At 61.1% G+C, this 43,208-nt stretch carries 35 protein-coding genes and 1 tRNA gene; 3 read left to right on the top strand and 33 right to left on the bottom strand.

Features of this window, described 5'->3' with window-relative positions; all coding sequences use genetic code 11:
- Positions 1-474 precede the first annotated feature (474 nt).
- The 4 genes from ACE3P2_RS11565 to ACE3P2_RS11550 all read right to left on the bottom strand — a co-directional run bounded on the left by ACE3P2_RS11565 (position 475) and on the right by ACE3P2_RS11550 (position 4,880).
- Positions 475-924: a transposase gene (locus ACE3P2_RS11565; RefSeq protein WP_374264558.1), complete on the bottom strand. Its 450-nt coding sequence runs from the start codon at positions 922-924 to the stop codon at positions 475-477.
- 147 nt (positions 925-1,071) lie between these two features.
- Positions 1,072-2,721, bottom strand: coding sequence for a glucose-6-phosphate isomerase (pgi, locus tag ACE3P2_RS11560; protein WP_374264556.1), 1,650 nt, complete (start codon positions 2,719-2,721; stop codon positions 1,072-1,074).
- Between the two features lie 244 nt (positions 2,722-2,965).
- Complete coding sequence (locus ACE3P2_RS11555; RefSeq protein ID WP_374264554.1) at positions 2,966-4,393, bottom strand: MBL fold metallo-hydrolase RNA specificity domain-containing protein; 1,428 nt, start codon at positions 4,391-4,393, stop codon at positions 2,966-2,968.
- A 250-nt stretch (positions 4,394-4,643) separates the two neighbouring features.
- Positions 4,644-4,880 carry a hypothetical protein gene (locus ACE3P2_RS11550; RefSeq protein ID WP_374264552.1) on the bottom strand — a complete coding sequence of 79 codons (237 nt, stop codon included), beginning with the start codon at positions 4,878-4,880 and terminating at the stop codon, positions 4,644-4,646.
- A gap of 161 nt (positions 4,881-5,041) precedes the next feature.
- Here ACE3P2_RS11550 and ACE3P2_RS11545 point away from each other — a divergent pair, with 161 nt between their 5' ends.
- A complete protein-coding gene (locus tag ACE3P2_RS11545; protein ID WP_374264550.1) occupies positions 5,042-5,722 on the top strand; it encodes a hypothetical protein in 681 nt (226 codons plus the stop codon).
- Positions 5,723-5,860: 138 nt separating this feature from the next.
- Here the strand turns inward: ACE3P2_RS11545 and ACE3P2_RS11540 are convergent, their stop codons facing one another.
- The 28 genes from ACE3P2_RS11540 to rfaE1 form a co-directional block, all read right to left on the bottom strand.
- Complete coding sequence (locus ACE3P2_RS11540; protein ID WP_374264548.1) at positions 5,861-7,141, bottom strand: nucleotide sugar dehydrogenase; 1,281 nt, start codon at positions 7,139-7,141, stop codon at positions 5,861-5,863.
- Between the two features lie 63 nt (positions 7,142-7,204).
- Positions 7,205-8,644, bottom strand: coding sequence for a mannose-1-phosphate guanylyltransferase/mannose-6-phosphate isomerase (locus tag ACE3P2_RS11535; RefSeq protein ID WP_374264546.1), 1,440 nt, complete (start codon positions 8,642-8,644; stop codon positions 7,205-7,207).
- A 67-nt stretch (positions 8,645-8,711) separates the two neighbouring features.
- Positions 8,712-9,686 (bottom strand): GDP-L-fucose synthase family protein, encoded by a 975-nt coding sequence (locus ACE3P2_RS11530; RefSeq protein WP_374264544.1) that lies wholly within the window; start codon positions 9,684-9,686, stop codon positions 8,712-8,714.
- 2 nt (positions 9,687-9,688) lie between these two features.
- Entirely contained in the window at positions 9,689-10,810 is a 1,122-nt protein-coding gene (gene gmd, locus ACE3P2_RS11525) for a GDP-mannose 4,6-dehydratase (protein WP_374264542.1), read from the bottom strand.
- Positions 10,811-10,833: 23 nt separating this feature from the next.
- Positions 10,834-11,592 (bottom strand): glycosyltransferase family 2 protein, encoded by a 759-nt coding sequence (locus tag ACE3P2_RS11520; RefSeq protein WP_374264540.1) that lies wholly within the window; start codon positions 11,590-11,592, stop codon positions 10,834-10,836.
- Between the two features lie 39 nt (positions 11,593-11,631).
- Entirely contained in the window at positions 11,632-12,762 is a 1,131-nt protein-coding gene (wecB, locus tag ACE3P2_RS11515) for a non-hydrolyzing UDP-N-acetylglucosamine 2-epimerase (protein WP_374264538.1), read from the bottom strand.
- Positions 12,759-13,871 carry an NAD-dependent epimerase/dehydratase family protein gene (locus ACE3P2_RS11510; protein ID WP_374264536.1) on the bottom strand — a complete coding sequence of 371 codons (1,113 nt, stop codon included), beginning with the start codon at positions 13,869-13,871 and terminating at the stop codon, positions 12,759-12,761. Before ACE3P2_RS11510 ends, wecB begins: the two co-directional genes overlap by 4 nt.
- 6 nt (positions 13,872-13,877) lie before the next feature.
- Complete coding sequence (locus tag ACE3P2_RS11505; RefSeq protein WP_374264534.1) at positions 13,878-14,915, bottom strand: polysaccharide biosynthesis protein; 1,038 nt, start codon at positions 14,913-14,915, stop codon at positions 13,878-13,880.
- A gap of 15 nt (positions 14,916-14,930) precedes the next feature.
- A complete protein-coding gene (locus ACE3P2_RS11500) occupies positions 14,931-16,133 on the bottom strand; it encodes a glycosyltransferase (RefSeq protein WP_374264532.1) in 1,203 nt (400 codons plus the stop codon).
- A gap of 11 nt (positions 16,134-16,144) precedes the next feature.
- Complete coding sequence (locus ACE3P2_RS11495) at positions 16,145-17,140, bottom strand: glycosyltransferase family 4 protein (RefSeq protein ID WP_374264530.1); 996 nt, start codon at positions 17,138-17,140, stop codon at positions 16,145-16,147.
- 107 nt (positions 17,141-17,247) lie between these two features.
- A complete protein-coding gene (locus tag ACE3P2_RS11490) occupies positions 17,248-18,459 on the bottom strand; it encodes a hypothetical protein (protein WP_374264528.1) in 1,212 nt (403 codons plus the stop codon).
- An 83-nt stretch (positions 18,460-18,542) separates the two neighbouring features.
- Positions 18,543-19,742, bottom strand: coding sequence for a glycosyltransferase family 4 protein (locus tag ACE3P2_RS11485; RefSeq protein WP_374264526.1), 1,200 nt, complete (start codon positions 19,740-19,742; stop codon positions 18,543-18,545).
- A gap of 19 nt (positions 19,743-19,761) precedes the next feature.
- Positions 19,762-21,012 carry a hypothetical protein gene (locus ACE3P2_RS11480; protein WP_374264524.1) on the bottom strand — a complete coding sequence of 417 codons (1,251 nt, stop codon included), beginning with the start codon at positions 21,010-21,012 and terminating at the stop codon, positions 19,762-19,764.
- 61 nt (positions 21,013-21,073) lie between these two features.
- Entirely contained in the window at positions 21,074-22,150 is a 1,077-nt protein-coding gene (locus ACE3P2_RS11475) for an SDR family oxidoreductase (RefSeq protein ID WP_374264522.1), read from the bottom strand.
- 229 nt (positions 22,151-22,379) lie between these two features.
- Positions 22,380-24,614 carry a polysaccharide biosynthesis tyrosine autokinase gene (locus ACE3P2_RS11470; protein WP_374264520.1) on the bottom strand — a complete coding sequence of 745 codons (2,235 nt, stop codon included), beginning with the start codon at positions 24,612-24,614 and terminating at the stop codon, positions 22,380-22,382.
- Positions 24,615-24,996: 382 nt separating this feature from the next.
- On the bottom strand, positions 24,997-26,235 hold the full coding sequence (locus ACE3P2_RS11465; RefSeq protein WP_374264519.1) for a polysaccharide export protein: 1,239 nt from the start codon (positions 26,233-26,235) through the stop codon (positions 24,997-24,999).
- A gap of 130 nt (positions 26,236-26,365) precedes the next feature.
- Positions 26,366-26,803 carry a low molecular weight protein-tyrosine-phosphatase gene (locus ACE3P2_RS11460; RefSeq protein ID WP_374264517.1) on the bottom strand — a complete coding sequence of 146 codons (438 nt, stop codon included), beginning with the start codon at positions 26,801-26,803 and terminating at the stop codon, positions 26,366-26,368.
- A gap of 15 nt (positions 26,804-26,818) precedes the next feature.
- Positions 26,819-28,327 (bottom strand): MraY family glycosyltransferase, encoded by a 1,509-nt coding sequence (locus ACE3P2_RS11455; protein WP_374264515.1) that lies wholly within the window; start codon positions 28,325-28,327, stop codon positions 26,819-26,821.
- A gap of 356 nt (positions 28,328-28,683) precedes the next feature.
- Positions 28,684-29,469 carry an NF038130 family PEP-CTERM protein gene (locus ACE3P2_RS11450; RefSeq protein WP_374264513.1) on the bottom strand — a complete coding sequence of 262 codons (786 nt, stop codon included), beginning with the start codon at positions 29,467-29,469 and terminating at the stop codon, positions 28,684-28,686.
- A 432-nt stretch (positions 29,470-29,901) separates the two neighbouring features.
- Positions 29,902-31,299, bottom strand: coding sequence for a glutamate--tRNA ligase (gltX, locus tag ACE3P2_RS11445; RefSeq protein WP_374264511.1), 1,398 nt, complete (start codon positions 31,297-31,299; stop codon positions 29,902-29,904).
- Between the two features lie 93 nt (positions 31,300-31,392).
- Positions 31,393-32,331, bottom strand: a complete 939-nt coding sequence (locus tag ACE3P2_RS11440; protein WP_374264509.1) for a YbhN family protein — start codon at positions 32,329-32,331, stop codon at positions 31,393-31,395.
- A gap of 5 nt (positions 32,332-32,336) precedes the next feature.
- Positions 32,337-32,738, bottom strand: coding sequence for a GtrA family protein (locus ACE3P2_RS11435; RefSeq protein WP_153161263.1), 402 nt, complete (start codon positions 32,736-32,738; stop codon positions 32,337-32,339).
- Entirely contained in the window at positions 32,735-34,024 is a 1,290-nt protein-coding gene (locus ACE3P2_RS11430) for an NAD(P)/FAD-dependent oxidoreductase (RefSeq protein ID WP_374264507.1), read from the bottom strand. Before ACE3P2_RS11430 ends, ACE3P2_RS11435 begins: the two co-directional genes overlap by 4 nt.
- 3 nt (positions 34,025-34,027) lie before the next feature.
- Positions 34,028-34,966 carry an NAD-dependent epimerase/dehydratase family protein gene (locus tag ACE3P2_RS11425; RefSeq protein WP_374264505.1) on the bottom strand — a complete coding sequence of 313 codons (939 nt, stop codon included), beginning with the start codon at positions 34,964-34,966 and terminating at the stop codon, positions 34,028-34,030.
- Positions 34,967-35,021: 55 nt separating this feature from the next.
- Complete coding sequence (locus ACE3P2_RS11420; protein WP_374264503.1) at positions 35,022-35,759, bottom strand: SDR family oxidoreductase; 738 nt, start codon at positions 35,757-35,759, stop codon at positions 35,022-35,024.
- The gene (locus ACE3P2_RS11415) at positions 35,756-37,078 is read right to left on the bottom strand and encodes an FAD-dependent oxidoreductase (RefSeq protein ID WP_374264501.1); all 1,323 of its coding nucleotides are present in this window, start codon (positions 37,076-37,078) and stop codon (positions 35,756-35,758) included. Before ACE3P2_RS11415 ends, ACE3P2_RS11420 begins: the two co-directional genes overlap by 4 nt.
- Positions 37,075-38,550, bottom strand: a complete 1,476-nt coding sequence (locus tag ACE3P2_RS11410; RefSeq protein ID WP_374264499.1) for a UbiA family prenyltransferase — start codon at positions 38,548-38,550, stop codon at positions 37,075-37,077. The genes ACE3P2_RS11415 and ACE3P2_RS11410 overlap by 4 nt, the downstream gene beginning before the upstream one ends.
- Positions 38,550-39,500, bottom strand: a complete 951-nt coding sequence (rfaE1, locus tag ACE3P2_RS11405) for a D-glycero-beta-D-manno-heptose-7-phosphate kinase (protein WP_374264497.1) — start codon at positions 39,498-39,500, stop codon at positions 38,550-38,552. The genes ACE3P2_RS11410 and rfaE1 overlap by 1 nt, the downstream gene beginning before the upstream one ends.
- A 584-nt stretch (positions 39,501-40,084) precedes the next feature.
- On the opposite strand from rfaE1, the gene mnmC reads away from it, so the two are divergent.
- A complete protein-coding gene (mnmC, locus tag ACE3P2_RS11400) occupies positions 40,085-42,025 on the top strand; it encodes a bifunctional tRNA (5-methylaminomethyl-2-thiouridine)(34)-methyltransferase MnmD/FAD-dependent 5-carboxymethylaminomethyl-2-thiouridine(34) oxidoreductase MnmC (RefSeq protein ID WP_374264495.1) in 1,941 nt (646 codons plus the stop codon).
- 111 nt (positions 42,026-42,136) lie between these two features.
- On the top strand, positions 42,137-42,946 hold the full coding sequence (locus ACE3P2_RS11395; protein WP_374264493.1) for a glycine zipper 2TM domain-containing protein: 810 nt from the start codon (positions 42,137-42,139) through the stop codon (positions 42,944-42,946).
- A 122-nt stretch (positions 42,947-43,068) separates the two neighbouring features.
- On the opposite strand, the gene ACE3P2_RS11390 is transcribed toward ACE3P2_RS11395, so the two are convergent.
- Positions 43,069-43,145: transfer RNA gene (locus ACE3P2_RS11390), tRNA-Asp, on the bottom strand.
- Between the last annotated feature and the right edge of the window lie 63 nt (positions 43,146-43,208).

The raw sequence follows: 43,208 nt of genomic DNA, 5'->3' as shown, positions 1-43,208 counted from the left end.
CCGCGGGCGAATTGAATTCGCCCCCACAGAAAAACCGGAGCCGCGATACCCCTGTGGGTGCGAATTCATTCGCACAACGCCCGTTGAAACACGGCCATCGCACCATTCCACCTCCGCAGGCGAATTGAATTCGCCCCACAGAAGAACCGGAGCCGCGACACCCCTGTGGGTGCGAATTCATTCGCACAACGCCCGTTGAAACACGGCCAACGCACCATTCCACCTCCGCGGGCGAATTGAATTCGCCCCACAGAAAAACCAGAGCCGCGATACCCCTGTGGGTGCGAATTCATTCGCACAACGCCCGTTGAAACACGGTCATCGCGCCATTCCACCTCCGCGGGCGAATGAATTCGCCCCCACAGAAAAACTGGAGCCGCGATACTCCTCCTGTGGGTGCGAATTCATTCGCACAACGCCCGTTGAAACACGGCCATCGCGCCATTCCACCTCCGCGGGCGAATGAATTCGCCCCTACAGCCAAATCGCGTCCCAGTGGGGGTAATCGCCTATCCGTTGCACGAGGCCGGCGCGCAGGGGGTTGGCGACGATGTAACGGGCGGCGGTGGGGAGGTCTTCGTCCTTGCGCAGGGCGCGGTCGTGGAAGCCCTTCTGCCATACGCTGCCGCGGTGGCCTCCCGCGGCATTGAGGCGGCGTCCGACGCGGGCCTTGAAGGTCTTGACGGTACCCGAGAGCGAGGCCGTGCCACCGAGCTGGACCAGCCAGTGCAGGTGATCGGGCATCAGCACCCAGGCCAGCGAGCTGAGCAGGCCCTCGGCGTCGAGGCGGCGCATTTCGGCGACGGCCAGGCGGGCGAGATGGAAGTCATCGAAGCACCGCGCCCGGCCAGCAGTCACGGTGGTAAGGAGGTAGACCTGCCCAGGAACGGAGACGCGGCCGCGGCGCAGGGCATCGTAGGTCATGGCTCGGGTTCTGTAGGTGCGAATTCATTCGCACACCGCACCTTGAAACACGGCCATCGCATCATTCCACCTCTGCGGGCGAATTGAATTCGCCCCCACAGAAAAACCTCGGCTTAGCGATGCCCTTTGCCCCTGTGGGTGCCCATTTCAAAAATCGCCGTGCTCGCGGCACCATGCGATCAGCGCGCGGGTGGACTGGTCGAGGCCTTCCGCTTCGGATTCGCCCTTGAGCGCCGGCAGCAGGCGGCCGGCCAGTTGCTTGCCCAGCTCGACGCCCCACTGGTCGAAGGAATTGATGCCCCACACCACGCCCTGCACGAACACCTTGTGCTCGTAGAGGGCCAGCAACATGCCGAGGCTATGGGGGTCGATGCGCGGCAGGATGATGGTGGTGGACGGCTGGTTGCCGGCGAACACCTTATGGGGCAGCAGCGCGGTGGCCTGCTCCGGCGGCACCCCGGCGGCGCGCAGCTCGGCCGAGGCCTCGGCTTCGGTCTTGCCAAAGGCCAGCGCGGCGCTCTGGGCCAGCAGGTTGGCCATCAACGGGGCCTGGTGGCCGGGCAGCGGGTAGTCGCTCTGGGCGCTGGCGATGAAATCGCAAGGCACCAGCCAGCCGCCCTGGTGGAGCAGCTGGAAGAAGGCATGCTGGCCGTTGGAGCCGATCTCGCCCCACACGATGGGGTTGGCCTGACAGGCCAGCGGCTGGCCGTCCCGCCCCACCGTCTTGCCGTTGGATTCCATCTCGAGCTGCTGCAGGAAGGACGGCAGGAAGCGCAGCGCCTCGTGGTAGGGCAGCACGGCGCTGGTGCCGGCGCCGAGGAAGTTGGTGTTCCAGATGCCGATCAGGGCCATCAGCACCGGCAGGTTGCGCTCGAAGGGCGCGTCGCGGAAATGCTTGTCCATGGTCTGCCCGCCGGCGAGCAGGCGTTCGAAACCGCTCATCCCGATGGCGAGCGCGATGGGCAGGCCCACCGCCGACCAGAGCGAATAGCGCCCCCCCACCCAAACCCACATGCGGAACACGTTGGCCAGGGGCAGGCCGAACTCGGCGGCCTTGTCCACCGCCGACGTCACCGCCACAAAATGCAGGGGCAGCGCCCGCGCCGCGTTCACCCCCGCCGCCGCGCACAGCCATTCGCGGGCGGTGTGGGCGTTGAGCATGGTCTCCTGGGTGGTGAAGGTCTTGCTCGCCACCACGAACAAGGTCGAGCGCGGGTCCAGCACGTCGAGCAGATGCCCCAGGTGGGCGCTGTCGAGGTTGGACACGAAGTGCATCCGCAGGCCCGCGCGCCCGTAGGCCGACAGGGCGCGCACCACCATCTTGGGGCCGAGGTCCGACCCGCCGATGCCGATATTGACCACGTCGCGGATCGCCTCGCCGGAGAAACCCCGCCACAGGCCGGCGCGCAGCTTGTCGGAGAACACCCGCATCTGCTCGCGCACCGCCCGCACCTCGGGCATCACGTCCCGCTCGGGCGACGGAAACGCGTCCAGGCCCAGGTGACGCAGCGCCGGGTGGAGCACCGCGCGATCTTCGCTGACGTTGATCTTGTCGCCGGCGAAGAGCCGGTCGCGCCAGCCCACCAGATCGGCGGCGTTGGCGAGCTCGATCAGCAACTGCATGGCGCGGGTATCGACGCGCTGCTTGGAGAAATCGGCTAACAAACCGTCAAGCTGCAAGGACATCTGCGCAAAACGCTGCGGGTCGGCGGCGAAGAAGTCGCGCAGATGCCGGTGGGCGATCAGGTCGCGATGCGCGAGCAAGGCCCGCCAGGCAGGGGAATTCGGAGCAACCATTCAGATATCCGTCTTGTGTCGGGGCGAAATCATTGGCCCGTCGCGCATTGAAAATCGGCAGGACGTCGTTTTACGTCCGCGGGCGAATGAATTCGCCCCCACAGAATGGCCCACACCGCGCCCACCGCCCTCCTGTGGGTGCGAATTCATTCGCACAACACGGGTTGCAGAAAGGTAGAGCGCTGCTTAACCTCCGCGGGCGAATGAATTCGCTCCCACATGATTGTAACCGCCGCGCAAGACATCAATCATCACCCGCATTCATCACCCGCAGCCCCGGGCCGAGGGCCGCCGCGAGACGCTTGGCCAGCGCTTCGCGGGCGCCGGCTTCGCCGTGGATCAGGCGCACCTCGGCGGGCCGCCGCCCCATGCCGGCCACGAAGCGCACCAGATCGTTCTGGTCGGCATGGGCCGAATACCCCGACAGGCTGTGGATGCCCGCGCGGATGTCGATGCGCTCGCCGTCGATGTCCACGTAACCGCCGCCCGGGCCCCAGGTCTGGATCGCATGGCCCGGCGTGCCGCGCGCCTGGTAGCCCACGAAGAGCACGTCGTGGCGGGGGTCGTGCAGCATCGCCTTGAGGTAGTTCATGACCCGCCCGCCGGCGCACATGCCGCTCGCCGCAATCACCACCGCCGGCTCGCCGCTGCGGGCCAGGCGACGCACCGCCGCCTCGTGCCCCGCGTGGTCGTCGATGGCGGTGAGCTGGGCAAAGGCCAGCGGCTTGCGCCCCGCCCTCACCCGCGCCAGCGCCTCCGCATCCCAGAAGGGCTGCAACTCGCGGTAGAGCCGGGTGAAGCGCCCGGCCAGGGGCGAATCGAGATAGAACGGCAGACGCGCCCAGCGCTCGGCGTGGGGGCCCGGCTGCACGCGCTGGCGGTGCAGGATGTCCTCGAACTCGTAGAGCAGTTCCTGGGTGCGGCCGATGCTGAAGGCCGGCACGATCACCGTGCCGCCGTTGTCCAGCGCCCGCTCCACCACCGCCTGCAGCCGCTCGCGCCGGGTATGGCGGTTCTCGTGGAGGCGGTCGCCGTAGGTGCTCTCCAGCACCAGCACATCGGCCGCCTCCGGCGAGCGCGGCGCCGGCAGCAGCGGCGTCCACGGCGCCCCCAGATCCCCCGAGAACACCACCCGCACCACCTCACCGGCCGCGCCGGCCACGTCGCATTCCACATAGGCCGACCCCAGAATGTGCCCGGCCCGCTGCAGACGGATGCGGCACGCCCCACCCACCCCCGGCGCGTCGCCGCACACGTCCTGCCACTGCCCGTAAGGCAGCGGCCGCAGCCGCGCCTCGACCATGCGCAGATACCGCTCCACCAGCCGCGCATCCCGCGTCACCCCCATCGCGAAGGCATCCGCCAGCACCACCGGCAGCAAGCGCGCCGACGGCTCACTGCAATAGATCGGCCCCTTGAAGCCCGCCGCCAGCAGCCAGGGAATCCGCCCCACATGGTCGATGTGCACATGGGTCACCACCAGGGCCTGCACGCCGTCCACCGGGAACGGAATCTCCAGCCGGTCGGGCCCGGACTGCCCGTCCGGCGCCGTCTCGGCCCCCTGGAACAAGCCGCAGTCAATCAACACACTGCGCTTGCCATCCAGCAACAACTGGTGGCACGAACCCGTGACGCCTCGAAACGCCCCGTGATGGGTGATCTCGACCTTCATCCCCTCCCCCTCATCTTCCGCCCCCACGCGCCCGGCACCGGCCGAGCACCGGCCGGGCGACGCGCAAGGGCATCACGCGCCCCGAGCCCGATGCCACGACGGCCACGACGGCCACGTTTACCCGCTACGGATATTTATTAGACATTTTCAGGATATTTCCTTTACGATACGCGGACTGAAAAACACCTGTCAATAAATACAGAATCGCCGCGACACGCCACCGTCACCCAACCGCCCATGCGCATAAACATCACTTATCACGCAGCCGTCGCGGCATCTCAAAAAACCATTTTTTCATATGAAAAAAGTGTCGCCAGACGTCCGTCAGCCCCTGCCAGACATCCCGCAACCTTTGCCAGACGTCGCGCAAGGTTCGCCAGACGTCCCGCGATCGTTGCCAGACGTCTCGCCACCCCTGCCAGACGTCCCGCAATCGTCGCGAGACGTCCCGCAACGGTTTTTGCACATCTGGCAGCACTTTTTTCATGTCTGGCAGGCTTTGCCAGCGCCCTGGCAAAAGCGGCCCCATTTCCCGCGGCTTTCGCGAAACCCGCGCGGAACAAGGCCGCGCGGGCGGCAAGGGCACACCCGGCCCCCGCCCGCCGCACCGATTCACCCCGTCACCACCCATAAACAAAGGAGATCGACATGCCCAAGAACTACTACCTGCCCAGCGACGACAGCGGCAAGGCCGAACTGCTCGAACACCTCGCAGCCCGCCTCCCCATCCACGCCACCGCCCTCGAGCTGAGCGCCGACGACATCACCCAGCTCAAGGCCGACGCCCTGGCCTTCCGCTACACCCTGAGCGCCACCAACATCGTGCAGGCCAACGCCAAGCTGTGGACCGCCTTCAAGAACCTCCAGCGCGACGGCGGCCCCGGCGAAACCGCCTACCCCAACGTCTCCAACCTGCCCGCCCCGGTACCGGCCGTGCCGCTGGGCATCATCCCGCGCCTCACCAATCTCGTCGCGCGCATCAAGGCCGCCCGCAACTACAGCGACGCCATCGGTCAAGACCTCGACATCGTCGGCAGCCTCCAGGCCGCCGGCACCGACGGCGCCAAGCCGATCCTCGACATCACCACCAAGGCTGGCCGACCCAACATCCAGTGGTCCAAGGGCAAGGCCGACGCCCTCGAAATCTGGGTCGACCGCAGCGACGACAAGGGCTTCGCCCTCTTCACCATCGCCAGCTCGCCCCGCGTCCCCGATCCCACCCCGCTCCCCGCCAGCCCCACCCGCTGGAAATACAAGGCCATCTACCGCCTCAAGGACGTGCAGATCGGCGACTGGAGCGATGTGGTGAGCGTGGCAGTGGGGGGCTGACGCCGGCAGCGCGCCCGGACGGGGGGGCGCGCCCTCGCCCGGGGCCGCCGCGGGGCAATCCCTCCACGTCACGGCGCGTACCACGTGAACAAAAAAACGGGAGCCCAGGCTCCCGTTTTCTATCCTGTGCCCAACAGCTTACAGCCGCCAGACCTTCGCCCCCGCCGCCGCCAGGGCGGCCGGGTCGTAGAAGCTCTTCACGTCGGCAAACACGCCGCCGGGGATCAGCTTCTCGCACAGCTGGGCGACGCCCAGGTCGGCGTATTCCTGGTGGGCCACGGCGGCGACGATGGCGCCGGCCTTCGGGAGCTTGTCCCACGGGGTGAGGCTCACGCCGTACTCGTGCTCCGCTTCGGCGGATTCGGCCACCGGGTCGTGCACGTGCACGTTGACGCCGTAGCTCTGCAGCTCGCGGATCACGTCGATGACCTTGCTGTTGCGCAGGTCCGGGCAGTTTTCCTTGAAGGTGAGGCCCAGCACGACCACGTCGGCGCCCTTGATGTTGTGGCCGGCCTGGATCATCTGCTTGACGGTCTCTTCGGCCACGTACTTGCCCATGCTGTCGTTGATGCGACGGCCGGCGAGGATGACCTGCGGGTGGTAGCCCAGCATGTCGGCCTTGTGGGTGAGGTAGTAGGGATCGACGCCGATGCAGTGGCCGCCCACCAGGCCCGGGCGGAAGGGCAGGAAGTTCCACTTGGTGCCGGCGGCCTTGAGCACTTCGAGGGTGTCGATGCCGATCTTGTGGAAGATCACGGCGAGCTCGTTCATCAGGGCGATGTTGAGGTCGCGCTGGGTGTTCTCGATGACCTTGGCGGCTTCGGCCACCTTGATCGAGCTGGCCGGATACACGCCGGCGGTGATCACCGATGCGTAGGTGTCGGCGACGATCTTGAGGGTTTCCGGGGTGTCGCCGGAGACGACCTTCATGATCTTGGTGACGGTGCGTTCCTTGTCGCCCGGGTTGATCCGCTCGGGCGAGTAGCCGACGTTGAAGTCCTGCTTCCACTTCATGCCCGAGAACTTCTCGAGGATGGGGATGCAGACTTCCTCGGTGGCGCCGGGATATACGGTGGATTCGTAGACGACGATCGCGCCCTTCTTCATGTACTTGCCGACGCTCTCGGACGACTTGACCAGCGGGGTGAAGTCCGGCTGGTGCGCCTCATCGACCGGGGTGGGCACGGCGACGATGATGAAGTCGGCGTCCGAAATGACCTTCGGGTCGGTGCTGCAGGTGAGGTGCACGGCGGCCTTGAGGTCTTCGGTGGCAACTTCGCCGGTGGGGTCCACGTGGCGGGCGTAGGCGTCGACCTTCTCCTGATGGAGGTCGAAACCGACGGTCTTCACTTTCTTGCCGAATTCGACGGCGAGGGGCAGGCCAACGTAGCCGAGGCCGATAACTGCGATGGTGGTCATGTTGAACTTACTCGCGAAATAGTTGCATATAACGACTCTTTGGTGGTCAATCAATACCAGAGCTCACCCCCGCCCGTAGGTGTCCTCAAATCGGACGATGTCGTCCTCCCCCAAATAGCTGCCCGACTGCACCTCGATGATCTCCAGGGGCAGCTTGCCCGGGTTGGCCAGCCGATGCACGTGGCCCAGCGGGATGTAGGTCGATTCGTTCTCACCCAGCAGGAAGGTCTTCTCGCCGTTGGTGACTTCGGCGGTGCCCTTCACGACGATCCAGTGCTCGGCCCGGTGGTGGTGCATCTGCAGGCTGAGGCGCGCGCCGGGATTGACGACAATGCGCTTGACCTGGAAACGCGCGCCGGCGTCGATGGAGTCGTACCAGCCCCACGGACGGTGGATCTTGCGATGGGCCGAGGCCTGGCTGCGCTTTTCGAGCTTGAGCGCGGCGACGATCTGCTTGACGTTCTGGGTCTTGTCCTTGCGGGCGACGAGCACGGCGTCGGGCGTTTCGACGACCACCGTGTCGTCCAGGCCCACGCAGGCGACCATGCGGTCCTGGGCATAGACGAGGGTGTTGCGGCTGTCTTCGAACAGCACGTCGCCTCGGGCGACGTTGCCGCTGCCGTCCTTGTCGGCGATGTCCCACAGCGCATCCCAGGCGCCCACGTCGGACCAGCCGGCGCTCATGGGCACCACGCAGCCGGGAATGCCAAGCTCCGCGGCGCCGGCGAGTTTCTCCATCACCGCGTAGTCGATGGAATCCGACGGGCAGGCGACGAAGGCATTCTTATCCACCCGCACGAAATCCGCGTCCCGCGCCCCGCCCTGCCAGGCGGCGTCGCAGGCCTTGGCCATGGCCGGCTGCAGCGCCGCGAGGGCCTTGAGCCAGGTGCTGGCGCGCACCATGAAGAGGCCGCTGTTCCAGAGGTATTCGCCGCTGTCGAGATAACGCTGGGCGGTGGCGGCGTCGGGTTTTTCGACGAAGGCGGCGATGGCCTTGCTGCCATCCGGGCGCTCGGCGCCGAAGCGGATGTAGCCGTAGCCGGTCTCGGCACGATCGGGAACGATGCCGAAGGTGACGATGGCTCCATCCAGCGCCGCTGGAATGCCGGCGTCGATGGCGGCCTGGAAGCCGGCGAGGTCACGGATCACGTGGTCGGCGGGCATCACCAGCAGCACCGGGTCGGCCTCCTGCACGGCGAGCGCCGCGAGGGCCAGCGCCGGAGCGGTGTTGCGGCCGACGGGCTCGAGCACGATGTTGCGGCTGCTGCGGCCCACCGAGCGCAGCTGCTCGGCGGTGACGAAGCGGTATTCCTCGTTGCACACGACGATCGGCGCCTGGGCCACCGGCAAACGCCTCGTGAAGCCGGCAAGCCGCCCTGCCGTGGCCTGCAGCATCGTCTCGTCGCCCACCAGGGCCAGCAGCTGCTTCGGGTACTGTTCGCGGGAAAGCGGCCACAGGCGGGTGCCGGAGCCACCGGAGAGAATGACGGGTTGGAGTTCCATGGTAATCAAGAGTGAGGCGAGTCCAGAAAATAGAGAATGTAAGAACACAACCGCCAACAATGGCGGCCTATGCCCTCACATCCGCGCCAGCCCGAACAAACCACCTGTACGCATCGCGTAGACCATCTTCAAGTTCAATGGCGTATTGCCAGCCCAGTGCCTTCAATCTGGATACATCCATCAGCTTTCGGGGCGTTCCATCCGGCTTGGCGGAATCAAAAATCAACTTTCCATCAAAGCCGGTAACACGAGCGACCGTTTCGGCCAGTTCTCGGATAGTGCAGTCAACCCCCGTGCCAACATTGATATGCGACAGCATCGGCTTAGTGTTGGCAGCATAAGCCGAATTATCCAACTCCATGACATGGACACTAGCTGAGGCCATATCGTCAACATGAAGGAACTCTCGCATCGGCGTACCACTACCCCAGATGACGACCTCCCTAACGCCTTGTTGCACAGCCTCATGAAACCGCCTCAACAATGCGGGAATGACGTGACTGTTGTCTGGATGAAAGTTGTCGTTCGGACCGTAGAGATTAGTAGGCATCACGCTCCGGTAATCACGACCATACTGCCTGTTGTAACTTTCACACAACTTGATCCCTGCAATCTTGGCAACCGCATACGGCTCATTTGTTGCCTCAAGCACACCAGTGAGCAGCGCATCTTCCTTCATCGGCTGATCGGCATGCTTCGGATAGATACACGAAGAACCAAGGAAGAGAAGCTTCTGCACCCCTGTCACATGGGCCGCTTGAACAACATTTGCCTCAATCATCAAATTATCGTAGATGAACTCAGCAGGATAAGTGTTATTGGCGTGAATGCCGCCAACCTTGGCCGCAGCCAAGTAAACTTGATCGAACTTATGCGCACCAAAGAATCCCTGCACCGCCGCTTGATCGAGCAGGTTAAGCTCATCACGCCCCGCTGTGACAATATTCTCGTAACCGAGTGCCTGCAACCGACGAACGATCGCGGACCCAACCATTCCTCGATGCCCAGCAACAAAAACACGGCTACTCAAATTACGAACCATGCTCAGTTCTCCACCGAGACAGCAATATCGTGTCCATTGGCACGCAAGAACGCGTGCCGCTGAGCCACCTTCAGATCCTCGCTCACCATTTCCTCACACATCTCCTGCACGGTGATCTCTGGAACCCAGCCTAGCAGCTCCTTCGCTTTACTTGGATCTCCAAGCAGCGTCTCGACCTCTGCAGGACGGAAGTATCGCGGATCAACCCTCACGATAACGTCGCCGACCTTAAGCGCAGGCGCCTTATCGCCGTCAATGCCCGCGACCACCGCAATCTCCTCGATCCCCTCACCTTCGAAGCTCAGCGTAACCCCCAACTCCGCAGCCGACCATTCGATGAACTGACGCACGGAATACTGCACACCGGTTGCAATAACAAAATCCTCCGGCATGTCCTGCTGAAGCATCATCCACTGCATGCGCACATAATCCTTCGCATGCCCCCAGTCCCGAAGGGCATTGAGATTGCCCATAAAAAGGCACCTCTCCAACCCCTGAGCGATATTGGCAAGACCACGCGTAATCTTTCGCGTTACAAAAGTCTCGCCACGACGCGGGCTCTCATGATTAAACAGAATGCCGTTACAGGCATACATTCCATAAGCCTCGCGGTAATTCACGGTGATCCAATAGGCGTAAAGCTTAGCGACGGCGTACGGCGACCTTGGATAAAACGGCGTAGTCTCCTTTTGTGGAATCTCCTGCACAAGGCCGTACAACTCAGAAGTCGACGCTTGGTAAAAACGAGTTTTCTTTTCGAGACCTAGAAACCGAATCGCCTCCAGCAATCGAAGGGTTCCCATCGCATCGACATCAGCAGTGTACTCTGGCGATTCAAAGCTGACAGCAACGTGACTTTGAGCGCCTAAGTTGTAAACCTCGTCAGGTTGAACCTGCTGAAGAATGCGAGTGAGATTTGAAGAGTCAGTCAAATCGCCGTAGTGAAGGACAAAGTTCTGGTTGTCCACATGAGGATCTTGATAAATGTGGTCCACACGCTGAGTATTAAAAAGAGATGCGCGACGCTTAATACCGTGAACCTCGTACCCATTTCCAAGCAAGAATTCGGCCAAATAAGATCCATCTTGGCCAGTAACACCTGTAATCAAAGCTACTTTTTTCAAGACCCGCCTCCCTATATCGATGATTAATTCAGAAACTGACCGATTTTGCTAACATTTTTACAGAACAATGTTCCGATTCCCCCCACACCAGATCGCACCAAAGCGTTCAGATCCTCGCGGGATTTCAGCAGTATATTTTTAATCGATTTATTACTAGCCCCACCCAACCTCATCTTTGTAAACACAAAGGGAAGATAAGTCGCAGAGAAACCTGGAATCGAGAAAAGCTGCAGAATGCTGTAGTAATCAGCAGATATTCGATAACCAATATCAAACCCACCAATACGCTGATACCACTCTCTGCGCACATACAAAGTCGGATGCGGTGGCATCCACCCCCACCTAAGCAGGTTCGAACTGAAGGCGCGAGATCTCCAATACCGAACAACGCGCGAGGGATCGCTCTTCTTTACATACTGCAGATCACCGTAAACAGCACAGACGCTTGGATCCTCAAAAGCAGCGGCAACTTTCTCCAGCACAGTATCATCTGCAAAAAGATCATCTGCATGCAAAAAACCAATCACATCACCAGTAGCCTTAGATATACCTTTATTCAAAGCATCGTAAATACCCCGATCTTTTTCGCTCACCAGAGTAGAAATCTGGCTTTGCCGAGCATGGAGCACGTCCAATGTAGGGTCCTTACTTCCCCCATCTATAACAATATGCTCAATTTCATGATACGTCTGACTGGAGACCGAATCCAAGCAGTCCGAAATGGTATCTGCACAATTCCATGTCGCAGTGATTAGGGAGATTTTTATCGGACGGTGGGGCATAAAAATCCTAAAAACAATGTATGAACAAGCTGCACCACTTCAGTACTTCTTCCAGACCACTCGATTCACGTAATCGGTGTAGCTGTGGATGATCCGGACGACCTTGTCGGACACGTTGGGCATGCTGTAATCGCCCACCTGCCGAAGCAGACGGGTTTCACCGCTGGGCTGATCCTCCAGGATTGCCAGCCCCTGCATGACGCGCTCGGTGTTCATGCCGACCATCATGGCGGCGGCCTCTTCCATACCTTCGGGACGCTCGTGGGCATCGCGGATGTTGAGCGCCGGGAAGTTGAGGATCGACGACTCTTCGTTGATCGTGCCGCTATCCGACAGCACCGCCTTGGCGTTGAGCTGCAGCTTGTTGTAATCCTTGAAGCCCAGGGGCTTGAGCAGGCGGACCAGCGGATGGAACTTTGCGCCCATCGCATCCACACGCTTCTGGGTGCGCGGGTGGGTTGAGACGATCACCGGCATCTGGTACTTGTCGGCCACGGCATTGAGGGTGGCAACCAGATTGGTGAAGTTCTTCTCGGAATCGATGTTCTCTTCCCGGTGGGCGCTTACCACAAAGAACTCACGGGCCTTGAGGCCCAGGCGCTCCAGCACGTCGGATGCCTCGATACCGTCGCGGTAGTGGGTCAGCACTTCGAACATCGGGCTGCCGGTCTTGATGACCATATCGGGCGGCAGGCCCTCACGCAGCAGGTAATCGCGGGCGATGGTGCTGTAGGTGAGGTTGATGTCGGCCGTGTGGTCGACGATACGGCGGTTGATCTCCTCGGGCACGCGCATGTCGAAGCAGCGGTTGCCGGCTTCCATGTGAAAGGTGGGGATCTTGCGGCGCTTGGCGGGCAGCACTGAGATACAGCTGTTGGTATCACCCAGCACCAGCATGGCGTCCGGCTTCTCCTCGGCCAGCACCTGATCGACCGCAATCACCACCTTGCCGATGGTCTCGGCACCGGTTGCGCCGGCCGCGTTGAGGAAGTGATCGGGCTTACGCACGCCCAGATCTTCAAAAAAGATCTGGTTCAGCTCGTAGTCGTAGTTCTGGCCTGTGTGCACCAGCACGTGTTCGCAATAGTCATCCAGCTTTGCCAGCACGCGGGAAAGCCGGATGATCTCGGGACGGGTGCCGACAACCGACACCACCTTCAGCTTCTTCATTGCTTCACCTTGTTGGCAAACGTATCGGGCTTTTCGCGGTCGAAGATCTCGTTTGCCCACAGCATGATGATCATCTCGTCATCACCGATGTTGGTAATGTTGTGCGTCCAGCCCGGCACCGTTTCAACGATCCGGCCCTCACCACCCTTGGTAACCAGCTCGTAGTGCTCGCCGGTGACGATATGGCGGAAGCCGAAATGCGCCGTGCCCTTGAGGACCATGAACTTCTCGGTCTTGGTGTGGTGATAGTGCTCGCCACGGGTGACGCCAGGATGCGACGTAAAGTACGAGAACTGGCCGCAATCCGGGGTCTTGAGCATCTCGACAAAATCGCCGCGCGGATCGGAATGCTTGACCACGCTGTAAGCAAACGACTCGGTGGGCAGGAAGCTTAGATAGGTGGAATACAGCGCTCGCACCAGGCCCGTGCCCACACGATCAGTAATCATCGATGCGCGGCTGGCCGCAAACCCACGGATCGTATCGGCCACCTGGCCAACGGTGGAGTCGTATTCCGGGCCGGCGGGCACAAAGCCGCTGGGCGTGCCGGGCGACTGCAGCAGGCCAACAAAGGCCTCGACCACATCGTCGATGTACACCAGCTTGAGCGCCGCGCTAGGATCATTCACCTTGATCTCCAGCCCGCGAGCGATGTTGTGGCAAAAGGTGGCCACCGCCGAGTTGTAATTGGGCTGCGACCACTTGCCAAACACATTGGTCAGGCGGAACACATAGGCCGGCGAGCCGTTCTTTTCGCCGTGCGCAAAGACGGAGTCTTCGGCCGCACGCTTGCTGACACCGTAAGGGTTATCGAGCGCGGCCTGGGTGGACGACGACAGGACCACCGGCGCCTTGTTGCCGTACTCGGCCAGCAGACTGCATACGGTTTCGGTAAGGCCGGCATTGCCGGTGGCAAACTCGCTCACATCCTTGGGGCGATTGATGCCCGCCAGGTGATAAACGAAATCCGCCCCCTTGAGCGCAGCCTTCAGATCATCATCGGACGAATCGAGGGTGATACGCGCAATATCGGTATGCCCAAGCTCGCCCAGGCGAACGGATAGGTTGCGGCCGATGAAACCGTCGGCGCCGGTAATCACGATACGCATGGCGGCTTAGTCCTGCGCCTCGGCCTTTTCGCCGCGGGCGATCTTCTGCATGAAATCCAGCTTGAGCAGCAGCTGCGTCATGCCATCCACGTCCAGGCGTTCGGTGTTATGGGAGGTGTACTCGACAGCCTCGGTAATCTTCTGCTCGCCCTCTTCCACAAACTTGTCGTAGTTGAGATCGCGGCCGTCGGCCGGCACACGGAAGTAACCCGGCAAGTCCTGAGCGCAGGCGCGCTCTTCGCGGCTCAGCAGCGCTTCGTAAAGCTTTTCGCCGTGGCGGGTACCGATGATGCGGACTTCGTGCTCCGGCTTGTTCATCAGGCCAAGAATTGCCTTGGTGAGCACATCCACCGTGGCAGCCGGCGCCTTCTGAACGAAGATGTCGCCGTTGTTGCCGTTCTGGAAGGCATAAAGCACCAGATCCACCGCATCGTCCAGCGTCATCATGAAGCGCGTCATGTTGGGATCGGTGATGGTGATGGGCTTGCCATTGAGCACCTGATCCACGAACAGCGGAATCACCGAGCCCCGCGAGGCCATCACGTTGCCGTAGCGGGTGCCGCACACCACGGTGCCGGTACCTTCGAGATTCCGGGACGCAGCAACCATCACCTTCTCCATCATCGCCTTCGAGATACCCATGGCGTTGATCGGATACACCGCCTTATCGGTGGACAGGCACACAACGCGCTTCACCTTGTTGGCGATTGCAGCCTCGATCATGTTCTCGGTGCCAAGCACATTGGTGCGCACCGCCTGCATCGGGTGGAATTCGCAGGAAGGAACCTGCTTGAGCGCGGCCGCGTGGAACACGTAATCAACACCACGCATGGCGGCAGCAATCGACTGCGGATCGCGCACATCGCCAATGTAGAACTTCAACTTGCGGTTGTTGTAGAGCTTCCGCATGTCGTCCTGCTTTTTCTCGTCGCGGGAGAAAATGCGGATTTCACCGATATCGGTGTTGAGGAAGCGACGGAGGACAGCATTACCGAAAGAGCCTGTTCCGCCGGTAATAAGAAGCGTTTTTCCAGCAAAAGACATAAAACCCCCAACAAATCAATTCAAGGAACGAAGGAAGCGCACCAAGCTTGCCCCGTGGACAGATTCGGACGCGGCATGAAATACAAACTCACGGGCAGATTTAGCCCTTAAGACCCGATCACGCAATGGAAGTGCTGCAACACCCTCGATGGACTTCCTCAACCCCTCGGCACTTTCATCATCGATCAAATACATTTGTTCAAGATAGCTATCAGGAATCCCTGGAAGCCTAGTTGTAAGCACCGGCACACCTAGTGCCAGATATTCAATCAACTTCGAAGGAAAGGAATGCCTTACAAAATCTTGGTCCGACGGACGGGGATTCACAAGGAGATCGGACGACTGCAATAGCGCAACAAGATCCTTGGGGGCAACCACGCCACCATATCTGACACGCGGGTTACTAGTTGCAACCTCCTTAATCCTCGACTCCAAATCCCCTTTCCCATAAATCGTCAACCTAACATTGACCCCACGTACATTAAGGACAGCGTCCAACAAACGTCCAACTCCGTACTGCTCAAAAAGTCCACCGGCATATGCGATATCAAAAACTGGCTTCTCGCTAAGACTTGGCATATTCGACTGCTCGAGGTGCCGATCCATAAACCCAGGTAGAACTATTCCACGGACCATCGGGGAGTAGTCGTCAATCAACGCCTGCGTCAAAGCGACCACACCGTCCACACGTGAAAGGGCGCTTTTGACGATAGTACGATCTAGCTTCTTAAGAAACCGGACAAGAATGCCATCCCGTGCAAGAACGACCCCAGGGGGATCCGTTACTACCACCACGACCTTGCGATCCTTTCGTCTCAATAAAAGTGAGAACCAAAGAAACGGGCTATGAACTCCATGAACGACAATAAACTGAGCACGATGGCGCACGATCTCTCGCCAACCAGGCAATAAACACGCTACGGTGCGAGTCACGTGCTTCAATACCACTGCGTTCACAAACCCGAGGGTACGCCCACGAAAACCATCGTGGCAAAAAAAACGCCCCCCAAACCAGAGCTTCGGCATTACTGGGTAGTTTGAAACGGGAAGAGCCGAGAGCAGTTCCACCGCGGCCCCCCCATCTCTCAGCGCGCGCGCCAAGCTCCAAGCAAATTTATGAGTTTGAAGAGGAAGATTCTGATCCTTTTCAAGGATTTCTTGAAGCATTGAGTCCGGAACAGTAAAACCCAGCAAAGTAACGCGGATCGGCGTATTCAATTCGCGCCCCCTCAGTTCAGGACGTTTCTATAAACATCAAACATGCGATTCACCATCAGATTCATCGAAAAACAGCGGCCGACACGTTCCTTTGCCGACGCCGCATCCTCCCGTCTAAAAACATCATCTTCGATATAACGAAAAATGGCGCGAGAAAACGAATCGACATCCCCCGGAACAATCAATCCTGACAGATCATTACCAAGAACTTCTGTATTCCCGCCCACGGAAAATGCGACTGGAGGCAGACCAAAACTCATACCTTCTAAAAGCGCATTCGACAGATTCTCATGGAGAGACGGAAACACAAACATATCCCCCCCCTGCAAGAACCGGCCCACGTCGTTACGATGCCCCAAGAAACGCACACACACATCATCTCGTCGCGGCATTGCGGCTTCGATTTCCGCCCTATCTGGGCCATCTCCGACGACCCACACATGGAGCATTTTGCTAAGCCGGGGAAGTCTGATAAGCGCATCCGCCAGCGCAAAATAACCTTTTTCTTTAGTAATTCTCGAAACGGATATTGAAACAACATCCCTATCGCCAACACCAAACTCAGACCTAACTTGATTCCTTAAGTCACTATCAAACACTGGAAGATCAACGCCGTTACGTACGACACCAACAAACTTATTTGAGTACGGGGAAAGAAATTTCCGCTTAGCGGCGTAATCGCATACGGTCATAACATGCGTTGCCATCCGCAACGTCGCTGGCTCCAGCACATTACGTACAAATGCATTACGAGCTCTATTCTTTGGAAAAAGCAGATCGCGCACAGTCCCATGCACTGAGACTAGAACCTTTGGCACGCCCGCCAACCTCGCAGCGAACACACCGTGGAACCCCTCGTTTCCTAAACCTCGCACATGAATCATGTCTGGCTTGATCACTTTTAACTCTTGAACAAAGTGCCGTAACAGATCAATGCTAAGTCCTCCCGCAGCCCGCGATTGCACAAGTCGATGAAATTGAAACTCCCCACCTGTATTGGCTGCCATCAATCTATCCAGTGCAACAACGGGCCCACCGCTGTTCGAAGTACCAAACACGTGCTGAACAATTTTATAAGCCATTACTTCACCCCAAGTTCACTGCCCACTTACCCTCACACCTTGCAACCACCAATGGCCCTGGACTGACAACGACAGAAATAGCCCCAAAAAACTATCGAAAGAAAAATCGGAGTCTCGATCACGGAAAAAGAGAAACCCAGAACAATCATTACAACAAAGAGCACAAATCCAGCACGGCCGCCCGCACGCGCAGCGACGGCCTTAGAGGAGGCAGCCAAAACCAACAAAAACGGCAGCATCAAAAACATTCCGTACGTAGCCACCATATTTCCTATTCCCGATGTAGGATTCGCATCAATCCCCATCCGAGAAACCCACGTCGACTCTCTATTCGCCCCGACCCCCAAAATAGGATTATCAAGAAAATCGATTGCCAATATATATATCGACTGAAAACGGCCCAAGCCTTTCTCGTGCTCGCTGGCATCAATCATCAGCACCTGCTCAGCCAAATCTTCTGAAAGCTGTTCCTCAATCTTATCCAACTGCTCGGGCAAAACAACCGCTAATGGAAGAGCTATCAACAGGGCAAAGATCATGTACTTTCCCCTCGACTCTCTTCTTAAATTCAATAGGTAACCCACGAAGACAACGAGAGCTCCGGTAAGCCCGGTAGTTGATTGTGTAGTAAGCAGGGCTATAAAAAACACCAAGTAACGCAACTTACTGCGATCAACTTTATAAGAATCGCAGACAAGCTGAAAGTAGATAGCCATTACAATAAAACACGAAAAAACTCCCGGCTCCCAACAAAAACCGGCGTTTCGAGGAACACCTTTACTAACATCTCTAAACTGATGAATCGTATAGAATAAAGTGTGTGCGTAATAAGTATACGGCTTATCAAAAAGGCTACCCGACATATCAAACGCGGACCAAATTGAATACATCGCATCAACACTCAACAACTGAAATCCAAACAAGAAAAGACTATATGCACTTACGTAGTACATAACAGAGGAGTAAACCCGAAAAAAATCCTCTCCATAAAACCTAACAACAGCAAAGACAATCGTCAAATTACAGAAATACAAGAACGGCCAAAAATAATTCTCACCCGGATATTTAATATAAGAAAAAACAACATAGGAAAACCAAACAAAACACGCTATTAAGTACCTCTTATCAAAAACACTATTTTTTCTTAACAAATATGCAAACGAAAACGCAAAAAGCACTAGCGTCACCTCGACGCCGCGAAATAGCCGAGTCGCCAGCCCTGACAGCAGGATCAGCACCGCCATTAAGATCGAGCCAAATAACGAGTTCATTGCTGCCAATACCCCACCGCTCGCACAAGAGCTTGATAAAACTTCAAATCGCTTTCCTACTTCAGCAGGAATTCTATTAAATCGTCTGCATAGCTTTCGACGCTAAAAACATCACTAGCTAAACACTTACCCGCAGCGCCGACAGTGCGAACAAATTCAGGCGAAGACCATACAACACGCATCAAATCCGCCAGGTGTCGCACATCTGCAGGCTGAGCAAGAAAACAGTTCTTCGAATCCTCAAGATAATTTGACACCTCTCCAGCCGCGGTAGCTATGACAGGATTGCCAGTCGCAAGGTATTCACCCAATTTAGTTGGGAACCCCCCTGACACATACTCACGAGGGGTCGTGATAAGTGCGATTGCACTCGTTAAAAAAGACGGAACTTCTGTCGCCACGACCGTACCAAGAAACTCAACGCGCGCCCGATATTCAGAAGACTCGTACACACGCAAAACTTCGTCACGCCCAGCGAGACTCTCTATATCACCAATCAACTTCAATCTAACATCCGAAGTAGGATGCTCACTACAAAACAGATAGAACGCCTTTATCGTATCCGCAATGCAGTCCCTATTGTGAACCCCAAAAACGCATCCAAAGTACGGACCAACACCGTCGATCTTCCTTGCAGAAGAGAATCGCGACAAATCGACACTCATTGGCAGCAAAAACAACTCACACTGCTTTTGTTTGATGGAAGAATAGAAGCTCTTCAACTCTTCGGTCATCACCAAAATACCATCAAACAGCCGGAATGTTTTAAGGTACAGAGATCGATATAGCGACTTCCTGCGCCTATAGACAACCGGGTACTCCGATTTATCAATGACGTAGCGAAATCTCACAAGTCGAGCCACAAAGCCAAACAAGGCCATATACAGCAAGTCGTTCGTATAAAGAATTACCGACGAGGGGCGCTCCTTGGCCAAACACTGCACAGCCCTAACAATTCCAAAAAAATACAACACCGCTTTTTTCCACTGAGGGGCTTTCGTATTCCATGTCGAATCCCTTGACATATATTCATAGCGAACGCCTTCGAAAACCCCTAATCTGTTCTTGTTAATCGGTGAGGCCGGGTCTTCCGTTCCCTTAAGAATCAAAACCTTAACATCACAACCTCGCGATGCAAGCACCTTAGCATATGTTGAAAACCGATTCGTTGCGACATTTCCAACAGGAAAAGGATTAGACGTTAGAATAAAAACTCTACGTCTCGTACTTTTGGTTTTCTGGGTTGAAGATTGCATTTACACGATTTTCTCAAGCTTAGGCAGTGGATATCTGCTTTTTGTAGAAGACAACCATACAAACAATGTAAGCAACACCAGCAGCGACCCTCGCATAGGCTGCCCCGATACCCCCATACTGATCGACCAAGGTAAAGGTAGATACAATCAAAACTATACCAACAATGAAAGAACTATTTCGTAAAGCAGGCCCGTTTCCCTTTGCTGCCAAGAAACGGTTTATAAGATCTGACAGTGCGTACAGCACAAAAGCGGCAGTGAGCATATAAACATACTCGCTGACCTTGAAGTAATTACCGCCCCACAGCATCTCTACGACATAATCCGAAAGTCCGCACAACACAACAGCAGCCAGAATGGATATCGAAGCGGTAGCTATAAACAACCCTTTAGAAATACAGTTCAAATTCGTAAAACCGCTAAAGCTCGCAGTCACGAGCGCTGCAGGCAGGATGCTTAGTGGCGCGCAAAGGCTGGTAGCAAGCGCGTAGTAGCCAACATCGGCACGACTATCACTAAGGAGTCCAATAGCGACGCCGGTTAATGCCGTCCCCCCGACGGAGAATATGGAACCTAGATACACATGAATGCCGTAGGTCCTGCTCTCACGAAAGAAGCTTTTGAACTCTTTATCGCCACCTCGAAAGTCTGGGCGGATCTCTATTGAAAAAATGGAATAGCAAATAAAAGACGCCAAAAAATAAAAAAACAACAACTCAAAGGCGCCCTTAACCCAGGGAATATCTAGATAATACGCCCCAACTACAATCAACCCATACAGCATTTTTGGATACAACCTGGCTTTGGCTATCAAACCTAACCTGTTATCCGCCGGGAGCACCACTTCAAAATATGAATTAAGCAATGTAACCAAAGCGCCGAGTGGGGCAAGCAGAATTAACGGACGTACAGACTCATCAACCAATCCTGTATCAAAGAAATACGCCAAAAGCAGCAATATGCTGATAAAAACTGACAAAGCCAATGTTAGCTTGAGCGATACACCATGAAGCCTTCTCACGGACAAATTACAACCCGCCAGTAAAATTAGCCTACTTGTCGTATAAAACGCTCCGAAAGAAAGAAAGACGCAAGCCGATGCAATAAGATTAATGGCGTAATAATACCCCCCGTAATCTTCAGGGGATATCATCTTTGCTATAAAATGACTAATCAAAACCCCTGCCAGTACATTGAACGCGCTGGACCCGACAAGAGATGCCACGCCTACGACCTTTTCTTTTGGCAAGGATTTTATATAATCAATCACTAAATTGACGTCCTTATCGAGAACAAAGAACCAGACATACTTTCATATTTAATTGGGGGTTTTACTTTTTTGTCAGCGCACCTTCGCGACCGATGTACCACTCCATAGCCTCTCGTAGCCCGTCCTTGATTCTGTGGCTCGGCATATAGCCGAGAAGGCGCTCAGCCTTTCCGACGTCCGCGAGCGAGTGCCGAACATCCCCCGCACGGAAATCCCTGAAAATTGGTTGCGCGCTCTTTAGTTCAGTGCGACTTTCTGCCAATAGATTACGGATCGCTTCGAAAAGCACGACCAGCTCGGTCCTATCACCCACAGCGACGTTATATATCTGATTTCCAGCCTCCGGTCGAACCGCTGTCGCCGCGAGAAGATTAGCCTGAACAGCATTGGCTACATAGCAAAAATCCCGACTCGTCTTGCCATCTCCATTGATGTACACAGGCTCACCCGAAAGCAGCGCAGCAAACCACTTCGGAATGACCGCTGCGTAGGCGCCATTTGGGTCCTGACGAGGACCAAAAACGTTGAAATAACGCAAACCGATGGTGCTGAGTCCGTAGGTCTTACCAAACACGTCGGCGTAGAGTTCATTGACATACTTGGTAACAGCATACGGGGAGAGCGGCTTCCCGATCACGTCCTCAACCTTGGGTAGCCCAGGGTGATCGCCGTATGTGGAGCTACTGGCAGCGTAGACGAAGCGCTTTACCCCGCTGTCACGGGCGGCAACCAGCATATTCAGGAACCCATCCACATTTGCCTTGTTGCTGGTGATTGGGTCGTTGATGGAGCGTGGAACGGAACCGAGCGCAGCTTGATGAAGCACGTAGTCCACGCCCTCGGTTACCTGGCGACATTTTTCAATATCACAGATATCACCTTCCACGAACCGGAAGCGCGCCCACTGCTCGGCACTTACAAGACCTTTGACTTCATCGAGATTGCGTTGATGGCCCGTAGCGAAATTGTCCAATCCAACTACTGTCTGACCAAGCCCCAGCAGTGTCTCAAGAAGATTGCTACCAATAAAACCGGCCACACCAGTAATCAACCAGACATGAGGTATTTCAGCCAGGGATTGCTTGGTTAGATCGAAATGGGTTGCTACTGTTCGCGAGACTTTATTTGCGTTTGTCATATTATAAATTAAAAATCCTCTATGCGTGACGAAAAGCCTGGACCGGTCCGGATGTAGCCTAGAACACGCTCTAGCAGGGTGATGCAAAAGTAAAAATCCGGACCCGAAAAAATATGACGACCTCTCAGAACGGCCCGTATGCGATTTTTTTCGAGGCGGCAGGGGTGACGAGACCCCCGAAAACAACGTTTATGACGGCACTAAATAGTTTTGCATCACCCTGCTAGACCTAATTCTTGTACGAATAGCGATAGACGTAGCCCTTGTAGCCATACCGATAGCGTTGGCGATCCGTGTTCAGGTCGTTGAACACGAACCCTTTCACGTACACCCCAGCGTGATTCAGACGCTTTACAGCCTGCTCGAGCTCAGAAACGGGGTGATGACCCGCTCGCGCAACCATTAGCGTAGCACCCGCCATACGTCCAATGATGGCAGCATCGGATACAGCAAGGATCGGCGGCGCATCGATGATAAGCGTGTCGAACTGCTCGCCAAGCTGTTGCAGCAACTGCTCAAAGCGCAGATGCATGAGCAGTTCAGAAGGGTTAGGTGGGATCTGGCCTGTGGTAACAACCCAAAGATTAGGCACAGAGGTCGGCTTGACGATATCTTCAAGAGCAGTAGTGCCTGCCACGTATTCGGAAACACCGACCTCACGACGCAAACCAAATTCTTTGTTTATGTGCCCTCGGCGCAAATCGGCATCGATGATGACAATACGGGCGCCGGTTTGAGCCAGCACTGCCCCGAGATTTTTTGAAATGAAGCTCTTACCGAGATCAGGGCTGGAGCCCGTGATCAGGATCGAGTTGTGAGTAGCGTCCATTAGCGCAAAGTGAATCGTTGTGCGCAAGCCACGCAAACTCTCAATGGCGTCGTCTTCGGGATTACGGATCGCAAGTAATTCCCCCGTTGCCCTACCGCCCTTCGAGCGGCGGACAATTGCCGCCTCTTCCGGGCTGTGGGGGATCGTCGCGTAAACCGGCAGGCCCAGCTCGGATTCAATGGTCTCAGGATCTTCGACGACGACGCGAAGGGAACGGATGATCCATACAACCCCCAGGCTGGTGATGAGGCCCAACAGGGCCGCCACAACGAGCACCGCTGGCGCTTTCATGCCTACCGGCTGACGGGAAACGGCGGCCTGATCGAGGATCCGAACATCGCCTACGGTACCCGCCTTGGACACCTTGAGCTGCTGGGCGGTATTGAGCAGATCGGTGTAGAGGGTTGTGGAGACCTCGACGTCGCGGGCGAGGCGCAGCACCTTTTGCTGGGTGTCAGGCAGCTTGTTAACATCTGAATCGAACTGACTACGGCGCTCCTTCAGGCGCTGCAGGCGCTGGTCCACTGCCTGAACGCGGGGATGCTCGGCAGTGAAGCTCTGGCGCAACTCGTCCCGCTCCTGCTTGAGGGCGACGATCTGGTTATCCACCTCTACAAGGGACTGCAGCACGCTCTGGGTTTCGAGGTTCAGATCGAGGCTGCCGCGGCTCTGGCGGTAGGCGTTGTAGGCGGCCTCTGCGGCGTCCATCTCGCGCTTGAGTGCGGGGAGCTGGGTTTCGAGGAACTTGAGGGTGTTCTCGGCCTCGGCGGAGCGGCGCTCCACGTTCTGCCGCACATAGGTCTTGAGGATGTCGTCGAGGACGACGCCAATCTTTTCCTGGTCCCGGCCGGTGAGGCTTACCTCAAGGATGCCGGATTTCTTGCCACGCTCCTTGACGGCAAACTCCTTGCGCAGCAGTTCAACCGCGGACTCCATGGAGCGACGAACAAGCACGAAGCGGGTGCCCGGGCGGGCGACCATGTGGGACACGAAGATCGAGAACTTGCCGGCGGTAGCACGGTTGCCGACAGCCCCCTTTACGACACTCTCGCCGTCCTCGTCGAAGAGTTCGAAGCTGCCGTTTTCGCCGGCGGCAAGGATCAGTGGCTTGTCCTCGGCGCTGCGGGGAACATCGAGCGCCTCCACCTGCAGCGTCTCGCCGCCCCAGGCGTAACTGGAAAGGCCCAGCAGCGGGCTACTGGGTTCTTCGCCCTTGTAGCGGCGGGCAAGCGCGGAACCGATGATCGGGAAGGTCTTGGGCTGGACTTCGATGTCGAGCTTGAGGCGGTTGATGACCCGGCCCAGGACCATGCGGGAGGTAAGGATCTCCTGCTCAGCCGAAACCGTGGTGCTGTCGCCAAGCAACGGCTGGAGATCCTTGAGGGCAGCCGACATGCCGCCGCCGCCCTTTTCTTCGACCTGCAGCAAGCCATCGGCCTTATAAACGGGCTTGGCGATGAAGATGTAGGCGACACCCAGCAGGATGGAAAAAGCGGTGATGGCTGCGATCAGCCAGCGGTGCTCCATGACCACGGCGACGATTTCGCCAACAGCCAGGCCTTCACCTTCTTCGTTTGCGGACCTTATCTGCTGGTTGGGGATGGCCGGAGCGGGTTTGAGGTTTTCGGTTTCCATGGGCGTGTGGATTGGGCTTGTCTGGTTATGGGCCGAAGGTTTGGGTTCTGGTCAGCCGTTGGGGCTGGGGTGTTTGGCGGCTATGTGGGGGCGACTTCAGTCGGCCTGGGGGCGGCGATACACGGGTTGGGCCCCTGTTTGCCGTCCGCATGCGGCTGAAGCCGTACCTACAGGAGGGGGGGCGTAGCGGCCGGCTGGGGTGGTTATGCGGCTGAATTGGCGTAGTTCGGTGGGCATCTGCGCGCGAACAAGTTCGCACCTACAGAAACCGAGACCAGGACGCGAGGTTGTTTGCGCGGCCGGCGGCAAACCCGTCCCCTGCCCTACCCTTGCGAGGGGTGGGCGGGTGGTCTGGGTTTGCGGGCGGGCGGCGGTCATGCGCTTACTGACGCCCACCAAACAGCGGGTAGCGGGTCAAGCTGGTTTGGTACAGGGTTGTCGCCGTCGGCAGGATGTTGGAAATCACGCGGTTCCAGCGCACCACGTCGGCCGCATCGACATAGACGATGTCGCGCGGCTTAAGCGTGAAACGATCGGCAAGGAGCATCGAATCGGGGGAGCTGCCGTCCAGGTGGAACAGCTCGGGCACATCCGAATCGCCGCGCATGACGTAGATCCACTTGGGGTTGGCCTGATCCTGGGCAATGTAGCCAGCGTCCGCCAGAGCTTCGGCCAAGGTCGAGCGCTTCTTGCTCATGACCAGCGAACCGGGCTTCTGCACAGCCCCCAGCACGAACACCTTATTGAAGCTGCGATCCTGCACGTTGAGGATGTCGCCGGGTTCGAGCAGGGTGTTTTGTTCGGTGGCGCCGGCTTCGTACATGGCCTGGATGTCCACCCGATAGGTCACGCCCTTGCGGGTGAGCAGCACGCGGCTGTGGTCGGCTTCGGGGCCGAAACCGCCGGCGCGGTTCACCGCTTCGAGCACGGTCATCGGGATGTCGGTGACTTCCTGCAGGCCCGGCTTGTTCACTTCGCCCACCACATACACGCGCTTGCTGCGGAAGGCGGCCATACGCACGTCGAGCTGAACCTTCTCGATGTACTTGGAGAGCTTGCCGGCGATCATGTCGCGGACCTGACGCGTGGTCTTGCCCGAAACCTGCAGCGTACCCACGTAGGGGTAGTAGATGGTGCCGTCTTCATTGACGACGGTGCCCGCCTGGTCGGCGGAACGGTACTGGCCGGCCGGCGTGGTGAGTTCGGGGTGATCCCAGACGATGATGCTGAGGATGTCGCCCGGGCCGATCTTGTAGTCGGGGGCGGTTTGCTGCGCAGTGGCGCGGCTCGACGCGGTGGTGAGGTTGTCGGAGGTGGCCTTGGGGCGCGCCGGCGCGGCGGCCTTGAGCTGCTCGATGATCAGTTCGGCGGTGATCGGCTTGATCGCGACGTTGTCGGGCACCGGTTCGGCGGCGTCGGCCGTCTTGACCGGCAGCTTGACGGAGGACTGCTGGTCGCGCAGGGAATAGGCCTTGTCGCCGGGCACGACCGCGCAGGCACCGAGGGAGGCGCACAGCGCGGCAAGCAGCAAACCACGGAACGGCGCGACCCGCCTGCTACCCGGATGACACATGACCAACGTATGGGGCGCCCGAGCGCGCCCTTCAATAACCTGCTTCATGAATACCCTGCTTCTGGAAAGAGGACGATGCCCAGAATGATAATTGACAATGCATTACAACCAAGGGAGTAGGACACGAACTGCTGTAAAGCCCGTGATCTGCCACACAAACTCGCCATGGAACCCGAATTTAGAGGCGCTGGACCCACGCCGCGACGCCGTCGTCGATGCGCTGCAGCGCGTCGTCCCATACTGCTTTGGAGCGCTTGTAGGGGTCGGGCACATCCTGCTTCTGCCAGTGCCCGAGGAGAAAGGTCTTGCCGCGCACGGCGGGGTCGATGTCGCCCAGCGCCTCGCGGTGGTGCGGCTCCATGACCAGCACCAGCTCGGCCCAGCGGCAAAGGGAAACATTGGCCTGCTTGGCACGATGCGAAGAAAGATCGAGCCCCCGGTTTTGCATCAATTCGATCGCCATGTCTTCGGCGGGATGATCGACCAGCGCACCGACCCCGGCCGAACGCACGTCGGGCTGCTTGCCGGCCCGGGTGAGCGCATCGCGCAGGACGATTTCGGCGATCGGGCTGCGGCAAATGTTGCCCGTGCAGACCACGAGGATACGTTCGTACAAAAGGGGCTCCTGCTGTCAGCCGTGTTTGGCGAGCGCCGTGGATTCGCCGGCGGCGCTTTCGAGACGGTAGATCTGGGTGGGCTTGCCGGTCGAGCGGCGGTCGGCCATGCGGCGGTCGCCACGGCGGTCTTTCCGGGCCAGGCGGCGGTCGTGATTGGCGTTGCGTTCGACGAACTGACGGATCTTCACGCCAGCTTCGCCGCGGACTTCGCGCCGCAGCGTGGCGATGATCCGACTGATCAAGGCCTGGGTGAGTTCCTGATCGTCGCCAACCAGCTGGATGATGCCGTAGCAGAACGGCCGCCCTTCGGACTCGGAGCGGAAGACCCGGAAGCGGAAATCGGCATGTGGCCCGATGGCGCGATTGAGGATGTCGGAGAAGGCCGCGATACGATCTTCCTTGAGGCCGGCCACATGCACGCCCACCGCATGCACCGAGGTGAGCCCGAGCAGACGATGGATGCGCCGCAGCAGCGGCACCAGGCGCCACGGGCGCAGCACGATGAAGAAGCAGACGGCAAACACCCCGATGAAGGCCAGCAGCATGGCCCATTCATCGACGCCGGCGTACATGCCGCCGAGGCCCACCGCGCCGAAGCACAGCTGGACGAAAGCCAGCACCATCACCGCGTCCTGCACCCGGAAACCGGCGCGCAGGAAGAGATGGTGAAGGTGATTGCGGTCGGCGTGGAAGGGAGAACGCCCCATCCACATGCGACGCAGCATCACGCACAGGGTGTCGATCAACGGCACGGCAAACAGCCACAGGGTGGTGATCGGGGTGATCGCGCGGGCGGTATCGTTGGCCTGGGAAAGATCGGTGAGCAGCCAGGCAAAGACGAAGCCCAGCTGCATGCTGCCGTTGTCGCCCAGGAAGCAGCGCGCGCGGCGACGCCCGAGATAGCGCAGATTGAAGTACAGGAAGCCGGCCACGCCGCCGGCGATGATGACCACGAGCGAGAAGTAGGCCAGCTCGCCCGACATATACACGGCGGAAGCGATCAGCAGCAGGCTGACGATGGACAAGGAACCGGACAGGCCGTCGATGCCATCGATCATGTTGAGGGCGTTGATTGAACCGATGGTCGCCAGCATGGTGAGCGGCACGCCGATGTAGCCGAGCGCGACGAGATGGCCGTCGAGACCGAGATCGCCCAGATCGGCGAGCACCACACCGCCCCACAGGGCCATGAGCAGCGCCACCCCCGCCTGCACGACGAAGCGGATCTTGTAGTTGAGATGCAGGATGTCGTCGGCGAATCCGGTCACGAACATCACCACCACACCGAACACGAAGGCGTGCAGCCGCTCGCCGAAGACCGGGTAGAACTGGCTGATGACCGCCACCGCGCTGAGAATGGCGACGAGCACCCCCACGCCGCCGACAAAGGGCGTGACAGTATCGTGCGCCTTGTGACCACCCGGCTTGTCCACGATGCCGAAGCGGTGGGAAGCAAGGATGCCGTAGTGGATTGCCACCCCGGACACGACCAGACCCAGCAGGAACAGCGCTAGCGAAAACATTTTTCACCCCCAACCGCCGAAAACCGGAACGGCTGTACAAGCATTCAATGACGGACCATCGCCCCCGGCACCCGAAAACGGCACGAACGGCGGGCTGTATTGTCCATGAAAATCCGGAGCTTTCGCCCAGCTTTCATTTTACAAAATATTGCAGTCGCGTAACCAGCAACCTGCGGCTTTTGTGACCGAAATCACGACGAAAAAATATCCCAAAAGCCTTAATAAATTCTTAAAAAGGCAGGAACTTCCGAGAACGTGACATCTCCTTACACCCAAAGTGCATAAAAAAAGGCCGCAAGGAAGCGGCCTTTTTTGTGCACTGCACTGCGGCAATATGTCGCCGCAGCCCTGAACGATCAGGCGTTACGACGACGCAGATAGGCGCCAGCCAGGCCGAGACCCAGCAGGGACAGCACGCCGGGTTCCGGCACGTTGCGGCTGACTTCGTAGTTGCCGGAGAACGAACCATCGGCGGAAGCAACGTTGGACGCGGTGGCGTTGAAGCCGTACATGTAGGTGGTGACGCCGTTGTAGGTGACCTTCACGACTTCACTGGCTTGCGCGTCCTTCGGCACCGCCGGGGCACCCGGATAACCGGCAACCAGGGAGCCCAGGAAGGTGGAGGCGTCCAGGAAGCCAGCCAGGCCGACCTTGAGGTCGGAGTTGTCGAGCAGCACGTAGGAGATGTTGGGGTCGCTCACGCGCTGGTAGGCGTTGGTCGAGAAGAACAGGGTGCGAGCGGTGGGCAGCAGCGCGCCGATGGAAGTGCCGTAGGCGGCGGTCCAGGCGGAGCTGATGTAGGCGTCGGCCAGGGCGTTGGAGTTGGCGGTCCAGTCGGCCAGGGTCAGGCTGCTCAGCGTGACGGCATTGCCGTTCAGGGTGCCGGTCAGGGTGGTGACCGGGGTGCCGGCATACTTGTTCAGTTCGACGTTGCCACCGGGAGCGGCGGCGCTGCCGGCCAGAATGCTCGCCAGGGAGGCGGACGCATCGACGGTCAGCACGCCCGGGGTGTTTTCGGCGTACTGGGTGTTCAGACCGGTGACGGTAGCACCGCTGATCGAGTAGACGGCGGCGTTGGCACCGGTGGAACCGGCGGCGAGAGCCACCAGAATCATCGCACTGAGCTTGGAAAACTTAGCCATATTGGACTCCTGAAATTTTGGAAGCGGGACTGCACTACAAAGTCGTTCGACGCCCGGTTGAAAGCAACAGGGAGCATGAGACGGGCTCCTTTGACAACCGGACATTCACGGAATGACTGAGAGCAAAAAGCAGGCCAGAAAAATAAAATTGCTAAAAATCAGGAGGCTAGGGCTCAACGGCCAGCCGATTTTAAAACACTGTAAAAAAACCCGACATCCCAGCATGGGCGCGGCCGCGCGGGCTGTTGACTGCTCATTTTGGGCCGAAGTTCCAGTCGGCCCGAAAATATTCAAATGGCAAATTTATCAAAAACTGGCGGCGCACCGTTGTGCTGCGTGGCGTAAAGGCACGGGGTCCGCGCGGCCGGGAGGCCTTGCCACTGCAAGGCTCCCGCAAGATTGGCGCAAGGCGCCAGGCCGCGCCGGACGTGGTCAGAGCGCCCGGTCAAGACGCGCGAGAACCAGGTCGCGCCCCATGGTTTCGAGCACCGCGTCGATGGACGGCGACTGCGGCTGCCCCAGCAGGACGACGCGCAACGGGATCGCCACCTGCGGCATTTTCATGCCGAAAGCATTACAGGTTTCCTTGATCGCGGCGGACAGGGCGGCCTTTTCCCAGGCGCAATCGGCGAGCTTGCCGCGCAAGGTCTGCAGTGCCGATCGGGCGGCATCGGTGAGATGCTGGGCCAGCAGCTCGGGCGAGGCATGCAAATCAATGTAAAAAGATTCGACAGCATCGGCCAGCTCGTTGAGCGTTGCGACGCGGTCCTTGTAAAGCGCGATGAGCGCTTCGAGGGACGGGCCGCGCTCGGGATCGACGCCGCGACGCGCCAGGCGACGGGACACGTCGGCGGCCAGGCGGGCGTTGTCGGCCTGCTTGATGTAATGGGCGTTGAGCCAGTTGAGCTTCTCGGTGTTGAACTGCGCCGCAGACGGGGTGATGTGGTCGAGGTCGAACCACTCCACCAGTTGCTCGCGGGAGAAGATCTCGTCGTCGCCGTGGCTCCAGCCCAGGCGGGCCAGGTAGTTGATGACGGCCTCGGGCAGGTAGCCGTCGTCGTCGTACTGGGTGACGCTCACCGCGCCGTGGCGCTTGGAGAGCTTCTGGCCGTCGTCGCCGAGGATCATCGACAGGTGGGCGTACTGCGGCACCACCGCGCCCAGCGCCTTGAGGATGTTGATCTGACGCGGCGTGTTGTTCACGTGGTCGTCGCCACGGATGACCTGGGTGATGCCCATGTCCCAGTCGTCCACCACCACGCAGAAGTTGTAGGTGGGCGTGCCGTCGGCGCGGGCGATGATGAGGTCGTCCATCTCGGCGTTGGCGATCTCGATGCGGCCCTTGACCAGATCGTCCCAGGCCACGATGCCCTCAAGCGGGTTCTTGAAGCGGATGACGGGCTGCACGCCGGCCGGCGGTTCGGGCAGCACCTTGCCCGGCTCGGGGCGCCAGCGGCCGTCGTAGCGCGGCTTCTCGCCGCGGGCGCGCTGGGCTTCGCGCAGGGCGTCGAGTTCTTCGGGCGGCATGTAGCACGGGTAGGCGGTGCCGGCGGCGAGCATCTGCTGGATGACTTCCTTGTAGCGGTCCATCCGCTGCATCTGGTAGAACGGGCCCTCGTCCCAGTTCAGGTCGAGCCAGCTCATGCCGTCGAGGATGGCCTGGACGGCCTCGGGCGTGGAGCGGGCCACATCGGTGTCCTCGATGCGCAGCACGAAGGTGCCGCCATGGCGCCGGGCGTAGGCCCACGAGAACAGCGCCGTGCGCGCCCCCCCGATGTGCAGGTAGCCGGTGGGGCTGGGGGCGAAACGGGTGCGGACGGTAGAGGCCATGAGGTGAATCCGGGTGAATGCGAAAGCCGCGATTCTACCAAATGCCTCCCACCCCTCCCCTGTGGGTGCGAATTCATTCGCACACCACGCCTATCAGCGTCTCGAGGGCTGCGGTTGGGTTTCGAGGTAAGCGAAGGCGGCCATCCCGAGCACGGTGGCGAGCCACAGGGTTGCAAGACGGATGCCGACGGCCGCCAGACTGGCCGGCGCGAGGGCCGCCCCGGCCGCGGCCAGCAATGCGACCAGGGTAGCCTCGGTCGATCCCAGGCCGCCGGGCAGCATCGACGCCGCGCCCGCCAGCATCGCCACCGGGAACAACGCCAGCGCCTTGAAACCGGTGAGCACGATGCCCAGGGACGCCAGCAGATAGACGAAGGACCAGGACGTGACCAGCCAGGCGCCGAGCCCGGCGACGAGCGAGATCAGCATGTCCGGCAGCGTCGCCCACAGGCGGATGTGCGCCAGCCCGGCCGTGACGGCGCGGGCCGCCCGGGCCAGGCGCAACATGCCGGCCCGACGGAACGTCACCACGAGACGCTGGCCAAGACGTGGCCGTGCCGCCATCACGCCCACGGCGGCGAACACCAGCGCGACGAAACTCGCCGCCACGCCGAAGACGTGGAACTCCGCCGCCGCCGGCAAGGCGATGAGCAGGACGGCGGCCAGATCGAACAGGCGCTCATAGACGAAGGCGCCTACCACCCGCGACGCCGGCACACCGGCCGTGACGAGGTAGCGCACCCGTAGCAGCTCGCCCACCTTGCCTGGCGTGGCGGTGAAGGCGAAGCCGGCCACGTAGGCAAGCAGGCTCCGCCCCGCCGGCACGCGATACCCGGCACGGCGCAGCAGCCAGTGCCAGCGGGCGAAGCGCAGGGCGATGGAGGCCAGGGTGGCGGACACCACCACCGGCAGCATCGGCACCAGCTCCGGCAGCCGGCGCAGTACGCCGGTTTTGGAATCGGCCCACAGCAGCGCCACGAAATAAAGCCCGGCGACGATGCTCCAGCCACCGACGGCGCGTCGGATCTTCATAGCACCTAGCGGAAGGAGAAGCGCTTGTGGCCGATGTAGCTGGTGAACACCGGAAAAATCACCCCGGCAGCGTGGGCAATCTCGGGCACGAAGCGGGTGACGCCCAGCCAAGGCAGCAGGTAGTAGGCGAGGCCCATGCTGATGAGCCAGGTCTGCACCACCGCCACCCCATTGACCAGGCAGAACCACAGGGCCGAGTGATGGACGGACTGGGTGCTCTCCTTGAACACGAAGAGCTTGGCCAGCACAAAGGCAGTGACCATGCCGGTGAGGTAGGCCAGCACCACCGCCACGGAGAAATCCGTCCACTGGTTGTAGACGATGCGGCTGCCGAAGTTGACCGCGGCGGCAAAGCCGCCGGTCAGCAGGAAGACCAGAAACTGGCGCGACGCGAAGTGACGGATCACGCCGCCGCCTGCTTCGCCAGATTACGGCCGAAGCCGATGCTCTCGGAGATACCCCGGTCTTCGGGGTAGTAGTAGGAGGTATCGGCCACCCACAGGCCCTTCACTGGCAGCGCCACCGGCGGCAGGCTGTCGAGGAAGGACGGCTGGCAGATGGGCTGGGCGTAGCGGTAGCGGCTGGCGCGGATGTCGATGAAATCGTCGTTCTTGAGCCCCGGGTTGATCTCCTGCAGGTAGCGCTTCACCTTGGCCAGGAAAGCCTCGTCGGGCTCCTGGAACTTGGGATGCTCGCCCGGCACGTAATAGGGCACATACACGATGTGGTGATCCAGCGGGCGCAGGTTGGTGTATTCCACCAACCCGGGGATGTCCATCGCGGGATCATTCACGTTGAGCCAGAAGTTGTCGGTGAGCGGCTTCTTGAGCTTGCAGATCACGCACACCACGGCGATGTTCTTCTGGGCCTTGTACTTGGCCAGCACGTCGGCCGGCAGGTCGGGCATCACGCCGGGCACGTAGGGCAGCGGGATGGTGCTCACCACGCGGTCGAAGGCCTCGAAGCCCTGGGCCGTCTCGACGCCCTTCACCGCGCCGCCTTCCATGCGCACGCGGGTGACGGCCTGCTTGAAGCGGAACTCGCCGCCGCGGGCCTCGATGTCGGCCTTCATGGCCGACAGGAAGGTGTTGGAGCCGCCCTCCAGGTAGCCCAGCTTCTCTTTGAAGAGGTTGTAGCGGGAGCGGCCGATGCGGCGGATGCGGCTCCAGATCCACGCGGCAGACAGATTGCCCACGTGGTCGTAGAACTTGTAGTCGAACAGCCGGCGCCACAGCACCTCGTAGGCCTCGGCGCCCACCCAGCGGCGGATCCACGCGGAGGCTTCCAGGTTGTCCAGCGGCTTCCAGTCGTCGCGCTTGACCGACAGGAAGGCGTGCAGCGCGTAGCGGAACTTGGCCACCAGGCTGAGCCCCGGGAACTTGAGCAGCGCCACCGGGTTGCCCCAGGGCACCACCTTGTCCCGGTAGTAGTAGCCCATCTTGGTGGACACCCAGCGCATCTTGTCGGCGAGCTTCAGCTCGTCGAGCACCTGGAAGAAGGCGGTGTCGGAGGTGCAGTGGAAGTGGTAGTAGCGCTCGATGTCGAGGCCGCCGAAATCGAAGGTGGCGGTCATCCCGCCGACCCGGTCGTCGGCTTCAAAGACGATCGGCTGATGGCCGTCGCGGGCCAGCTGGTAGGCCACCGCCAGCCCCATCGGGCCGGCGCCGAGCACGGCGATGCGTTGTTTGGCCATGGCTCAGAACTCCAGCACGACCGAGCCGTATTCGGGGTCGTTGTAGGTTTCGTCGATGGCCTTGGCAAACGGCGTAGCCTTGACCTGGAAGATGCCCGGCCAGTCGATCACCTCGAACACATCCCGGGCCACCAGCGCGGCGAGCTGCTGGGTGGTGAAGGGCGGCTTCTTGTCGAACAGTGCCCAGGTGGCGAGCAGCGCGTGGAAGAGGCCGTAGGGAATCTTGACGATCCAGCAGCCGGCCTTGGTGGCCTTCTTGATCTCTCGGATGATGTCGATGTAATCGACTTCCTCGAGCCCCGAGATGTTGTAGACGCCCTGGGTGCGGTGCTCGATGCTGCTGATGATGACGCGGCAGAAATCGCCCACGTAGAGCGGCTGGCGCAGATAGCGGCCATGGCCGGGGATGGGGAACACCGGCACCTTCTGCATGAAGCGCGACAGCCAGCCCAGGTGCTTGCGGTCGAACCAGCCGAACATCAGCGTCGGGCGCAGCACCACCAGCGGGAAGCCGCTGGCAAGCGCGATCTCTTCCTGGGCCTTCTTGGTGTTGGTGTACCAGTCGTCCGCCACCGATTCGACCACCGACGAGCTGATCTGCACGTAGTACGGCACGTTATGGGCGCGCATCGCCTCGATGACGTTCTTGGTCGAGGTGATGTTGTTGCGCTCGAACTCGCTGTAGTCGGTGCCGCCGATCTGGGCCTGGAGCATCACCACCACTTCGGCGCCGGCGAGGTGCTTCTCCCAGTCGCCGCGGTCGGCCAGATCGACCAGCTCGGCGACGATGTCGGGGTGCATCTTGCGCAGGATGCCCAGGTTGGTGACGTGCTTGTCGAGCACCACCAGATTGGTATAGCCCTGGCGCTTGAGCTGCGCAACGAGGTTCTGGCCCACCAGGCCAGCCCCGCCGGGCAGGACGATCTTCGAGTTCTTGTTCATGGCTTGCGGCTCGGAATGCTGCGTTTCGGAATTCGGGAAGGCGGGCCGGCGCGCGTCACAGGCTCATCTTGCGGAAGATGCGATCCGGGATGTGGATAATGATGAGCATGATGTAGCGCCAGAACCAGCGGGTGTAGAGCGTGCCCTTGCCGGCGTCGAGGGCCTTGGCGATGTCGGCGGCCACCTGCTCGGGCGTCGCCACCAGCGGCGCCGGCAGCGGCAGGCCCTTGGTCATCGGGGTATCGACGAAGCCCGGCTTGATGGTGGTGAGATTGACGCCCGCCTTGAACAGCCGCGCCCGCAGGCCGCCGCAGAAGGCCGTCACCGCGCTCTTGGCGGAGCCGTACAGGTAGTTGGACGGCCGGCCACGGTCGCCCGCGACGGACGAGATCACGCCGATGCTGCCGCAGCCCTGGGCTTCCATCGGGTTAGCCAGATGGGTGAGCAGGCTGATGACCGACAGGCCGTTGCTGGTGAATTCGCGGATCGCCAGTTCGGCGTCCTGCTCGCAGGCTTTCTGGTCGGGCAAGGTACCGTGGGCGATCAGGGCGATGTCGACCCGGCCCAGCCACGCGAAGGCGTCCTGAACCAGGCGGGCGTGATGTTCGAGCCGGTTCATGTCGAGTTCGAAGGCGTGCACCTCGGCGCCGCGACCAGCGAGATCGTCCGCCACCTGGCGGAGCTTGTCGGGACTGCGGCCGACCAGGAAGAAACGCGCGCCGCCCGCGCACCAGTGGCGGGCACAGGCTGCGGCAATGGCGGACGTGGCGCCGACGATCAGGATGTTTTTCATGCTTGGGTGACGCGTTGCCAGAATCGGGAGAGGAGTGCCGGATCGCGCAGGGCGTCGAGCTCGGCCCAGCGCGGATAGCTGGCGCGGAAGAACTCGCCGCCCAGGTGGGCGTCCTTGGCAGGGTAGATGCGCCCGCCGGCCTCGCGCACGATGGCGTCGAGGGTGGCGAAGAGGCGCGCGGTACGCTCGCCCTGCTCGGGGAAATCCAGCGCCAGCGTGGCGCCGGGCGCCGGGAAGGAGAGCAGCCCCGGCGAGGCGACCTCGCCGAAGCGCTTGAGCACCGCCAGGAAGGAACCGCTGCGGGCCGCCGCGATGGCGTCGAGCATGGCGCCGATGGCGACGCCACCGGCGGACTCGGGGATCACGCACTGGTATTGCTGGAAGCCCTTCGGCCCGTAGATGCGGTTCCAGTGCAGGATGCGGTCGAGGGGATAGAAGTACGGCTCGTAGCCCACCCGCCCCGGATGCCGGCCCGGCCGGGCGGCGTTGTAGTAGACATGATTGAAGAGGCGCAGCGACACTCCGTTGATCGCCGAGATCGGCGGCACCAGCGGTACGCTGAGCTTGGGCTTGTCGTCGTAGACGAGGCCGCCGTCCGGCGCGTGGTCGCCCACCATGTAGATGCCGCGCCCCGCCGATGCACCGCGCGCCGCGCAGTCGATCCAGGCCACGGCGTATTCGTGCTGGCCGTCGAGTTCCCGCGACAGGGCGAAGAACTCGTCCAGCGAGTCGAAGCGGATGTTCACCACATCGACCAGGCTGCTCTTGATGGGCATGAGCTGCAGCTCGGCCCAGTCGATGACGCCGGTGAGCCCCAGGCCGCCCACCGTCGCGGCAAACAGCCCGTCGGCGTCGCCCGGAGCGAGTTCGAGCCGGCCCCGATCGGAGCGCACCAGCCCGAAGCGGCGCACATGGCAGCCGAAGGTGCCGCGCACGTGGTGGTTCTTGCCGTGCACGTCGTTGGCGATCGCGCCGCCCAGCGTGGCGAACTTGGTGCCCGGCGTGACGGGCAGGAACCAGCCGCGCGGAATCGCCAGACGCAACACCTCGTCGAGCGTCATGCCGGCTTCGGCGCGGATCACGCCCGTCTGCCAGTCGGCGGCGATCACACGGTCGAGGGGGCGCAGGTGCAGCACCTGGTCGGACACCGCGAGGCAGCTGTCGCCATAGCTGCGGCCATTGCCGAAGGGCAGCAGCGCACCGTGCCCGGCCGCCAGCCGCGCCAGCTCGCCCGGCAGGTCAGCCCGCCAGGCCACGCCGTGGCCGGTCTGCGCAAAACGCGGATAACGCCCCCAGGAGCTCAGGGCCCCGACGGTCATCGGGCCACCCAGAAGATCACGCCGAACAGCACCCCCACCACCAGGCTCACCCGATCCTTGATCGCGAAGACGACCGGGTCGTCGTGCATCTCGCCGCGATGGGTGAGCATCCAGGTGCGCGACACCCAGAACAGCAGCAGCGGGCAGCTCAACCAGATGAACTCGGGGTGGCGGTACAGGGCGATCGTGCGCGCGTCCTGGATGTAGAGCGCCAGCACCATCACCGCCAGGTAGCCGGCGGCCGCGCCGAGGGACGACAGCATCTCGAGGTCGGACGGGTAGTAGCCGCGACCTGGGGCCTTGGTCTCCCGGCCCTTGCGCCGCGCCTCGACCAGCTCGGCGTAGCGCTTGACCAGCGCGAGGCTCAGGAAGATGAACATCGAGAAGGCCAGAATCCAGAACGTGAGCGCCAGCCCGAAAGCGAAGGCGCCCCCGACGATGCGGATGGTGTACAGCATCCCCAGCGCGATCACATCCACCACCATGATGCGCTTGAGCACCAGCGAATAGGCCAGCGTCAGCACGTAATAGCCCGCCAGCGTGGCGGTGAATTTCCATGGCAGCAAGCACGCCGCCCCACCGAACGCCGCGACCAGCAACAGCGGCGCCGCCGCCAGCCCGGAGAACACCGACAGCCGCCCGGCCGCGAAGGGGCGGTTGCGCTTGGAGGGATGACGGCGGTCGTCGGGCAGATCGAGCAGGTCGTTGAGCACGTAGACGCTCGACGCACACAGGCCAAACACCAGGAAGGTGACGATGCCCCGCAGCACCAGATCGAGATCGCCCACCTGATGGGCCGCCAGCAACGGCGCAAAGACCAGCAGGTTCTTCATCCACTGGTGGAAGCGCAGCGCCTTGGCCCAGGTGACGAGCGGGCGGCCACGGGTATCGATCACCTCGGCCACGTTGCCCTGCCCCTCGGCAAGGCGCGCGACCGCCTTCGGCGCATTGACCACGTAGGCGCGCCGGGCGTGCTTCCAGACCGGCAGATCGACCGCGGCGTTGCCCATGTAGTCGAAGCCCTTGTCGCCGTAGTCGGCGATCAGGCGCTCGGCCTTGCGGCGCGACGACAGATTGACGTCCTCGGTGCCCAGCACCCGGTCGAATACCTGCAGGTGCTCGGCGATCCGCCGGGCGTAGCTCACGTGACTGGCGGTGGCGAGGACGATCTGCCGCCCCTTGGCCTTCTCCGCCTCGATCAGAGCAAGCACCGCCTGGTTGTACGGCAGACAGCTCACGTCCAGATCCACCTCGGCGGCGATGCGCGCCTTCAGCCCGACCTTTCCACCGGAAGCCAGCCAGCCCACCGGCGCCAGCGCCCGCAGCGGATTGGTGCGGACAAAGGCCAGCCCCGCCTCGACCAGCAGGTCGGAATCGAGCAGCGTGCCGTCGAGGTCGACGCACAGGGGGATGTTCGCGTCGTCGGCGGCATCCGTTCGCGCCACCGCCTCGTCGTGCAGCGATGCAATCATTACAGTGCCGCCACGAGTTCTTCCCGAGTGACGACGGCCGTTCCGAGCTTGCCGACCACGATGCCGGCCGCCACGTTGGCGATCCGGCTGGCCTCGACCCAGTCGATGCCCCGGGCACGCATCACGGCGAGCGTCGCGATCACCGTGTCGCCCGCGCCGGACACGTCGAACACCTCGCGCACCTGGGCCTTGTGGGTCACGATGTCGTCGGCGGTGAACAGCGTCATGCCCTCCTCGCTGCGCGTCACCAGCAAGGCCTCGATGCCCAGCGACTCGCGCAGCTGCCGCGACTTGGCGATCAGCGCCTCCTCCGACGACCAGCCGCCCACCACCTGGCGCAATTCGGCGCGGTTCGGGGTGATCACCGTGGCGCCGGCATACTTGCTGAAGTCGTCGCCCTTCGGATCGACCAGCACCGGCTTGCCGGCGGCCCGCGCCAGCCGGATCATCTCGCCGATGTGGGCGAGGCCGCCCTTGCCGTAGTCGGACAGGATCACCACGTCGCAATCGCTCACCCGCTCGGCAAATTCGGCCAGTTTGGCGGCCAGCACCTCGTGGGACGGCGCGGTTTCGAAATCGATGCGCAGCAACTGCTGCTGCCGGCTGATCACCCGCAGCTTGACGATGGTGTCGAAGGCCTCGTCCTCGTGCAGGGAGGCATCGATGCCCCCTTCCGCCATCAGACGCCGCAGACTGTCGCCCGCCTCGTCGTGCCCGACCACCGACAGCAGGCTCATCCGCGCCCCCAGCGCCGCGGCATTGCGCGCCACGTTCGCCGCGCCGCCCGGCCGTTCCTCGGTGCGGGACACCCGCACCACCGGCACCGGCGCCTCCGGCGAGATCCGATTGACGTCGCCGAACCAGTAACGGTCGAGCATGACGTCGCCGACGACGAGAATCTTCACGTGCGTGTCGTCGTCCAGCGAAAAATTCAATTCTTCTGACTGCATCCGCGATCCAGACCCCCTCCGCCTCTCGACGCCCGGGCGCAGGGTGTTTGACTTAAATGAAAAAACTGCGACCGCACCGACATGCGCTGCCAGGACCGACAGCGACACAACGTCAGGCACACGTCGAAGATAAAACAGACTACCACAGCAAAAAGGTTCATAACGCCCTACCCGCTTGTACTTAACGCCCAATCGAATAGAACACGGACATTTTTTCGATTCATCGATCAATCCGTCACGGGAGCGACGAACACGGTCACGCGGAGAACTCGAATTGAGTCATCCATTACAGAAACGCCTCATCGACGCCGACCCAAATAATGGCGCAGCGTCATGACGACAAGAAAGGTATTCGTCCCGCCCCGGGGCGCGAGCGGCCAATATGGGTCGTCGGCAGTGATATGCAGCCGACAGCGGACGCGCTTTTGACGAAGCCCCCGGGCATCGAGGACGATCAAAATCCGCTGCAGCCTGTAAATACGAACAATCGATGCGGCCCTCGTTTCAATCGTCCGATCAGGCGCCGCCAAGCCAGCACAGCATCGCGTTACCATTAGCGCCCGATCGGCCCGCCAATCATCCCCATGTCGCCCCAACATTCGCCTGTCGTTCCTGCCCAATTTGTGCTCAAAGCCGATCACACCCCCTATTCCCCGACTTTCGACGACGTCTATCACACTGCGGATGGCGGCCTCGGTCAGGCGCGGCACGTTTTCCTCGGCGGGAACGATCTGCCTGCGCGCTGGCGGAATCGCGCGCGTTTCACCATTCTCGAGACCGGCTTCGGACTCGGCCTCAATTTTCTCGCCACCTGGGCGGCATGGCGCGACGATCCACAGCGCAGCACTCGGCTCGATTTCATCTCGGTCGAGAAACACCCGTTCCACGCGACCGATCTCGCGCACCTCCATGCCGCCTGGCCCGAACTCGCGCCGCTGGCGGCTGCCCTGCAGCGCCAGTGGCCAGCGCTCACACCCGGTTTTCACCGGCTGCACCTCGATGGCGGACACGTCACGCTCACGCTGATCTTCGGCGACGCCCTCGACGCGCTTCCCCAACTGGACGCACAGGCGGACGCCTTTTACCTGGACGGCTTCTCACCCGCCCGCAACCCGGCGCTCTGGTCGCCTGCGGTATTCGCGCAGCTCGCCCGACTCGCCACCCCCGACGCGACCCTCGCCACCTGGTCGGTGAGCGGCAACGTGCGCAGAGGACTCATCGACTGCGGCTTCGCACTCGAACGTCGCCCCGGCTTCGGCGGCAAGCGCGAGATGCTCTCCGGCCACAAGCAGGGCGAACAGCCGTCACCAGCCCACCCCACCCGCGCCGCCGCGTCGGAGCGCACGGCCATCGTCGTCGGCGCCGGTGTTGCCGGCACTGCCGTCGCAGAACGCCTTGCCGCGCGGGGCTGGCGGATCACGCTGATCGACGAGGCCGACGGCCCCGGACACGGTGCGTCCGGCAATCGGGCCGGCGTCTTTCGCCCTTTGCCCAGCCTCGACGACAACCGCCTCGCGCGCATCACCCGCGCCGGATTCCTGTACGGCCGCCAACATTTCGCCCAGCTCGCCGAAGCCGGTCATCCGGTCCGCTGGTCCCCCTGCGGCGTGCTGCACCTCGCCCGCGACGCCAAGCAGGAAGGCAAGATGCGCGCTGTTGTCGATGCCCGCCACTACCCCGACGATCTGCTCCGCTTCGTCGATCGCGAGGAAGCCAGCCGGCTCGCCGACTGGCCGCTGGCTCAAGGGGGCTGGTGGTTTCCCGAGGGCGGCTGGATTCAACCGCCTTCGCTGTGCGCCGCAAACATCGCCGCTGCCGGCGAGCGGATTACCACGCGTTTCGGCTGCCGCCTGGCACGACTCGAGCGACACGCCGGGCAGTGGCTGGCGCACGCAGCCGACGGCCGCGAGATCGCCCGCGCGCCCGTCCTCATTCTTGCCAACGGTGTCGGGATCCGTGCCGTACCGGAAGCAGCGCCACTGCCGGTGCGTCCTGCGCGCGGCCAGGTTTCCCACCTGCCCGCCGAAGCGGGCAGCGCACCCAATGTGGTCGTCTGCCGGCTCGGCTACGTGAGCCCGGAGGTGGACGGCCTGCGCTGCGCGGGCGCCACCTTCATCGCCGACGACGACAGCATCGCGCTGCGTGAATCCGAGCATCGCGAAAACCTCACCAAGCTCGATTTCATCCTGCCGGGCTACGCCACCCCCTTCGATCCAGCCACGCTCGACGGCCGGGTGGGCTTCCGCCCGGCGTCCCCCGACCGCCTGCCGATGGTCGGCGCAGTTCCGGCTGTATCGCATTGCCCACGCGACACGGCGCTCGCCGACATCCCGCGCCAGCCGGGCCTGTACGCCGCCTCCGGCTTTGGCGCCCGCGGCCTCGTCTGGGCCAGCCTTGCCGGCGAACTCCTGGCCAGCCTCGTCGACGGTGGCCCGCTCCCACTGGAGCACGAACTGGTCGATGCCATGGACCCCGCGCGCTACCTCCTGAAGCCGCCCCGCCCCAGCCAGAGGAGCGACGAGTAGCGCCATGCCCGCTCTCGACGGAGCGGGGGTGATTTTGTAAGCGTCCATTGCCATCGTCGGCCCAGAGTCCGGCAGCGCGTTATGCTTCTTCAGCATTGGAGGAGAATGACCATGAATACCCCCGCGCCCCGCACCGGGCTGCACCCCATGCTCTGGGTTGCAGCCGCATCCGTGACCGCCGTCAGCCTCGCCGGCGTCGCCAAGCTCACCGGCGTCCTGCCCGACTTCGGCAAGCCCGCCCAGACCGAGACCGCCGTCGTCGCCGCTCCGGCAGTCCCCGCACCAGCCATGCCGGAACGCCCTGCCGCTACCCCGCCCCTCGTCGCCACAGCGCCGAGCCCGCCGGCCGTCGAGCCGTCCGCCCCCCGCCACGAGGCGGCCAAACCCGCAGCCTCGACACCGCACCCGAAGCCCGCCCCCCATCGGAGCCCACCCGCCGTCGCCGAGCGCACGCCGCCACCGGCGGACGCCATCCCCGCCCCACCCGACTCCCCCGCTCCCGCCGAGTCCCGCGCTTCGCGGCGTGTCGTCGACGCGCCACCGCCGATCTGCCGCGACTGTGGCGTCATCGAAAACATCGAGGCGATCCAGCAGAAGGGCGAAGGCAGCGGAATCGGCGCGGTGGGCGGCGCGATCCTCGGCGGCGTGCTGGGCCACCAAGTGGGCGAAGGCTCCGGCAAGCAGCTCGCCCGCATCGGCGGGGCCGTACTGGGCGGCCTTGCCGGCAACGAAGCCGAGCGGCGCTATCGCTCCGTCAGCCACTATCAGATCACGGTACGCCTAGAGGACGGCACCCGACGCGTCATCGAGCAGACCAACGCACCGGCGTGGCGAGTGGGTGATCCGGTACGCATACAAAACGGCCAGATCGTGGCAGGCGCGGACGCTCCGCGGCAGAATCGGCGAAGTACGGATTTTTAGGGCCAATTCGCGCGGTCGGATTGCACGACGCGATTCGACCACGCTTCGCGACTGGCACACGCCAAAACAAAAAAGCCGTCCAGCAGACGCTGGACGGCTTTTGAATGCTTTACCTGAAAATATGGCGGAGTGGACGGGACTCGAACCCGCGACCCCCGGCGTGACAGGCCGGTATTCTAACCGACTGAACTACCACTCCGCGCTTTGACTGCCATCTCAGCCAGGTCTTAGCTGAGACTGCCTGCGTTACCGCAGGACTCTT

Origin of the sequence: Zoogloea sp. (assembly GCF_041911615.1) — a bacterium.
GTDB lineage: Bacteria > Pseudomonadota > Gammaproteobacteria > Burkholderiales > Rhodocyclaceae > Zoogloea.
Note: the sequence above shows the minus strand (reverse complement) of the source record. Positions and strands in the feature narration are given on the sequence as shown.

What these genes read in the sequence shown, in the direction of transcription:
- ACE3P2_RS11565 (WP_374264558.1), bottom strand. Translation starts at nt 924, where the DNA reads ATGACCTACGATGCCCTGCGCCGCGGCCGCGTCTCCGTTCCTGGGCAG.
- pgi (WP_374264556.1), bottom strand. Translation starts at nt 2,721, where the DNA reads ATGGTTGCTCCGAATTCCCCTGCCTGGCGGGCCTTGCTCGCGCATCGC.
- ACE3P2_RS11555 (WP_374264554.1), bottom strand. Translation starts at nt 4,393, where the DNA reads ATGAAGGTCGAGATCACCCATCACGGGGCGTTTCGAGGCGTCACGGGT.
- ACE3P2_RS11550 (WP_374264552.1), bottom strand. Translation starts at nt 4,880, where the DNA reads ATGAAAAAAGTGCTGCCAGATGTGCAAAAACCGTTGCGGGACGTCTCG.
- ACE3P2_RS11545 (WP_374264550.1), top strand. Translation starts at nt 5,042, where the DNA reads ATGCCCAAGAACTACTACCTGCCCAGCGACGACAGCGGCAAGGCCGAA.
- ACE3P2_RS11540 (WP_374264548.1), bottom strand. Translation starts at nt 7,141, where the DNA reads ATGACCACCATCGCAGTTATCGGCCTCGGCTACGTTGGCCTGCCCCTC.
- ACE3P2_RS11535 (WP_374264546.1), bottom strand. Translation starts at nt 8,644, where the DNA reads ATGGAACTCCAACCCGTCATTCTCTCCGGTGGCTCCGGCACCCGCCTG.
- ACE3P2_RS11530 (WP_374264544.1), bottom strand. Translation starts at nt 9,686, where the DNA reads ATGGTTCGTAATTTGAGTAGCCGTGTTTTTGTTGCTGGGCATCGAGGA.
- ACE3P2_RS11520 (WP_374264540.1), bottom strand. Translation starts at nt 11,592, where the DNA reads ATGCCCCACCGTCCGATAAAAATCTCCCTAATCACTGCGACATGGAAT.
- wecB (WP_374264538.1), bottom strand. Translation starts at nt 12,762, where the DNA reads ATGAAGAAGCTGAAGGTGGTGTCGGTTGTCGGCACCCGTCCCGAGATC.
- ACE3P2_RS11510 (WP_374264536.1), bottom strand. Translation starts at nt 13,871, where the DNA reads ATGCGTATCGTGATTACCGGCGCCGACGGTTTCATCGGCCGCAACCTA.
- ACE3P2_RS11505 (WP_374264534.1), bottom strand. Translation starts at nt 14,915, where the DNA reads ATGTCTTTTGCTGGAAAAACGCTTCTTATTACCGGCGGAACAGGCTCT.
- ACE3P2_RS11495 (WP_374264530.1), bottom strand. Translation starts at nt 17,140, where the DNA reads ATGGCAGCCAATACAGGTGGGGAGTTTCAATTTCATCGACTTGTGCAA.
- ACE3P2_RS11490 (WP_374264528.1), bottom strand. Translation starts at nt 18,459, where the DNA reads ATGGCGGTGCTGATCCTGCTGTCAGGGCTGGCGACTCGGCTATTTCGC.
- ACE3P2_RS11485 (WP_374264526.1), bottom strand. Translation starts at nt 19,742, where the DNA reads ATGCAATCTTCAACCCAGAAAACCAAAAGTACGAGACGTAGAGTTTTT.
- ACE3P2_RS11475 (WP_374264522.1), bottom strand. Translation starts at nt 22,150, where the DNA reads ATGACAAACGCAAATAAAGTCTCGCGAACAGTAGCAACCCATTTCGAT.
- ACE3P2_RS11470 (WP_374264520.1), bottom strand. Translation starts at nt 24,614, where the DNA reads ATGGAAACCGAAAACCTCAAACCCGCTCCGGCCATCCCCAACCAGCAG.
- ACE3P2_RS11465 (WP_374264519.1), bottom strand. Translation starts at nt 26,235, where the DNA reads ATGAAGCAGGTTATTGAAGGGCGCGCTCGGGCGCCCCATACGTTGGTC.
- ACE3P2_RS11455 (WP_374264515.1), bottom strand. Translation starts at nt 28,327, where the DNA reads ATGTTTTCGCTAGCGCTGTTCCTGCTGGGTCTGGTCGTGTCCGGGGTG.
- ACE3P2_RS11450 (WP_374264513.1), bottom strand. Translation starts at nt 29,469, where the DNA reads ATGGCTAAGTTTTCCAAGCTCAGTGCGATGATTCTGGTGGCTCTCGCC.
- gltX (WP_374264511.1), bottom strand. Translation starts at nt 31,299, where the DNA reads ATGGCCTCTACCGTCCGCACCCGTTTCGCCCCCAGCCCCACCGGCTAC.
- ACE3P2_RS11440 (WP_374264509.1), bottom strand. Translation starts at nt 32,331, where the DNA reads ATGAAGATCCGACGCGCCGTCGGTGGCTGGAGCATCGTCGCCGGGCTT.
- ACE3P2_RS11430 (WP_374264507.1), bottom strand. Translation starts at nt 34,024, where the DNA reads ATGGCCAAACAACGCATCGCCGTGCTCGGCGCCGGCCCGATGGGGCTG.
- ACE3P2_RS11425 (WP_374264505.1), bottom strand. Translation starts at nt 34,966, where the DNA reads ATGAACAAGAACTCGAAGATCGTCCTGCCCGGCGGGGCTGGCCTGGTG.
- ACE3P2_RS11420 (WP_374264503.1), bottom strand. Translation starts at nt 35,759, where the DNA reads ATGAAAAACATCCTGATCGTCGGCGCCACGTCCGCCATTGCCGCAGCC.
- ACE3P2_RS11415 (WP_374264501.1), bottom strand. Translation starts at nt 37,078, where the DNA reads ATGACCGTCGGGGCCCTGAGCTCCTGGGGGCGTTATCCGCGTTTTGCG.
- ACE3P2_RS11410 (WP_374264499.1), bottom strand. Translation starts at nt 38,550, where the DNA reads ATGATTGCATCGCTGCACGACGAGGCGGTGGCGCGAACGGATGCCGCC.
- rfaE1 (WP_374264497.1), bottom strand. Translation starts at nt 39,500, where the DNA reads ATGCAGTCAGAAGAATTGAATTTTTCGCTGGACGACGACACGCACGTG.
- mnmC (WP_374264495.1), top strand. Translation starts at nt 40,085, where the DNA reads ATGTCGCCCCAACATTCGCCTGTCGTTCCTGCCCAATTTGTGCTCAAA.
- ACE3P2_RS11395 (WP_374264493.1), top strand. Translation starts at nt 42,137, where the DNA reads ATGAATACCCCCGCGCCCCGCACCGGGCTGCACCCCATGCTCTGGGTT.